Origin of the sequence: Hydrogenophaga sp. YM1, from assembly GCF_016903055.1 — a bacterium.
Taxonomy (GTDB): domain Bacteria; phylum Pseudomonadota; class Gammaproteobacteria; order Burkholderiales; family Burkholderiaceae_C; genus Hydrogenophaga; species Hydrogenophaga borbori.
The window spans coordinates 4349337-4407007 of record NZ_CP070223.1; the positions used below are offsets into that span (position 1 = coordinate 4349337).

Annotated in this window: 45 protein-coding genes and 5 pseudogenes (2 of these 50 cut by a window edge); 20 read left to right on the forward strand and 30 right to left on the reverse strand. The window is 65.8% G+C overall.

Annotated elements, in window-relative coordinates; translation table 11 throughout:
* From JNX00_RS20435 to JNX00_RS20470, 8 genes and pseudogenes are all read left to right on the forward strand, one after another.
* Positions 1-663: the final stretch of a DEAD/DEAH box helicase gene (locus tag JNX00_RS20435; protein WP_204743518.1), read on the forward strand. It extends 3972 nt beyond the left edge of the window; only the last 663 of its 4635 coding nucleotides appear in the window; its start codon lies off the left edge, out of view; the stop codon is at positions 661-663.
* Positions 660-2441 carry a DUF1998 domain-containing protein gene (locus JNX00_RS20440; protein WP_204743519.1) on the forward strand — a complete coding sequence of 594 codons (1782 nt, stop codon included), beginning with the start codon at positions 660-662 and terminating at the stop codon, positions 2439-2441. Before JNX00_RS20435 ends, JNX00_RS20440 begins: the two co-directional genes overlap by 4 nt.
* Positions 2438-4096, forward strand: coding sequence for an ATP-binding domain-containing protein (locus JNX00_RS20445; protein ID WP_204743520.1), 1659 nt, complete (start codon positions 2438-2440; stop codon positions 4094-4096). The genes JNX00_RS20440 and JNX00_RS20445 overlap by 4 nt, the downstream gene beginning before the upstream one ends.
* Entirely contained in the window at positions 4093-5790 is a 1698-nt protein-coding gene (locus tag JNX00_RS20450; protein ID WP_204743521.1) for a hypothetical protein, read from the forward strand. Before JNX00_RS20445 ends, JNX00_RS20450 begins: the two co-directional genes overlap by 4 nt.
* Before the next feature lie 126 nt (positions 5791-5916).
* Positions 5917-6426 (forward strand): annotated as a pseudogene (locus JNX00_RS22435) (hypothetical protein).
* Between the two features lie 30 nt (positions 6427-6456).
* Entirely contained in the window at positions 6457-8283 is a 1827-nt protein-coding gene (locus JNX00_RS20460) for a DEAD/DEAH box helicase family protein (protein WP_204743522.1), read from the forward strand.
* Between the two features lie 2794 nt (positions 8284-11077).
* Positions 11078-12346: pseudogene (istA, locus tag JNX00_RS20465) on the forward strand (IS21 family transposase); the annotation flags it as partial.
* A pseudogene (locus JNX00_RS20470) lies at positions 12336-12611 on the forward strand (ATP-binding protein); the annotation flags it as partial. The pseudogenes istA and JNX00_RS20470, both read left to right, overlap by 11 nt.
* Positions 12612-12686: 75 nt before the next feature.
* Here JNX00_RS20470 and JNX00_RS20475 read toward each other — a convergent pair.
* Positions 12687-12905, reverse strand: a complete 219-nt coding sequence (locus JNX00_RS20475) for a GSU2403 family nucleotidyltransferase fold protein (RefSeq protein ID WP_204743523.1) — start codon at positions 12903-12905, stop codon at positions 12687-12689.
* 4 nt (positions 12906-12909) lie between these two features.
* Here JNX00_RS20475 and JNX00_RS20480 point away from each other — a divergent pair, with 4 nt between their 5' ends.
* Positions 12910-13080 carry a hypothetical protein gene (locus JNX00_RS20480; protein ID WP_204743524.1) on the forward strand — a complete coding sequence of 57 codons (171 nt, stop codon included), beginning with the start codon at positions 12910-12912 and terminating at the stop codon, positions 13078-13080.
* A 475-nt stretch (positions 13081-13555) separates the two neighbouring features.
* On the opposite strand, the gene JNX00_RS20485 is transcribed toward JNX00_RS20480, so the two are convergent.
* The 16 genes and pseudogenes from JNX00_RS20485 to JNX00_RS20560 all read right to left on the reverse strand — a co-directional run.
* Entirely contained in the window at positions 13556-14332 is a 777-nt protein-coding gene (locus JNX00_RS20485) for an enoyl-CoA hydratase-related protein (protein ID WP_204743525.1), read from the reverse strand.
* A gap of 1 nt (position 14333) precedes the next feature.
* Positions 14334-14732: a zinc-binding dehydrogenase gene (locus JNX00_RS22540; protein ID WP_345774093.1), complete on the reverse strand. Its 399-nt coding sequence runs from the start codon at positions 14730-14732 to the stop codon at positions 14334-14336.
* 49 nt (positions 14733-14781) lie between these two features.
* Positions 14782-15342 (reverse strand): annotated as a pseudogene (locus JNX00_RS22545) (zinc-binding dehydrogenase); the annotation flags it as partial.
* A gap of 76 nt (positions 15343-15418) precedes the next feature.
* Positions 15419-16495: a branched-chain amino acid ABC transporter permease gene (locus JNX00_RS20500; protein WP_204743527.1), complete on the reverse strand. Its 1077-nt coding sequence runs from the start codon at positions 16493-16495 to the stop codon at positions 15419-15421.
* 3 nt (positions 16496-16498) lie between these two features.
* Positions 16499-17371 (reverse strand): branched-chain amino acid ABC transporter permease, encoded by an 873-nt coding sequence (locus JNX00_RS20505; protein ID WP_204743528.1) that lies wholly within the window; start codon positions 17369-17371, stop codon positions 16499-16501.
* 10 nt (positions 17372-17381) lie between these two features.
* A complete protein-coding gene (locus JNX00_RS20510) occupies positions 17382-18098 on the reverse strand; it encodes an ABC transporter ATP-binding protein (protein ID WP_204743529.1) in 717 nt (238 codons plus the stop codon).
* Complete coding sequence (locus JNX00_RS20515) at positions 18095-18922, reverse strand: ABC transporter ATP-binding protein (RefSeq protein WP_204743530.1); 828 nt, start codon at positions 18920-18922, stop codon at positions 18095-18097. The genes JNX00_RS20510 and JNX00_RS20515 overlap by 4 nt, the downstream gene beginning before the upstream one ends.
* A complete protein-coding gene (locus tag JNX00_RS20520; RefSeq protein ID WP_204743531.1) occupies positions 18919-20133 on the reverse strand; it encodes an ABC transporter substrate-binding protein in 1215 nt (404 codons plus the stop codon). Before JNX00_RS20520 ends, JNX00_RS20515 begins: the two co-directional genes overlap by 4 nt.
* 191 nt (positions 20134-20324) lie before the next feature.
* A complete protein-coding gene (locus tag JNX00_RS20525) occupies positions 20325-21500 on the reverse strand; it encodes an acyl-CoA dehydrogenase family protein (RefSeq protein WP_204743532.1) in 1176 nt (391 codons plus the stop codon).
* Positions 21501-21544: 44 nt separating this feature from the next.
* Complete coding sequence (locus tag JNX00_RS20530) at positions 21545-23080, reverse strand: acyl-CoA synthetase (RefSeq protein ID WP_204743533.1); 1536 nt, start codon at positions 23078-23080, stop codon at positions 21545-21547.
* Between the two features lie 45 nt (positions 23081-23125).
* On the reverse strand, positions 23126-24082 hold the full coding sequence (locus JNX00_RS20535; protein WP_239478196.1) for an NADPH:quinone oxidoreductase family protein: 957 nt from the start codon (positions 24080-24082) through the stop codon (positions 23126-23128).
* A 118-nt stretch (positions 24083-24200) separates the two neighbouring features.
* On the reverse strand, positions 24201-25310 hold the full coding sequence (locus tag JNX00_RS20540; RefSeq protein ID WP_239478197.1) for a CaiB/BaiF CoA-transferase family protein: 1110 nt from the start codon (positions 25308-25310) through the stop codon (positions 24201-24203).
* Positions 25297-25794, reverse strand: a complete 498-nt coding sequence (locus JNX00_RS20545) for an AMP-binding protein (RefSeq protein WP_204743536.1) — start codon at positions 25792-25794, stop codon at positions 25297-25299. The genes JNX00_RS20540 and JNX00_RS20545 overlap by 14 nt, the downstream gene beginning before the upstream one ends.
* Positions 25795-25802: 8 nt before the next feature.
* Positions 25803-26783: a tripartite tricarboxylate transporter substrate binding protein gene (locus JNX00_RS20550; RefSeq protein ID WP_204743537.1), complete on the reverse strand. Its 981-nt coding sequence runs from the start codon at positions 26781-26783 to the stop codon at positions 25803-25805.
* A 1179-nt stretch (positions 26784-27962) separates the two neighbouring features.
* Positions 27963-28727 carry a crotonase/enoyl-CoA hydratase family protein gene (locus tag JNX00_RS20555; RefSeq protein WP_204743538.1) on the reverse strand — a complete coding sequence of 255 codons (765 nt, stop codon included), beginning with the start codon at positions 28725-28727 and terminating at the stop codon, positions 27963-27965.
* A 104-nt stretch (positions 28728-28831) separates the two neighbouring features.
* Positions 28832-29346 (reverse strand): annotated as a pseudogene (locus tag JNX00_RS20560) (SDR family NAD(P)-dependent oxidoreductase); the annotation flags it as partial.
* Positions 29347-29449: 103 nt separating this feature from the next.
* Between JNX00_RS20560 and JNX00_RS20565 the strand changes: the two are divergent.
* Positions 29450-30226, forward strand: coding sequence for a helix-turn-helix domain-containing protein (locus JNX00_RS20565; protein WP_204743539.1), 777 nt, complete (start codon positions 29450-29452; stop codon positions 30224-30226).
* A gap of 115 nt (positions 30227-30341) precedes the next feature.
* Here the strand turns inward: JNX00_RS20565 and JNX00_RS20570 are convergent, their stop codons facing one another.
* From JNX00_RS20570 to JNX00_RS20590, 5 genes are all read right to left on the reverse strand, one after another.
* On the reverse strand, positions 30342-31880 hold the full coding sequence (locus tag JNX00_RS20570; RefSeq protein ID WP_204743540.1) for an AAA family ATPase: 1539 nt from the start codon (positions 31878-31880) through the stop codon (positions 30342-30344).
* A 17-nt stretch (positions 31881-31897) separates the two neighbouring features.
* Positions 31898-32782 (reverse strand): hypothetical protein, encoded by an 885-nt coding sequence (locus JNX00_RS20575; RefSeq protein WP_204743541.1) that lies wholly within the window; start codon positions 32780-32782, stop codon positions 31898-31900.
* Positions 32783-32995: 213 nt separating this feature from the next.
* On the reverse strand, positions 32996-33760 hold the full coding sequence (locus tag JNX00_RS20580; protein WP_204743542.1) for an enoyl-CoA hydratase-related protein: 765 nt from the start codon (positions 33758-33760) through the stop codon (positions 32996-32998).
* Entirely contained in the window at positions 33757-34053 is a 297-nt protein-coding gene (locus JNX00_RS20585; protein WP_204743543.1) for a YciI family protein, read from the reverse strand. Before JNX00_RS20585 ends, JNX00_RS20580 begins: the two co-directional genes overlap by 4 nt.
* A gap of 7 nt (positions 34054-34060) precedes the next feature.
* On the reverse strand, positions 34061-34672 hold the full coding sequence (locus JNX00_RS20590) for a VOC family protein (RefSeq protein WP_239478198.1): 612 nt from the start codon (positions 34670-34672) through the stop codon (positions 34061-34063).
* A 345-nt stretch (positions 34673-35017) separates the two neighbouring features.
* Here JNX00_RS20590 and JNX00_RS20595 point away from each other — a divergent pair, with 345 nt between their 5' ends.
* From JNX00_RS20595 to JNX00_RS20625, 7 genes are all read left to right on the forward strand, one after another.
* On the forward strand, positions 35018-36280 hold the full coding sequence (locus JNX00_RS20595; RefSeq protein ID WP_204743544.1) for a porin: 1263 nt from the start codon (positions 35018-35020) through the stop codon (positions 36278-36280).
* Between the two features lie 202 nt (positions 36281-36482).
* Positions 36483-38822 carry an acyl-CoA dehydrogenase gene (locus JNX00_RS20600; protein WP_204743545.1) on the forward strand — a complete coding sequence of 780 codons (2340 nt, stop codon included), beginning with the start codon at positions 36483-36485 and terminating at the stop codon, positions 38820-38822.
* Between the two features lie 80 nt (positions 38823-38902).
* A complete protein-coding gene (locus tag JNX00_RS20605) occupies positions 38903-40450 on the forward strand; it encodes a long-chain fatty acid--CoA ligase (RefSeq protein WP_204743546.1) in 1548 nt (515 codons plus the stop codon).
* Positions 40451-40489: 39 nt separating this feature from the next.
* Entirely contained in the window at positions 40490-41401 is a 912-nt protein-coding gene (locus JNX00_RS20610) for an SDR family NAD(P)-dependent oxidoreductase (protein WP_204743547.1), read from the forward strand.
* 11 nt (positions 41402-41412) lie between these two features.
* Positions 41413-41868: a MaoC family dehydratase gene (locus tag JNX00_RS20615; RefSeq protein WP_204743548.1), complete on the forward strand. Its 456-nt coding sequence runs from the start codon at positions 41413-41415 to the stop codon at positions 41866-41868.
* 18 nt (positions 41869-41886) lie between these two features.
* Complete coding sequence (locus tag JNX00_RS20620; protein ID WP_204743549.1) at positions 41887-43062, forward strand: thiolase domain-containing protein; 1176 nt, start codon at positions 41887-41889, stop codon at positions 43060-43062.
* 3 nt (positions 43063-43065) lie between these two features.
* Positions 43066-43470 (forward strand): OB-fold domain-containing protein, encoded by a 405-nt coding sequence (locus JNX00_RS20625; protein ID WP_204743550.1) that lies wholly within the window; start codon positions 43066-43068, stop codon positions 43468-43470.
* Between the two features lie 90 nt (positions 43471-43560).
* On the opposite strand, the gene JNX00_RS20630 is transcribed toward JNX00_RS20625, so the two are convergent.
* Complete coding sequence (locus tag JNX00_RS20630; protein WP_204743551.1) at positions 43561-44085, reverse strand: MarR family transcriptional regulator; 525 nt, start codon at positions 44083-44085, stop codon at positions 43561-43563.
* 220 nt (positions 44086-44305) lie between these two features.
* On the opposite strand from JNX00_RS20630, the gene JNX00_RS20635 reads away from it, so the two are divergent.
* A complete protein-coding gene (locus JNX00_RS20635) occupies positions 44306-45145 on the forward strand; it encodes a tripartite tricarboxylate transporter substrate binding protein (protein WP_239478199.1) in 840 nt (279 codons plus the stop codon).
* A 55-nt stretch (positions 45146-45200) separates the two neighbouring features.
* Positions 45201-46517, forward strand: coding sequence for a sulfatase-like hydrolase/transferase (locus JNX00_RS20640; protein WP_204743553.1), 1317 nt, complete (start codon positions 45201-45203; stop codon positions 46515-46517).
* A gap of 64 nt (positions 46518-46581) precedes the next feature.
* On the opposite strand, the gene JNX00_RS20645 is transcribed toward JNX00_RS20640, so the two are convergent.
* The 3 genes from JNX00_RS20645 to JNX00_RS20655 form a co-directional block, all read right to left on the reverse strand.
* Positions 46582-47577: a tripartite tricarboxylate transporter substrate binding protein gene (locus JNX00_RS20645; RefSeq protein WP_204743554.1), complete on the reverse strand. Its 996-nt coding sequence runs from the start codon at positions 47575-47577 to the stop codon at positions 46582-46584.
* Between the two features lie 274 nt (positions 47578-47851).
* On the reverse strand, positions 47852-50668 hold the full coding sequence (locus JNX00_RS20650; RefSeq protein WP_204743555.1) for a LuxR C-terminal-related transcriptional regulator: 2817 nt from the start codon (positions 50666-50668) through the stop codon (positions 47852-47854).
* 118 nt (positions 50669-50786) lie between these two features.
* Positions 50787-51965 carry an alpha/beta fold hydrolase gene (locus tag JNX00_RS20655; RefSeq protein WP_204743556.1) on the reverse strand — a complete coding sequence of 393 codons (1179 nt, stop codon included), beginning with the start codon at positions 51963-51965 and terminating at the stop codon, positions 50787-50789.
* A gap of 87 nt (positions 51966-52052) precedes the next feature.
* On the opposite strand from JNX00_RS20655, the gene JNX00_RS20660 reads away from it, so the two are divergent.
* The gene (locus JNX00_RS20660; RefSeq protein ID WP_204743557.1) at positions 52053-52874 is read left to right on the forward strand and encodes a helix-turn-helix transcriptional regulator; all 822 of its coding nucleotides are present in this window, start codon (positions 52053-52055) and stop codon (positions 52872-52874) included.
* Between the two features lie 102 nt (positions 52875-52976).
* Here JNX00_RS20660 and JNX00_RS20665 read toward each other — a convergent pair whose 3' ends face one another.
* From JNX00_RS20665 to JNX00_RS20680, 4 genes are all read right to left on the reverse strand, one after another.
* Positions 52977-53729 carry an Asp/Glu racemase gene (locus JNX00_RS20665; protein ID WP_275564516.1) on the reverse strand — a complete coding sequence of 251 codons (753 nt, stop codon included), beginning with the start codon at positions 53727-53729 and terminating at the stop codon, positions 52977-52979.
* Positions 53726-55540 carry an FAD-dependent monooxygenase gene (locus tag JNX00_RS20670; protein WP_204743558.1) on the reverse strand — a complete coding sequence of 605 codons (1815 nt, stop codon included), beginning with the start codon at positions 55538-55540 and terminating at the stop codon, positions 53726-53728. The genes JNX00_RS20665 and JNX00_RS20670 overlap by 4 nt, the downstream gene beginning before the upstream one ends.
* Positions 55527-56534, reverse strand: coding sequence for a fumarylacetoacetate hydrolase family protein (locus tag JNX00_RS20675; RefSeq protein ID WP_204743559.1), 1008 nt, complete (start codon positions 56532-56534; stop codon positions 55527-55529). Before JNX00_RS20675 ends, JNX00_RS20670 begins: the two co-directional genes overlap by 14 nt.
* An 82-nt stretch (positions 56535-56616) precedes the next feature.
* Positions 56617-57671, reverse strand: partial view of an acetyl-CoA acetyltransferase gene (locus JNX00_RS20680; RefSeq protein ID WP_204743561.1) — the 3' portion only. The gene runs 115 nt beyond the window's last position; only the last 1055 of its 1170 coding nucleotides appear in the window; its start codon lies off the right edge, out of view — the gene reads right to left on this strand; it ends in the stop codon at positions 56617-56619.

Below are 57671 nucleotides of genomic sequence, written 5' to 3' on the forward strand. Positions count from 1 at the left end.
CTCTCGGTCGGTGTGGACGTCAAGCGGCTCGGCCTGATGCTGGTCAACGGTCAGCCGAAGACCGTGTCCGAGTACATCCAGGCGTCCAGCCGCGTCGGGCGAGACAGCGCGCGCCCCCCGGGGATCGTGCTGGCGCTCTTCTCGCCGTCGAAGCCGCGTGACAGATCCCACTACGAGTTCTTTCGGTCCTTCCATCCTGCGTACTACCGTCATGTGGAGCCGACGAGCGTCACGCCGTTCGCCCTGCCAGCTCAGGATCGCGGGCTGCACGGCGCATTCCTCGCGCTCGTGCGCATGGTGTCGACGCTGCACGACAACAGGCATGCGTCGCGGATCAGCTCGGCCGAGCACGAAATCCGTGCACTCGCGAGCGACTTCCTGCGGCGGGTAGCGGCAGCCGCCGACGGAGACCCGGCCGAGAGTGCAGCATGCATGGATCGATTCATCGGTGACTGGTGCGACAGAGCGGCTCGGTGGGGTGCCAATCTGCGCTTCCAGAGCGGAGGGAGGCAGAACCACCCGCTCATCAGGCCGTTCCGCGCGCCGGGCGAAGGCTGGGAGACCCTTCAGTCGTTGAGGCATGTCGACACTCCTCTGAGGCTCGTCGTGCCCATACAGCAAGCAGGAAACGCGGGCAATTCCGCGGGGGTGGTGCAGCGATGAAGCGAGAGATCCGGTCCAGCGCGGTGGCTGGCGTTGCAGGGGTTGGTGCAATCGTCGACGTCGGCAAGGAGTCCTTCGTCGTCCCGGGCATTGACACGTGGCGACAGGGGCAACTTCGGATCGTCGAGCTGAAGCGCCTGTCCGCCCGGCTGCACAAGGCGCTAAAGGCCCCGACCGAGGAGAACCCCAGCCTGATGGTGCGCAGGTTCCCGAGGGCCATGTTCTGCGAGAAGTGCCGGAAGGTGACGTACTGGAAGGTCGAGATGGAGAAGCCGGACAGCGAGCCGATCTGTCCGGAGGCCGCGTGCGGAGGTCCGCTAGTTGCGATGCGCTTCGTCGCCGCCTGCGATCGCGGACACCTCGACGATGTCGACTGGCGGTACTGGGCCCACAGCGGACCTCGCGGAAACCGGGGATGCAGGATTCCTGACGCCATATCTTTCAAGGTGGTGCCCGGCGCAGCGACCGCCGGCTTGGCATCGATCATGGTGTCCTGCAAGTGCGGGAGCTACAGGACCCTGGAGGATCTGGGCAACAAGTCGCTTGTCAAGGAAGTCTTCGGTTCCTGCAGCGGCAGGCACCCCTGGCGCTTCGGCCAGCGTGATGAGTGCAATGCCGATGTCGTCGTGCTGCAGCGGGGAGCGACCAACCTCCACTATCCGAGCACCGTGTCCGCGCTGGACATCCCGGGCGATGCGGTCGAAGTTCCGGCAGCCGAGTTCGCCGCTCAGGTGAGGGCCCATCCGAAATACCAGCGCATCGTCGAGTTGCTCAGGAGCGCTGATGACGGCGCCCGCGAACTGGTCGAGAGCCTGACCGAGCTGGTCGCGAACGCGGTCGGATGCGATGTCGCCGTCGCGCACCAGATCGCCCGTGCAGACGCGGAAGGCCGGCCCATCGAAGGCGCCGCAGAGGCGCAATCGGGTCCGATCGACCAGGCGCAGCTGCTGGACGAGGAGTGGAGGACACTTAAGGCCGCTCTGCGTTCCGGCGAGATCGTCGGTCCGACATTCGCGGCCGTGGCGGAGGAACTCGCCGCGAGCGCGCCACCGTGGATGAAGCGACTGGTCAAAGGAGTGCTCCTGCTCCGGCGGCTGCGCGAGGTAAGGGCGTACCTCGGGTTCCACCGGGTCGAGCCCGGGGACCTAGACGCCATGGTCAAGCCCGACGTCGGTGCGCCGCAGCCTTGGCTTCCCGCGGCCGAGACCTATGGCGAAGGCATCCTGCTGGAACTGGACAGCGATCTCCTGCAGCGCTGGCGCGCTGCAATCCCCGCTGCAGAGACGGCGGAACTGGTTGAACTAGAGAGCAAGCGCACGGCCGAGAACTTCTGGTTCCTGCCCAAGGTCGATCCGGCCTTCATCGCGATGCACACGCTTTCGCATCTACTGCTGAGGCGCATCACCTTTGAGTGCGGATACTCGTCCTCGTCGCTACGCGAGCGCCTGTACTTCAATGCCGATCAGGGGCACGCGGGCATCATGATCTACACGGCGGACGGCGACTCCGAAGGCTCCCTGGGTGGTCTCGTGCGCCAAGGGCGACGCGACCGACTGGCGCAATCGATCGCTGAAGCCGTGGACCAGGGGCGTTGGTGCTCCTCGGACCCGGTCTGTTCGGAGACCGCTGGGCAGGGACTGGGCGGCTTCAACCGCGCTGCATGCCACGCCTGTAGCCTTGTATCAGAGACCAGCTGCACACATGCAAACACGCTGCTCGATCGACGGACGCTGTTCGACGAGGGCTGGGGGCTGCTTGCCATGGCGGAGCGCGCGTGAGACTGCCGAGGATCCGTGATCTCACCGAGGAACAGAAGCGCGTCTATCTGTACGCGCCGACGGACAAGCATGTCCTCGTCCAGGGCCCCCCAGGCACCGGCAAGACGCTGATCGCCTGCCTGCGGGCGAAGGAGCTGGGCAAGAGGGGCTCGCCCTACGTGCTTGGCATGTTCAATCGGGTCCTAGCCAAGTATTCGTCCAATGCGTCAGGCGAAGGGGATATGCAGTCGCAGACGCTAGTGATCTGGTTCAGGAAATGGTGGCAGCGGTCGGGTCTGCCCCCCAACAACTCGGTGGGCGGCCAGATCCTGATCCAAGCGCCGTTCGAAGACAACGACAAGCTGAGGCAGGCCGGAGCGACATGGTCCAAGAACGCCTGGCGGCCCTGGGGCCGACGGCCCGGCGCGTGGCAGATATCTGCCGAGCAGTACTTCGCGTCGCCAGAAGCCTTTGGAAAGTGGACGCTTTGGCACGAGCCGCCGATCGTGGACGGCAATGCGTACCGGATTGCCTGGGACGAGGTGGCAAAGCACATCCTGCAGCACGAGGACTCGATTCCGGACGACGCCCTCGATATCGGCACGCTGCTCATCGACGAAGGGCAGGACTTTCCGCCCGGCTTCTACAAGACGCTGCAGGTTATGTGTGCTATCGCGGGTTCTCGCAAGGGGAGGATCAAGCATCCGCCCAGATGCTTCGTTCTCGCCGACGAGAACCAGCAGATCACGGAAGACAACTCGACACTGGAGGAGATCGCCACGGCGTTGAAAGTTGCCGCCGAGCACCGATACACGCTACTGGACAACTTCCGCAACTCCAGGGAGATCGCCGAGCTTGCGCGATCCTTCTTCAACGATGTCGGAGTTCTTCCTAGACTGCCTTCGAGGTCCTCCGAGCGGCCGGTCTTCAGCATGCTGCGCTCGAGAGCGCAGGCGGTGGAACGGATCCGGAACTGGGTTCGCAACAACCCGGGCAAGGAGACCGGTGTGCTCGTGTTCGACGAGGGCACGCGCGATGCTCTGACGCGCGAGTTGACGACCGCGCTGCAAGGCACGAAGGGGCGATCGATCACCGTGCAGACCTACTCGTGGAAGTCCCGCGACCAGAACCCGGTGGCCAACCTGCAGTTCGACGTGGGCGATGTCGTCACCGTGCTGAACATGCAGAGCTGCAAGGGTCTCGAGTTCGATGCAGTGATGATCGTCGGGCTGCGCGAGGCAAGGGTAGGTCTGTACGGTCTCGACAGGTTCAGGATGCAGATGTTCGTGGGGGTATCGCGAGCCCGTGAGTGGGTTCACTTGGCTGACTTCGACATCGGAGGTGCGCCGCCCCCCTACACCAGTTGTTTGCCCGGTCCGGAAGTGCTTGAACGTGAGGGCTTCGCCGGGAACGGCTCATCGGCCATGACTCCGTCCCAACCTGTCGCGACCTCGGACGGTGCAGCACATGCGTCCGAGGTCGCCAAGCGCGTGCCGAAGGAGGACTGGCGAAAGGCGCTCGCGCGCGTGGTCCGGAGCGAGTCGCTGGTCGTCGACGATCGCAGCGAGAATGGCGGTGCCATATGGGTAGAGGGCGATCTGCGGCTCCAAGGCAAGCTCAAGCCATTAGGATTCGCCTACTCGGAAAAGCGCGCAGCCTGGTGGAGAAAGCCTTGAAGGAAGAAGATACGGTGCCGTGTGGTGCACAGGCATCTGGCGCCCAGCAGCCCTCTGGCGGCTCCATCGGGAGTCGCCGAGCCTTCTTCCCGTGCAATCGCGAGGACGCTCTGCTTCTGCTGGGAGGGCTATGCATCTCGCACTGGTTCCCCGAGCGGACAGTGCGCTTGCCTGTCGACGCTTCGGGCGTCGTCGTCGTGTCTCAAGGTCTCCGGGAAGAGGAAGGCGCACTCATCTGCGGCGCTGCCCCAGAGCGGTTCCCGCTGCTCATCGAGCTCGATGGCGAACCGGACGCAACCTCGCCAAGGATCATCCGACTTGTCGACGTGCTTCGTCTCGTGTTTCGGAGTCAGGACGAGGCCGACGCGTTCCGGTATCGCCCTGTCGAGGAGTTCGACCCAGTTGACCTTGCCTGGAGCGTCGAGCCCGAGCTGTTCGGCTTGCCGGGTGACGCTCGTTTCATGCTCCGAAATCCTGAAGATAGTCCCGCCGTAGCGATAGGGCGACTCGCGGACCGCATCGTTGCGGCCGTCTTCACGTTGCTCGAGGTGGGTAACCGGCACGAAGCCGCCCGAGAACCGATCCTCGGTTTCGTCCGGGGGAGCGGGCACGGTTCAGTTCAGCAGGAGCCTGACCTTCAGGCCCTCCTTCGACATCTGAGCCAAGGCCTGCACCCGCCGGTCCTGCAGCTTGTCGATGCCGTACTTGCCGCGTTCGCCGGATCGGAAGGCCGCTCTTCGCGCGAGATCGTCGAATCGATGGCCCGAAAATTCAAAGCACTCTCAAAGCCCGAGGATCGGGTCGGCGAGGTGGCCGGGCGGTGGCTCGATGTAGCCAGGGATGTCGGACGAGGTCAGATCGAACTGAACGGGGACCTGTTATCCGACGAGAGGTCGATCCTGCTCCGGGCTGCGCTGCTTGGCGCGTTTGCGGACGACGCCGCGGCGCTCCTGACGTTCCTGAATGCGGAGAAGCCGGCGGGGCCGCGCGTCGCGGCAACTGCGTCGTTCCTAGTCGGTCTGAAGGTCGGAGTGATCGGGGACTCGTGGGACAACAAGCGGCGCTTGGTGGACAAGCTGTCCGCGGCGATTGCTGCACTCCTGCGAGCATGGCCGGAAGTCGTGAATGGCGAGGCCCCGCTCGTACGCGCGACTGAGCGCTGCGGCGATGCCGAGATCGTCCAAGTCCTCTCGATCGGTGACGTGGTCCTTGCCGAGTGGAAGACCCCTCGCGCCGCGGAGATGGACCCCATCCAGCAGGCTTGGCTCGAGCAACTGATGCGGGCCGGATACGAGGTGGCAGGGTCGGGAGCGAATCCACGTTCGTGGCTGGTTCGACTACCTTCGGCGGAGCACACGGTGGAAGTCCTGCATGCCGAAGCAGGAAACCCACCAAGACGGTTCCCAGTTCTGCGTTTCCACTTCGCCGAGGGCGAGAAGCTGAGGAAAGGGAAGGACATCGCCGCATCGTTCGAGGCTGGAGGTCGCCTCTGGTACGCGCGCCAGGACACCACCAAGAGATGGTTCCTGTCGTGCGAGGTTCCCTCGCTGCCTGTCGGCGACGACATGAAGCTCGTCGCCGATGCCCTGGAGGCTGCGGTCCAGCTCTGCGTTGCGCCTGCCAAGGCGCCGCGAAAGGCCCGCCCCAAAGGGGCAGCGACAAAGGTAGCCCGTGCCAAGGATGCACAGCCTTGAGCGGTCTCCCGCCCGCCCGACGAGCGGGCTCTGGTTGGCCCTGTGGTGCGAGCCTGTTCGCCGCCTTAAGCGGGCGACGACGCGGAGTCGCGGGATGAGCAGCGGAGCACGGCAAGGAGGACGACGATGAGCGACGACTTCTTCCCGCGGCCCATTCTGAACTCCCCCTATGCCGCTCCCACGCGGCTCTGGGAGCTGGATGCCACCGGCCAGTCCACCCAGCGCATCGTCGAGTCCCGCCGCCCGGCCGAGTTCATCATGCCCATCCCGAAACTGAAGAAGCAGAAAGTCGCCGGCAAGCAGGAGTCGCTGCTCTTCGACGAGGGGCTGTCGACCCAGAACACGCAGTATCACTCGGCCATCATCAACGGCGTGCGCGCCGAAGTCGACAAGTGGCGAGCGCTTCGCAACCCGGCCGACTGGAGCTTCTTCGTCCGCCATGCCTACTTCCTGGGCGCCAGCGATCCGTACAAGGCGCTGAAGACGACGCTGAAGGCCGAGATCGACGTCGATGCGTGGGCCACGCTCAACATCAACACCTCGAGTCCGTTCGGCAAGCCCTAGTCTGGCCGCATCGCAGTCAAAGTGATCAACCACCTCGGGGACGAGGTGATGAAGGTGTTCAAGGTCGCCTGAACTGGCGACAAGTCCCACGGGAGGCGCAGCGTGGAGGAAGGTGACCGTGATCAGATAGTGAGGGTCCTGCGCCGAATTCCGTCGGCCACTTGGCAGGAGTTCCTGGCGACCTCCGGGGGGCGCCCCCTGCGCCGGCGTCTGCGTGCGATAGACGAGGCCCTCGCGGGCGTCGAGGCGACCGGTGCGGCCAGCAAGGTCGCGAAGGCGGCACGCATTGCCCATATGCTAGGGCACGGAGTCATGCAGGCTCCGAAGTGCGGACCCTGGATCCGCGAGCAGCTGCTGCGGCGTGCCTCAGGACCAGCATGGTCGCGCCTCCTGACTGCGTACGCCGCCCTGGACAGCCAGAAGACCATCGCTGTCCGCCGGAACGCCTCGCAGCGCGGCAGCACTCCGACTGCCGTCGCCGCGTACTGGCACCAGGGCGGCACATGGGCTCGGCTGTTCTGCGAGACGTTCGGACTGCCCGCCGTAGTCTGGCAGCGCAACGGAACGTTGCAGCTCAACGATGAGGACGTCGTGCCGTCCGAGCCGCTGCCGCCGCTTCACGATTTCCAGCGCGGCGCATATGCGCGGCTGCGCGAGCTGCTGGCGCGACGCGCCCGAGGTCGGACCGCATTGCTGTCCCTTCCGACCGGGGCGGGCAAGACCCGCGTCGTAGTGGAGGCCATCTGCGATCACCTTGCAGAGGCAGCCGGCAAGGGTGGCGCGGACACGGTGCTGTGGATCGCTCACTCCGCCGAGCTCCAGGCTCAAGCGTGGGAGTGCTTCCGGGAGGTGTGGCAGGTGCCTCCGCGCCGGGAGGGCAAGTCGTCCATCCGGCGTATACAGCCGCTTCGGCTGGTGCGCCGCTGGGGCGGACGGGACCCTGCCACGATCGGCGATGAAGGCGAGGGGCCGGAGGTGCTCATCGCAAGCGTGGACCAGCTCGCCAGCTGGTCCCGCCGATCGCCGGAGGCCCTGGAACGCCTGAAGCGCCGACGGTTCGCGTGCGCCGTCGTGGACGAGGCGCATGGCGTCATCACGAACGAGTTCCGCACGGTCCTCGAGGCCCTAGGATTCAAGGCCGATCGCCGGTGGCTTCCTGCCGGCGGGGCGCCGCTGCTCGTCGGACTGACGGCAACGCCGTGGCGCAAGGCGGACGAACAGGATGCGGCACTGCGCCGATTCTTCAGCAGCCATCTCGTGACGCCTGCGGAGCTCGGAACGAGGCCGGTATCCCGGCTGCAGGACCGGGGAATCCTCTCGCGCGTCATGGCGGAACGTATCCGGATTCCGTACGTGCCGCCGATGACGGCAAGACAGCGGGACCATGTCGAGCGGTTCCACGAAATCCCCGCGGAGTACCTCGACCAGCTGGCCAGGTTCGGCGAACGCAACCGCGAGATCCTCAGGCGCGTCAAGCGGCTCGGCTCGACGTGCAAGACGCTGGTGTTCGCCTGTTCCATCGAGCATGCGGACATGCTTGCGGCATGCATCGATGCGGCCTGCGGCGCGGGAACGGCAGCGGCGATCACCTCCGCCACGCCGCGCGCAGAGCGAGCACTCGTCATCGAGCAGTTCCGGGAGCGCGGCGGCCCTCGCGTGCTCTGCACGGTCGGCGTGCTTGCAGCCGGCTTCGACGCGCCGAAGGTCGGTGCGGTGGTCATCACGCGACCGACCATGAGCGCAGCGCTGTACGAGCAGACGGTCGGACGCGGGCTGCGCGGCCCGAAGAACGGCGGCACGCTATCGTGCAGGGTAATCGACGTGCAGGACGACGACCTGCCCGAGGGAATCCTCAGCTACGAGCGCGTCATCGGCCGTTGGTCGGAGGGCGGTACGGCAGCGCCGTCCCGGCGGGGGCAGCCACGATGACAGGCGACACTGCGACAGAGCTGCGGTCCTACATCGAACTCCACAACCACGGGCTGCTGAGTGCCTACACGGCGCACAAGTCCCTGATCCGCGAGCATCACGGGATCGAGCAGACGGTCATGGCCGGCGGCTACGGCTACCGCCAGATCCTGGAGCTGGTCCAGAACGGAGCCGATGCGATCCTGGAGGCGCACGAGTCCGGCTTTGCCGCACCCTCCCACAGCCGCGTCCAGGTGCTGCTCAGGGGCAGTCGCCTCTACGTGGCCAACACCGGAGCTCCGCTGAGCCATGACGGGGTCGGTGCGCTGCTGAGCTCGCATTCCTCGCCGAAGCGCGGCAACCAGATCGGCCGATTCGGGCTCGGCTTCAAGTCGCTTCTGGCACTCGGTGGCACGATCGACCTATTCACCCGGAACTCAGGCGCGATCCGCCTGGACCCGCCTCGCTGCCGACGAATGCTCAGCGAGAGGTTCGAGGTGGCGAACGCACCTGGCCTCCGGCTGGCGTGGCCGCTGGACGACCGCGAGCGCCTCGACGACCGTGAACTGGCCGGCCTCGGGTGGGCGGAGACGGTCGTGCGCGTCGGCGTCGAATCCGAGGAAACCCTTCAGCACCTGAGGCAGGAGATCCGGTCGTTCCCGGCTGAATTCCTGCTCTTCTTTCCCGTTCCCGTGGAGCTGGTGCTGGACGACGGCGACCAGCCGGCGCGCGAGCTCGGTGTCAAGCCGGACGGAGAGTGGCTGGTCCTGCAAGACGGCAAGGAGACCTCGCGCTGGCTTGTGGCGCGACGCGAGGTCCGGGTCGTCGACCCCAAGGCACTGGCGGATGCGACGCACATCCACGCGCGGGATTCGGTCCCAGTGGCGTGGGCCGTGCCGGTCGAAGGGCGGCGCGAGGAGGCCGGCCGGTTCTGGGCCTTTTTCCCGACGCATACGCCGACGTTCATGCGCGGCATCCTCAATGCGCCCTGGAAGCTGAACAGCGACCGCAATGCCATCATTGGCGGCGAGTGGAATCGCGCGCTCATGTCCGAGGTTGCGGCTCTCGTGGCCGAGACGATGCCGTCGCTTCGCACGGACGACGATCCCGCACTGCCGCTGGACGCGTTTCCGCGACAGCTCGATCGCCGCGACGACGATGCAGCCCCTCTGGTGGAGGCGCTCTGGAAGGCGATCGAGACAGCGCCAGTGATTCCCGATGCCACGGGAACGCTCCGACCTGCCGCCGCGCTGTTGAGACACCCTCGCGAAAGCGAGGAACTGGCAAGGCAGTGGCAGTCACTGGCGGGCCCGAGCACCGCGGCCGGGCTCGTGCATCCCAAGTGCCACGATCGTCTGCGGTCCGCGAGGCTGGACGCCTTGGCGCACCGGCTTGCTGCGCGACCCGATGAGCAAGGTGCGCGCAATCTCAAGCGATGCAGCGCCGCGTCGTGGTTTGCCGTCGTTGCATCGTCCGATGCGGCACGCGCCGTCGAGGTGCTCAAACTCGCAAAGGCATTCGCCGAGGACTGCAAAGCCTTCGAGTGGATGGGCGTTCGCGACGGCCTGCAGATCATCCCCGACACTGGCGGGGCGCTGAAGACGCCCCCTCAGGTCATGCTGGCGCCGGAGGGCACCCAGGTGGCGGGCCTGTCCGTGGTCGACGCGAGGCTTCAGTCAGATCACGAGGCCCGTTCGATCCTGACTGCGGTGCTCGGGGTGAGGCCGCTCGGCGACCAGATCTGGGACGAGCTCCTCTTGGAACGGCTGCACGCGGTTCCCCGCCAGCCGCCCGCAGCGGCGGACAGCGGCTGGCGCGCGTTCTGGGAGATGCTCAGGGAAGCCCCGGCGGGAGTCCGTGCCGACTTCATCCTGGCCCACCGCGGTCGCGTCCAGGTGAGGCGCGCGGACGGGTGCTGGACCATGCAGGACGATGTGCTTCTTCCAGGCGCGATCGTCGCGGAGGCCGATCAGTCGGTCAGCCGGCTGATGCTTGTGGACATGGGCACGCATGCTCGAGACCTGGATGCGCTCAGAAGACTGGGCGTGAAGCCGCTGCCAGAGGGGGATGTCGGCCCCGGAAGCTACGACAGTGTCGTCGGGCAATCTGTCGTCCTCAACGACTGGCTCGATCGCTGTCGTCGCCTGTACAGGACCACGCACTCGAACTCCGCGTCCTGGAACTACCTGGAGCCCGGCTTAATGGCCATGCCGGCGGGTTTCCGTCTGTTGCCCAGACTGGAAGGCGTTGCAAATGCGAGGCTGAGCAAGCACTACCTTGAGCGTCTGTCGAAGGGCGAGTTCCAGGCGCGTCTCAAGTTCGGGCACAGCACGATGAACGCCTACCCCAAGATCGAGGTGGAGCATCCGCTCGCCTGGTTCCTGATGCGCCATGGGTGTCTCGAGATCGGCGGGCAGGTGGTACGCCTCAACGCCGTTGCCGACCTCCGCGACAGCCCGATCTGGGCGCAGGTTCCCGGCTGGACCGATGCGATGCAGCCGGTCATCGAGAGGCTGGGTGCTGCGCGTCCCGTCGTGCCGTCCACGGCTGCCGAGCGGAGGATGCTCTGGCTTGCGCTGATCGAGACGCTTGCCAGGCCGGAATCGATCGCCGATCCGGCACTGTCGAGACTTTGGAGCGATGCGGCGGCCGATGACGTCGTGCCGCTGTCTCTGCCCGGCAGCAGCGGACCGGTGCTTCTGGTCGATGTCCTTGTGACGACCTCCATCGACCTCGCCCGGCGCGTGCGCCTTTCGGGGCGGGTCGTCGTGACGCTCGACGAGAGAACGCTGGAGAAGTGGCTCGAACAAGGTGCGCTGATCTGCAGGCCCTGGGCTACAGCGGCTCGTACAACCGCGTGGCGGCCTTTGCACGGGCCTGGCATGCGCAGCGCCAGATCGAGCAGCAGACCACCGGGCGTGGCACCTTTGTGCCCCTGAGCTTCGAGCCCGGCGAGGCGTTCCAGTTCGACTGGAGCGAGGACTGGGCGGTGATCGCCGGCACCCGCACCAAGCTGCAGGTGGCGCACTTCAAGCTCAGCCACAGCCGCGCGTTCTACCTGCGGGCTTATCCGCTGCAGACGCACGAGATGCTGTTCGACGCCCACAACCACGCCTTCGAGGTGCTCGGAGGCGTGCCCCGGCGGGGCATCTACGACAACATGCGCACCGCGGTGGATCGGGTGCACAAGGGCAAGAAGCGCGATGTCAACGCGCGCTTTGGCGCCATGGTCAGCCACTACCTGTTCGAGCCCGAGTTCTGCAACCCGGCAGCGGGCTGGGAGAAGGGGCAGATCGAGAAGAACGTGCGCGATGCCCGCCATCGCCTGTGGCAATCAGCGCCGGCGTTTGCCTCGCTCGCCGATCTCAACGACTGGCTGCTGCAGCGCTGCCAGGCGCTGTGGCACGAGATCGATCACAGCCGTCTGGGCGGCACCGTGGCCCAGGCGTGGGAGCGCGAGCGCTCGCAACTCATGCCCATGCCGCGCCCCTTCGACGGCTTTGTGGACCACACCAAGCGAGTCTCCCCCACCTCCCTGGTGCACTTCGAGCGCAACCGCTACAGCGTGTCGGCCTCCTACGCCAACCGGCCGGTGAGCCTGCGCGTGTATGCCGATCGGATCGTCGTGTGTGCCGAGGGGCGCTTGATCTGCGAGCACCCGCGCATCATCGAGCGACATCACCACGGCCTGGGTCAGACCGTCTACGACTGGCGCCACTACCTGGCGGTGCTGCAACGCAAGCCCGGCGCCTTGCGCAACGGCGCGCCCTTCGAGCAGTTGCCCGCCGGGTTCAAGCGGCTGCAGGCCGCGCTGCTCAAGCAGCCCGGCGGGGATCGGGAGATGGTGGAGATCCTGGTCCTGGTGCTGCACCACGACGAGCAGGCCGTTCTGGCCGCTGTGGAGCTCGCCCTGGAGGCGGGCGCACCCACCAAGACCCACGTGCTCAACGTGTTGCACCGCTTGCTCGATGGCAAGGGCGCGGTGCGTGCGGTCACCGCGCCGCAGGCGCTGCGCCTAGTGGTGGAGCCACAGTCCAACGTCGTGCGCTACGACCGCCTGCGGGAGGCTCGCCATGCGTCATGACCCCGCCATCGCTGCCGTCGTGATCATGCTGCGCGAGCTCAAGATGCATGGCATGGCCCAGGCCGTCTCTGAACTGGCCGAGCAAGGCGCACCGGCCTTCACGGCTGCCCAGCCCATCCTGTCCCAGTTGCTCAAGGCCGAGACCGCCGAGCGCGAGGTCCGCTCGGTGGCGTACCAGCTCAAGGTGGCTCGCTTCCCCGCCTACCGCGACCTGGCCGGCTTCGACTTCGCACACAGCGAGGTCAACGAAGCGCTGGTTCGCCAGGAGGCTCGGATTCGGTCTTCGTAGGAATACATGAACTACCTCCAGGTAGTCCAAGTTTTTAGCCGCACCCCCGGCCTACGACGCCGGCGCCAAGTGCGACAGCGTCTCCTCCCAAAGGTACTGCACAACGTCTGCCTGCAGCCGATCCTTGGGCGCCTTCTCAGCTTCTCGGCCTGGCTTCTCCGCCAGCTCGCGCTTCACGGCGATGAAGTCCGAGGGATGAACCGTGCGCATCAGAGCCATCTCACCGCGCGGCGAGACGACGACCTGCTCAAACCGGCGACCGGAAACCAATCGATTGCGCTACGTGTTCGAGAGCGTCAACGGCACCGCCACCGACACCAACCAGAAAGCCCGGCTGCTCTCCATCAGCGACCGCAACAGCAACACGCTCACCCTGAACTACAGCGCCACCTGTGGCAACCAGCTCTGCTCGGTGCGCCACCCTGTCCTTCATCCGACAAGATGAGCGCGTGCCGCGGGACTTGGTGCCCAGGATTGGGGAAGCGTGGGAACACGGTTTCGCGCTGGCCCGAGAGGTTGCCTCTCTGTCGCAACCTGCCTCATGAGCCGGCTCTTACCGCATGCATTGCGCTCCGAAGGCTTGCAGGTCTGCTCGTGACCGAGCGCCTCAAGGCGCTCGAGGTCGACATCGGGTCGCCAAGCGCTGGCTCAGAACATCGAGGCCGCACACGCTGGCGGTGGCCTGAAGCACATATGCCCGCGGTAGGCGGGCATACTTCGAGTTGCCGCCACGCTTCGAGCGGGCGGTTTCAGACGAGGTCACACAGGGACTTCGTCGACCTTGTGCTCGAACAACCATTCATAGCGCAGCCGCACTTTGTCGGGCGACCACTGCTCGTCGATGTACTGCGCAGCACCCACCGGATCGACCATCCGAGAGGGTCGGGCTCCTGCCTGCAGGCACGCATCCCGGCTCTCCCCTATCGCGCGCGCCAAGCGCTCATCACGGCAAGGTGCTCGGGAGTGTTCCTGAGAGCATCGAAGACCTCGAATTCCCGCATCAGCACTTCCTCCAAGGACGCGCGGTCCTCCTGCCGCATCAGCCTGCGCGTGGCCTGTATCGCCGGTTTTGACGCACCGGCCAAGCGCGCTGCCGCACTCTTCGCGGAGGCCAGTGTCGCCGCCGCTGAACCACCAGCCACCGCCCAGCCTGATCCCACGATCTCCTGCGCGCCGAGCTTCTCTCCCAGCAGCAGCGCACGCGTCGCAGCTCCGGATCCCACAAACCTCGGCAGAAGAACGCTGGCACCGAATTCCGGAGACAGCCCCAGAGAGCAGAAGGGAAAGGACAGCCAGGCATCGTCGGCGACATACACCAGGTCGAAAAGCATCAACATCGTCGCGCCAATCCCGATCGCAGGCCCTTGCACTGCGGCCACGATGGGGCGTTCGCAATGGAGCACGCTGCGCATGAACCGAAAGACGGGCCGGTCCTCGATGGGGAGCCTCGGCCCCCCTGCGGCCAATTGCGAGACGTCCTGTCCCGCGCAGAAGTATTCGCCTTCCGCCCGGATGAGAACCGCCGCAGTGTCGCCTTCCGTGTTGACATCGATGAGCGCACGCGCCGCTTGCTCATACAGCTCACCATTCAAAGCATTGCGCTTCGAAGGCCGGTCAAGGACGATTTCGAGGACGCCCAGGTCGCGATGAATATGGATCATTTCAATCGGTCTTTCCGCTATCTGTGCGAGCTCCACCCTACGCGTCGTGATCGATCTTGACCACGACCTTCCCCAATGCGGCCCTGGACTCGAGCTGCTCGATCGCCTCGGGCACCTGGGAGAAGTCGTAGGTTGCCGTCACCTTCGGTGAGATCACCCCCTGCCCCCACAACTGGAACAGGTGCTGCAGGTTGGTCCGCGCCACGGCGGGCTCTCGGGTCACCAACGTCTTCCAGTCAACCCCGATGACCTTGCGGCCGTTCAGCAGGACCAGATTGAGCGGAATCTTGGGAACTCCAGCGGTGAACCCGACCACGAGGTAGCGACCCAGTGAGGCAAGGCAACGAAGCGCAGGCTCCGAATACTCGCCGCCGACAGGATCCAGCGCCAGGTCGACGCCGGACGCGCCGGCCAACGCCTTGAGCTCGGCTGACAAGGCCCTTCTTCTGTTCGGCCGACTCCAGGCGCGGCGGATAGACGATCCCGGCCTCGGCGCCGCACGATTTCGCGAACTCCAGCTTCTCCTGCGATGAGACGGCCACGAGCACCCGCGCGCCGAGGGCCCGTGCCAAGTCGACCGCGGCGGAGCCTACGCCCCCGCTCGCGCCGAGGACCAGCACGGTCTCGCCCGCCACCAACCCTCCCGCGCTTCGCAGCGCGTGGTAAGCGGTGGCATAGGCGAAGAGGAAGGCCGCGGCATCGGTCCACGGTATTCCCGCCGGTACCTTCTGGCACCGGTCCGAGCCAATGGCGATCAATTGCGCCATCGCGCCGTGCACGCAGCGTCCGACGACCACGTCGCCGACGCTGAACCCGGACGCATCGGGGCCCAGGTCCGTGATCACGCTGCAGAATTCCCCTCCCGGAGAAAAGGGGCGGGCCGGCCGCACCTGGTACTGATCGCGCAAGAGCAAGCTGTCCGGAAAGTTAACGCCAACGGCCTCCACCTTCACGAGCAGGTCGCTGCCTTCGGCGACGGGAACGGGAATCTCTTCCAGCGCGAGGCTGTGCGGGCCGCCGGGCGTATGACTGAGCCATGCTTTCATGTCGATCCTCTGGCATGCCGCATGAAGCGACGCCCGCTTCGCGGGGAAGCGGACGCCGCTGCACCTGCACGGCCGTCTAGTTACGGGCAGCGTCCTTCGATGCGCGGTACTTGCTGATGAGGTTGTGCAGTCCGCCGGCGATGCCCGCTGGCATGAGGAAGATCACCGCGATGAGTACCACGCCATACACGACCCAAGGCGCATTCTTGGAAATGCTATCGGTCAACACCGGTGTGAAGACGAGGAAGACAGCGCCGTACAGGGCGCCGCTCAAGGTGCCCACGCCGCCGACGACGATCCCGATCACCAGCGAGATGGACAGGAATGCCGTGAAGGAATCGGGTGCGACAAACTGCACGGCGAGAGCGGACAACCCGCCGCCCACACCGGTATAGAGCGCCGAGATCCCGAATGTGATGGCCTTGTGGCGATTGATGTTGACGCCCATCGCTTCCGCTGCAGCCGGATGATCCTTGATCGCGATCAGCGCACGGCCGACGGCGCTGTGCACCAGGGCAGCAGCGATCAAGAACATGACGGCGGTCAGCACCACGGCGCAACAATACAACCACTGGTCCGCCGTCAGTTGCCATCCGAACGGCGCGTCCGGCTTGATCAGCGCCACGCCCTGCACGCCTCCGGTGAGCCCTTCAAACGGCCGTGCCTTGAGCAACTGGGGCAACGCCAGGGCCAGCGAGAAGGTCGCGAGCGCCAGATACAGCGCCTCGAAGCGCAGCGCCGGGAAGCCGAACAGATAGCCCACGACAAAGCAGAGCACGCCGGCCGCGAGCAGACTGAGGACGAATGAGAGCTCGTACCGGTCGACGAGGATCGCCACCGTGTACGCCCCGATCGCGAAGAAGGCCCCATGGCCCAGTGAAAACTGGCCGTTGTAACCAGTTAGCAGGTTGAGCCCCAGCAGTGACACCGCGTAGGCCATCAGCATAGTGCCCTGGAACAGCCGATAGTCCGGCAGAACGAAGGCCAGTGCCAGCGCGATCAGGCCCGTTGTCACTGTGGCGATGGCGCACGTCCGGATGGGCGACGAAGCACAGGAAAAGGCAGGCGTGCGGCTGGGATTGGATCCCTGCTGCAGGATGACGGACTCGGACCGCAACGATACGTCGTCGGAAATGGCAGGACTGCGTTCCATGGCTTACACACGCCTCACAACAGGTTTTCCAAAGAGGCCCCAAGGCCGGACAAGCAGCACGCCGACGATGATGACCAGGGCCACCGTGAGCTTGAATTCAGTTCCCACCAGATAGACGCTGGCCAGGCTCTCGACGATCCCCACCAGCATGCCGCCGACGACGGCGCCGATCGGGCTGGAGATGCCCCCCAGCACCGCGCCCGCGAACGCGTAAAGCAGAACGCCCCCCATCATCTCCGGGCTCAGGTAGACCACGGGCGCGGCCATCATCCCCGCGACCGCGCCCAAGGCCGCAGCGAGGCCCCAACCCAGCATCAGCATCGCACCCACGCTGATGCCCACCAAGCTCGCCGAATCCGGGTTGTACGCGGCCGCCCGAATCGCCAAGCCCACCTTGGTCAACCGGAAGAACAGGAACAGGACGACGACCGCCACCATGGTCACGAACACCGCGCCCACCGCATGGGCCGACATGTTGGGACTGCCGTACCAGGCATCTGACGGGAACGGGCTCGGGAACGCCTTCAAGGTATGTCCGAACACCCATCCCGCGAGTCCGTGGAAGATCATCAGCAAGCCGATGGACGTGACAACGATGGAGAGCTTGGGGGCGTTGTTCAGCGGGCGCAGGACGAAGTACTGGATCGCCATGCCGAGCGCGAACGACAGCGCGAGCGTGAGCGCGAAGGCGGCCCAGTACCCCAGCCCCGCCTCGATCAGCATCCAGGCGACGTAGGTCGAGAACACCGCCATCTCTCCCTGGGCGAAGTTGATGTGGTGCGTGGCCTGGTAGATGACAACCAGCGCGAGCGCCACGCTGGCATAGATGCCGCCATTGGGCAGGCTGGCAAGAAAATGGTCGATGAATGCTTCCACGTGCGAACTCCTATCCGCCCAAATACGCGCGGCGCACTGTGGCGTCGCCCTGAATGTCTTTGGCGGCACCGGACAGAACGATGCGACCCGACTCCAGCACGTACGCAAAGCTCGATACGCTCAAGCCCAGCGCGGCGTTCTGCTCGACGAGCAGAATCGTCATGCCGTCCGCCTCGTTGATCTTGCGCAGGATGTCGAAGATCTCGGCCACGATGATCGGCGCCAGCCCGAAGGACGGCTCGTCCAGCAGCAACAACCGCGGCCTGGACATCAGTGCACGACCGATCGCGAGCATCTGCTGCTCGCCGCCGGAGAGCGTGCCCGCCTGCTGCCCGCTGCGTTCGCGCAGGCGCGGGAAATAGCCGTAGATGCGCTCGATGTCGCCGGCCACGCCAGCACCATCGCGGCGCACGTAGGCACCCAGCCTCAGGTTGTCAGCGACGCTCAGTTCCAGGAAGGTTCCACGGCCGTCCGGCACATGCCCCACACCTTCGCGAACGATCGCCGCCGTGTCGAGGGCATCGATACGCCTTCCGGCCAGCGTCACGCTGCCCTGCGTTTCCACCTTCATGCGGCACAGCGCGCGCAACGTGGTCGTCTTGCCGGCTCCGTTCGAACCCAGCAAGGCCGTGATGGACCGCTCCTGCAGAGCAAAATCCAGTCCGTGCAGAACGCGCGAAGACGCATAGGAGGCCTGCAGGCCTTTGACATCAAGCAGCACCGTCATGCCTTCTCCTTGCCCAGATAGGCCGCGACCACATCGGGGTGGCGTTGAACGGCAGCCGGCGTCCCCTGGGTGATGGTCTTGCCGAAATTGAGCACCACCACGTGCTCGCACAGGCCCATGACCAGGCCCATGTTGTGTTCCACTAGCAGGACCGTCAGGCGAAACTGCTCGCGCACCCGGGAGATCAGCTGCGTGAGCCCTTCGACCTCTTCGTGATTGAGTCCGCAGGCGGGCTCGTCCAGCAGCAGGAGCTTGGGCCTCGCAGCCAGCGCACGCGCGAACTCGACCCGCTTGCGGGTTCCGAAGGGCAATTCCCCGACGGGTCGATGCGCCACCGATGCGAGGCCAAAGAACTCGACAAGCTCGCGCGCGTTCTCCAGCGCCTCCCGCTCCTGACGCCGTGCCGCCGGAAGACGCATGCTTGCGCCCAGAAAGCCCGGCTGCTGCCAGCCATAGCACCCCACCAGCACGTTCGACAGGACGTCCATGGACGGGAAGAGCGCGAGGTTCTGAAAGGTGCGACCGATGCCCGCGCCCGCCATCCCGTGCCGGGGCATGCTCTCGATAGACCTTCCGTCGAACTCGATGGAACCGCTGGCCCATGCGTACAAGCGGGAAAGACAGTTGAACAAGGTTGTCTTCCCTGCGCCGTTAGGACCGATCAACCCGCAGATCTGTCCTGGCTGGACGTCGAAGGACACGCCGTCGAGCGCCACCACGCCGCCGAAGCGCACGACGATGTCGTTGACGCTCAGCAGCGGCGCCGCCTTCGGCACCTGGCGGGGTTCCGCGCAGGGCCCTGTCGTTAGGGGCACCGCGCTCATCGCGAGCTCAGCACTTCGCTGATGGGCACCCACTGTTTGCCGTCAAACTGAAACAGCTTCTGTTGCTGGATGGACACCGTGTGCTCGGGCGTCGTGTTGACCGTGATGCCGGGCAGCAGCATGGGCACGGCGACCCCGCGCATGTTGGTCATCTGCTTCATGAGATTCGCCCGGGTCAGGTTGTCACCGCACTGCTTCACGGCCTGCTCGAACAGCTTGGCCATCACGAAGCCCATCGAGTACAGGCTGTCGTTGGCGTTGCTGCCGGGCAGGTATTTCGCCATGAAGTTGCGGTACTCGATCATCCCGGGCTCCGAGGCAAACGCCGGGTCGTTCGGGTCCATGCGGAATGCGACGGTGATGACGCCGACCGATCGATCCAGTCCGGCCGGTTCCAGGACGCTCTTGATGGACGCAGCGGCGTCGCTGATCATGTGGACCGGCTTCCACTCCATCTCACCCATCTTGCGGATGGCTTGCGCCGTGAACTTGATCGTCGCGATGTTGACTAACACCGTGGCACCTGCCCCCTTCATGCTGACCAGCTGGGTGTCGATGGACGGATCCGAGGCCTCGTAGCTCAGTTCTTTGACAATCAGCCGAGAGGCATTGTCGCCAAGGCCTGCGCGCAGGCCCGTCAGGAAGTCGCGTCCGAAGTCGTCGTTCTGGTAGATCACGCCGACCTTGGCGGTCGGGTGCTTCTGGAGGATGTACTTCGCGTAGATGGCGCCCTTGTCCCGGTTGTTCGGCTGGAAGCCCTGCGACCAGGGCCAGCGCTTGAAATCCGAGAACTGTTCTGCACCGGAGTTGATCAAAACCGACGGGATCTTCTTGGCATGCAGGTATTTCTGGGTCGCCGCGTTGGTCGGCGAGCCAAACGACCCGACGATCGCCCAGACCCCATCGTTCTCGACCATGCGGCGCGTCTCGTCGACCGCGCGCGGTGGGCTGAGCGAATCGTCGCGGGAGAGCAGGTTGATCTTGCGGCCGTTGATCCCGCCTTCTTCGTTGACCTTTTGGAAATAGGCCGTCATCGCCCGGCCAATGGGCGCGAAACCTGCAGCGGGGCCGCTGTACGGGATCGTCTGACCGATCTTGATTTCGGCGTCGGTGACGCCGGGATCGTAGATCTTCTGGGCCAGCGCTGGGAACGAAATCAGCCCCGCGGCAAGGATCCACAGCAGGTTGACGAATGGGGTTTTGCTTCTCATGGTTTGTCTCCAAAAAAGTGGCACTTTGTCTGCCTGCTCACAGGCTGGCTGGCGGCGCCCTCCTCTTCCTCTTGCGGCTGCAACCGGTGTGCTCGCTGCATGCATATGAGAGGGGAATCGACCAACCTCGTCGCCATCGCCGACGCAGCGCCCCGGACTGCGCTGAGCGGGACGCTGCGCCGGCAGTTGGCTTATTTGCCCTTGTTCTTGCCCTTGCCCAGGCCCAGGATCTCGCGAGCCATGACGATCTTCATGATCTCGGTGGATCCCTCCATCTGCTTGCACATGCGCAGGTGGTTGTAGAAATCGCCGAACGGGTAGTCATCGATCGCCAGGCCACGACCGCCCAGAACCTGCATGCAGCGATCCACCACGCGCAGGCCGGCGTCGATGCAGTAGCCCTTGACCATCGATGCCTGCAGGCGCGCTGCGGAGAAGCCACCGCGATCCACCATCCATGCGGCGTAGTAGGTGTTCCAGCGGATCGACTCCATGTCGTACTGGTTGTCGGTCAGCATCCACTGAATGGCCTGGTTGTCTCCGAGCTTGCCGCCGAAAACCTCGCGGGTCTGGGCATACTCGACCGCCAATTGCTGGCTGCGCTCCGAGACGCCGAGTGCCAGACCGCCGAGGCGCAGGCGGAAGCGGTTGAACTGGTGCTGTGCGATCTCGAACCCGGCACCTTCCTCTCCGAGCAGGTTCTCCGCCGGCACGATGACGTTCTCGAGCTTCACCTCCTGCTCGATGCCCCAGGTGCGCGCCAGCACGGGGATGTCGCGCGTTTTCTCGAAGCCGGGCGTGTCGTTGTCGACCAAGAAGATGCTGATGCCGCGGTAGCCCTTGGACGCGTCGGTCACCGCAGCTACGGCCGTGTAGGAGGCGCCATGGTGACCGGTGCGCCACATCTTCTTGCCGTTGAGCACCCAATGGTCGCCCTTGCGCACCGCGGTGGTCCGCATGCCCGCCAGGTCAGCGCCTGCTTCCGGCTCGGTGAAGCACATCGACCAGCCGGTCTTGCCCTCCAGGACCGGATAGAGGTACTTTTCCTTGATGGGCTCGGGCGCCTTGTACATGACCGGCCAGGGAGCGAACGGACCGCCCGGCATCTTGCGCGGCGACTTCGAGAACTCGGTGAGCACGATCACATCCTCCATCGCGCCCAGGCCCTGGCCACCGTATTCTTTGGGGACGATCAGCTTGGTCAGGCCGTAGTCGGCGAGCTTCTGCTTCAGGGTCGTGGTCAGCTCAGCGCTGTATTCAGCGGTCGTGATGGGCCACTCCTTGTAGAACGGAAGCACCTCCGCCTCGATGAAGGTGCGCGCCCGGCGCTGGAGGTCCAACTGGGATTCGGTCAGTTCAAAGTTCATGGTGAAGCTCGATGTTCGGGTTGATGGGATTCGGCGACGAGTCGTCAAGCCTTGGATGCGGCGCGGTACTGATCCCGGATCAGCCGCTTGAGCAGCTTGCCCGTGTCGGTGCGCGGCAAACCGGTGGCGAAGTCCACCGTGCGGGGACACTTGATGTGGGACAGGCGCTCGCGGCAGTACTCGATCAGCAGCGCAGCGGTTTCTTCCGTGCGCGCCTGCGGGTCCTTGAGTTCCACCACCGCCTTGACCTCCTCGCCGAAGTCCGCGTTGGGAACGCCGATGACCGCCACGTCGTGAACCAGGGGATGCCCCGACAACACGTTCTCAGCTTCCTGCGGATAGATGTTGACGCCGCCGGAAATGATCATGTTCGCGCGGCGATCCGTGAGGTACAGGTAGCCGTCCTCGTCGAGATGGCCGATGTCCCCGAGCGTCGCCCAGCCTTGAGGCGTGTGAGCATCCGCGGTCTTTGCCGGATCGTTGTGGTACTGGAACTTGGGGCCGCCTTCGAAGCACACCAGGCCGTCCACGCCAGTCGCGCACTCTTCCCAGTTCTCGTTGAGGATGTGGAGTGTTCCATGCACGGCCGGTCCGACCGAGCCGGGATGGGTGAGCCAGTCCTCCGGCGAGATCACGGTGGCACCCACTCGCTCCGAGCCGTTGTAGTACTCCCAGACGATGGGACCCCACCAATCGATCATGCGGCGCTTGACATCCACCGGGCACGGAGCCGCCGCGTGCAGCGCATACCGATGGCTCGACAGGTCGTAGGCATTGCGCACCTTCTCTTCCAGGTTGAGCATGCGGATGAACATGGTCGGCACCCACTGGGAATGCGTGATGCGGTACTTCTCGATGATGGACAGCACCTGCTCAGCGTCGAACTTGAGGAGGCTGACCACCGTGCCGCCCTGGGTCAGGGTACGGATCGAGAAGCGCAGCGGGGCCGCGTGGTAGAGCGGCGCTGGAGAAAGATAGATGCTGTCCTCGTCCAGCTTGAAGAACGAAATCCAGCCGCCGCTGCCGAGCGCCTGCTCCAATCCAGGATCGCCGGACAAGGCGTGCTTGATCCCCTTGGGTCGCCCCGTGGTACCCGACGAATACGCGAAATCAAGCCCGACCGCACGGTTGGGCAAGACGGGTCGCGGCCCGTCCGAGACGATGGAGCGGTAGGACGGCGCCTCACCCACAGCCTGGGCGTCGACCTGCAGCACCTTCAGCGCATCGCGCAGATCCTGCGGCAGGGCCTCGACCACGGCGCCAAAGCGCGCTTCGGTGAACAGCACCTTGGCCCCGGAGTCGCGCAGGATGTACTCCAGCTCGCCGGTGGTCAGGTGCGTGCTCACGGGCACGAAATACAGCCCCGCGCGCCGCGCGCCGAAGCAGACCTCGAAATACTCGAGGCGATTGCCAAGAAGAACGGCAACCACCTCGCCTTGTTCGAGGCGGCCGGCCAAGAAATGCGACAAGCGCGCAGAGCGCTCGTCCAGGTCGCGGTAGGTGAGCTGCTGGCCGGTTTCCGCGATGATGACTGCGGGCTTTTCGGGGTTCTTCTTGGAGAAGTGTGCGAGGGTGGTCATTTGAGGCAATGGCGGGTTGGTGCAATGAGCGGATGTTGTCGGGACTCACACCTCATCAAGGGTGACGACAATCTTTCCGAGTGCGGCACGCGATTCCAGGCGCGCAATGGCGTCGGGGGCAGCAGAGAGCGGATAGCGCTCCGTCACCTGAGGCTGGAGCAGCCCGTCCTGCCACATCTTGAGCAGGGCCTCCACGTTGCGCTTGTTCCCGCCAGGGTCCTCCTGGATGAACATGCGCCAATCGACCCCGATGATGTGGCTGCGCTTGAGCAGGGTCAGGTTGAGCGGCACGCGCGGGATGCCCGCCGTGAACCCCACGACAAGGTGGCGCCCTTCCCGTGCCAGGTTGCGCACCACAGGCTCGGTGTAGGGGCCCCCGACCGGATCGAAGACCACGTCGGCGCCGGCGGGAAGCAGCTTCTTAAGCTCGCCCGCGAATGCCTTCTGGCCATCACCGGCCTGCAGATCCCGGTCGTAGACCAGCCCAGCGGTGGCCCCCCGGGATTTCGCGAAATCGACCTTCTCGGGGGTCGATGCGGCGACGACGACATTGGCGCCCATGGCCCGCCCAATTTCCACCGCCGCAGCGCCGACGCCACCGGCAGCACCCAGGACAAGCAGGGTCTCGCCAGCACGCAGCTTTCCGGCGTCGTACAGCGCGTGGTAGGCCGTCGCATAGGCGAACTGGAAGGCGGCGGCTTCCGCCCTGGGCAGCCCGGGCGGGACCTTTACGCAGCGGTCCTGCGATAGCACCATGCGCTCCGCCATCGCGCCCCAGCCGCACCGGCCGATGACGATGTCACCGCTGGCGAAATCGGTCGCGTCCTCGCCCACGCCTTCGACGACGCCGCAGAACTCGCTTCCGGGCACCAGGGGGCGCGGCGGCTTGACCTGGTACAGATCCCTGATCAGCAGAGCGTCCGGAAAATTCACGCCGACCGCTTGGACGCGGATCAGCAGCTCTCCAGCCGCAGGCGCAGGAACCGGCCATTGCTCCAGCACCAGTGTTTCTGGCCCACCAGGTTCCCGACTTACCCAGACTCTCATGAAATGCTCACTTCTGCTCGTCATTCGACTTTGATGTTGATACGCCTGATCAGGCCCGCCCAGCGGGCCTGGCCTATGCCTTCTCCGCGGGCTGCCAGCCCTCCAGAATCTCTTCGACGTTCGCAACGGACGCCGAGAGACGGACTCGCGATGGAGAAACGGAGAAGCGCGGCGCCGGGCTCGGTTGCAGCTCGCCCGCAAGCTCGGTGAAGGCCTGACGCGCCAGAAGGTGCTCGTCCTTCAGACTTTCTTCGAGCGAGTTGACCGGGGCCACGCAGGCGTCGCAGTCGGCAAAAATCGCCACCCACTCGTCCCGCTTGCGCGTCAGGAAGAGCGGCTCCAGTGCTGAGATCTGCTGACCCCACAGCGACCGATCGTGCTGCCGAGCAAACAGCGAGGTCTCATGCAGTTGCAGCCGCTCCAGCAGCAACTTGTAGAACTGCGGCTCTATCGCGCCGACGGATATCGCCTTGCCGTCCTTGCAGCGATAGGTGCGATAGAAGGGTGCCGCCCCGTCGATCGTGTTGCTCCGTCGCTGGTCTTTCCATCGGCCCACATGGTGCAATCCATGCATCAGGGACAGCAGCGAGACGGTTCCATCGCAGATCGCACAGTCAACGACTTGCCCTGTACCGCTTTCGCGCGCATGCAGGACAGCGGCCAGCGTGCCCATCGCGAGATACAGGGCGCCCGCGCCGTAGTCCCCGACGACGTTGAGCGGAACAACCGGCTCGCAGTCCCCGATGGCATGCAAGGCACCGGCCACGGCGATGTAGTTGATGTCATGGCCGGCCTGAGCCGACCTGGGGCCGGTCTGGCCCCATCCAGTCATTCGGCCGTAAACCAGCCGAGGGTTGGTCGGCATCACCTGTTCGGGTCCGAGTTGCAGCCGCTCCATGACTCCAGGCCGGAATCCTTCGAGCAGAACATCGGCCGAGCGCACCAACGCGATAGCCACTTCCCGGCCCTCTGTCGCGCGCAAGTCGAGCGCGAGGGTGCGCCGACCGCGCAGCGTGGCCCCCTTCTCCATGTCATCGTGGCCGGGCCGGATGATTCGAACGACATCCGCCCCCATGTCCGCGAGCAACATGCACGTGAACGTCAGAGGTCCCAGGCCCGCAACCTCGACGACTTTCAAGCCCGCGAGCGGCCCCTCTAGGCGGCTACCTTCACGCGGCTTCACTGGATGTCCTCCCCGCCTTGGCGATGACAGCAAAGCATTCGTCCATCTCTCCGTATGAGACGGTCCATTCATAGCCGTCGACGATCTCACGTGCAGCGGTGCCGTCAACGTAGATGACATCGATCTCGCGCGTGAGGCCGTCGGGCAGGGCCTCGATCTGCCGGCGGTACTTCGAGGCGGCGAAGAGAACCTTTGCTTCGCAGTGCTCCAGAAGCTCCTGCATCCTGGACGTCTCGGCCGCGGAAACAGTGACGCAGGCGAGCCCGACGCGCCGTGCAGCCCATCGAATCTCGTGGTCGAGCAGGCTGTGGTCGATCAACAGAGCAACGCTGTCGCCCGGGCGCAGGCCGTCCTTCACCAGCGCTGCCCCAAGCCGCGCCGAGCGCTCGTGAAGGTGCAGATAGGTGATGCACTGCCCCGATTGCGCGTCGTGGGCGGCAATGTCCTGAGGGGACGCCGCGGCCCGGTTGCTCAAGTCGTCCATGCCGCGACCTATTCGTTGGTGATGTTGAAGCGCTTGATCAGCGCGTCCCAGCGGCGGAAGTCCTCGCGCATGATGGTTTCGAACTGCTTCGGCGTGGTGCCCGTCGGCTCGATGGCCAACTGCTTGAACCGATAGACCATCTCGGGCCGAGCCAAGGCCGCTTTCGTGTCTTCCGCGATGCGTTCGACGGTTTTCGCCGGCGTCCCCTTCGGCACGAACAGACCGTACCAGCCGACGATGTCGAAACCCTTCAGTCCGGCCTCATCCATGGTGGGCACACTCGGAAGCGTGGGCTGCCGCTTCGACCCTGTGACCGCGAGGATGCGCAGCGTGCCGTCATTACCCCGCTCCGCCGCCGTGGCCGTCGAAACGAAGCCGACATCCACGCGGCCGGTCATGATCTCCGGAATCATGGGTGCCTCGCCGCGGTAGGGTACGTGCGGCATCTCAGAGCGTGCGGCACTGCGCAGCAACTCGCCGAAGATGTGCCCGGTTGAACCGGTGCCGAACGATCCGTATGAGCCCCTTGAAGGATCGCTGCTCAAGGCCTGGACCAGCGACTGCACGTTTTTGTAGGGGCTCTTCGAGCCCACTGCCAGCCCCATCGGCTGCGTACCGATTTGCGTAACCGGAACGATGTCGGCGAACGGGTCGTACGGCAGCTTCTTGTACAGGCTTGCGTTCTGAATCACGCCCGTCAGGTGCATCAGGATCGTGTGACCGTCTGCAGGCGCCTTCATCAGCGCCTGCGTCGCGACGATGCCGTTGGCCCCCGAGCGGTTCTCGACCACGACAGGCACGTTCCATGCCTTAGAAAGCTTGTCGCCGAGTGAACGGGCCATGACATCGGCGGACCCTCCTGCGCCGTAAGGCACGATCAGCGTGACCGGCTTGCTGGGAAAGCCCGTCTGCGCAAACGAGGAGAGGCTAAAGGCGGCGGCTCCGAGCAGAACAATGAGCTGGGATCGTTGGTTCTTGTAGATAGCCACAGATGTCTCCTTCTACGAACTGGCTGGATATAAGCTTGAAGTCTATGGGTGGACCAAGAAATCAATATCATGTATGTGATGGAGGTATAGGTGGTAACCATGAGTGCCTGACTGCACCGCAGCGCAGCTTCGGTGAGGGCCAACCGGACGAAAGAAGATCCCTCCGCCGACTTACGCGACGCGGTGTCGCGCAGCCAGGGGCTTGCCGCGCCATGCCAAAGACGCTTCAAGGCTGCGCACGTGTTCGCCGGCCCCCGTGCACCAGGCGCTGCTGGCGCGGTCACTTGCTCGCACACAGGAGCGAGTTCGTCGCGTACGCGGGACGGGCCGATAGTTCACGCACAGTCTCACTCATGCATCTGCTGCTGCGCTTGAGGGGCTGCCAGGACTGACCGCCGCGCTGCTATCCGTCGGCGGGCAGAGCGATCCCAGCAGAACAGTGTGCCGGCGAGGGGCTCAACGCGTGATGCTGAGCGTCCAGGAGCGGGCTGCACGCAGCAGCAGTTGGAGAGCGCCGGCTCAGTAGCAATGGCGTCTCAGCCTCGCGCCAGCTTTGTGCGGTGTAGGCATGCATTGGCAATCAGAACGGCGCTGCGACGTCCCTACGAGCCCTGTCTGGCCGTCCGCATAGCCAATCAGTACCGGCTACCGTCCTGGGCTCCGGTTGAAGCTTGCCGATCCACACACCTGGGCAACGGCTCGCTGCGTGGCGAGCGCCGCAGGCCCGGCCTCCGAGATCAGCGTCTTGGCCAGCAAGTTGCAGGCCGGTCCACCACAGTTCACCGTATAGAGCTCGCCGTGCGGCCCGCGCATCGTGAATCCAATCGCGTTGATGTAGCGATGCCATTCCTAGAAGGAGCTTCCGTAGCCGCAGCGCTCGACATCGTCCACGGCACACGAAAGCATTTCGCGAACCGCAGGCCAACGCTTCGGCGCACCACGCCGAAAGCTTTCCAACAGTTCCGGGCGCGCCTCCGGCGCCGGCGCCGCGAAGTACGCTCGCCCTGACGAAGACGTCTCGATGTCGAGGCGGCCTGAAGGACCGCTAACGGCGCGGATGCCCAGGTTGGCCCGACCAACCTCACAGCTGCCCGCAGCCTGCCGCTGGCCGAGGCGTCGGGCATACGGTCCCGCCGAGACCTTCGCTACACCAGTTGGCGCGAAGCCCGGCCCACAGCTTCAGTTCGCCTTCCAGACCGGTGCCCGCTTTTCGGCAAACGCCGTGGCACCTTCGCGCGCATCTTGGGACGAGAAGACAGGGCCCGTGATCGTTGACTGCCGCTCGAACATGTCGACCTGGGGCCAGTCCGCTGACTCTTGGACGATGCGTTTGCTGGCCGCCAGGGCCAACGGGCCGTTGGCGGCCACCGCCTCGGCCATCTCCAGCGCCGTACCGAGGGCCTGGCCCGGCTCGGCCAGGCGATTGACGAGCCCAAGGGCGTGGGCGCGCTCGGCACTCAGTTCCGCGCCGGTCAGGATGCACTCCATGGCGATGTGGTAGGGCAAGCGCTTGGGCAAGCGCAGCAGGCCACCGCCGATCGCCACCAGTCCCCTCTTGACCTCCGGAAGGCCGAACCGGGCCGTGCGGGCCGCGACGATCATGTCGCATGCCAGCGCAAGCTCGAAGCCTCCTGCCACGGCGTATCCCTCGACAGCGGCGATCAGAGGCTTACGCGGCGGCTTCTGCGTCAGGCCGCAGAAGCCACGGCCAGGGACAAAGGGGCGCTTGCCTTGAAGAAAGCCCTTCAGGTCCATTCCGGAGCAGAAGGTCCCGCCCGCACCCGTCAGGACGCCGACCTGCGCCACCGGGTCATCGTCCAACGCATCCAGCGCAGCAACCATAGCCTCCGCCATTTCCCGCGTCGCTGCGTTGCGCGCCTCGGGATGACTCAGCGTCATGATCTGGATATTGCCCTGGATCTCGACCATTACCGTGGAAGCCATTCGATATTTCTCCTCAACAACGCGGCCGTTGAGCGGCCCAAATTTCGGCTGTTTCAAAGCCGCGCACTTACAAAGGCAGATGGCTGCGCGCCAGGTCGTGGGCGGATCGGCATCGTCATGCCGACAACACCGCCCTTGGAGGCGCTGGAAGCGGCCTGCCCGATCTGGCCGTCGTAAGCCCCACGCTGGCGGTGGAGATCAGCACGCCGCGCTTGCCCATGGATTCAGGCTCGTTCTTGGCCATCGCGTCAGCCGCCAGGCGGATCATGCTGAAGGTGCCGATCAGGTTGACCATCACCGTCTTGCTGAATACTGCCAGCGCGTGCGGGCCGTTCTTGCCCACCGTCTTCTCGGCCGGCGCGATGCCCGTGCAGTCCACCAGGCCGACAAGCTTCCCCAGCGCAGTGGCCTGCGCCACGGAGGATTGACCATCGGCTTCGCTGCTTACGTCGCAGCGCACGAAGGCGCCGCCAATCTCGTGCGCAACGGCGTCGCCTTTGTCGGTCTGCATGTCCCCAATCACCACCTTCGCATCCTTTGCCGCCAGCGCCCGTGCAGCGTCCTCGCCAAGGCCCGATGCGCCGCCCGTCACGATGAAAAACTTTCCAGCACTCTCCATGTCTATCTCCGGTGGTTGTAGTGAGGCGGCAACCAATCGCACCGCGCGGGAAACTTGCGAAGATGCCATGAGATGAAGCCATGAGATGAGGCCATCCGGTATCATGTACATGATGGATGCGCCTCCACTCGTGAAATCTGCGCAGCGCGTCTTGCAGCTGCTGGAGTTCTTCGCGCACGACAAGCGCAGGGCGACCGTCATGCAGGTGGCCACGGCGCTCGACTACCCCCAGTCGAGCACTTCGATGCTGCTGGGGACGCTGGAGACGCTGGGTTACTTGCGCTACGAGGCCTCGGAACGCACCTATATCCCCACCCTGCGAGTGATGCTTCTGGGCTCCTGGCTGCAGGACGAACTGTTCGGCTCGGGCAGCCTCATCTCTGCGATGAACGCATTGCGAGAGCGGACGCGTGAGACCGTAATGGTTGGCCTGAGGCAGGGCATCCATGTCCGGTTCATCCTTTCCCTTCGTGGCCCACGGTCGACGACCCTCCAGTATCCCGTCGGTGTCTTGCGGCCGGTCTGCCGGTCGGCCGTCGGCAAGATCCTACTGTCGGCATTGCCGAACTCGGAGATTCTGAAGATCGCCCGCAGGGCCAACGCCGAGGCCCAACCGGAGGACAAAGTGCCCACGGGCGAATTGATGACGGAGATCGCAGCCATTCGAGAGCGTGGTTGGGCGTTGACCGTTGACTATCCCTTGCCGGACAGGGCGACATTGGCGATGGCCCTGCCGCCAATCCCGGACCAACCGGCCATGGCGCTGATTGTGGGCACACGCAAGGCACGCATGGCAGAGAACCAGGAGCGATATGTGAGGGAATTGAGAGCGACCTGCGAAAGCCTGGCATCTCAACTGCGTGGAGACGTTCCGGGGTGACCGATATGCCTTCAATCGCCTCGGCGCTTCGCGCCTCCTACCAGCCCCGGAGCAGAACCTGTTCGTACACCGTGGCTCTGGCGCCCGCATCTGCCCGAGGGCACTTCCCGCCTTGTCAGTGGAGCTGGGCCCGACGCTCGGTTACTCCGTCTTCGGCATCAACCTCCGCCAGATCTTCTGGAAGATGCTCGAGCCCAAGTGCGCACTGCTTGGAGGCCACTGCCTTCGCCGCCGCCGCCATCACCACCTGATAGATCTCCCGCGGGCTCAACGGCGTGAGCGCCAGGATGAAGCGCTTGTCCGGCTCCGCCATGTTCACGCCCGATTGTTCGATCGCATTCCTGACCACGCTCCTGGCCACCTGAATCGCCTGCTCCGCACACGGCGACATGATCAGGAACTCCTTGAGTCGGCTGCGCAGCGTCGGCGCGATGAGCTGCGGGTAGTTGGCCGTCGCGATCCAGGAGATGAGGCTCGCATCGAGCTCCAGCTCCAGACTGTTGTCCCGCACATGGGCCGCCGAGACCGGCTCCAGCAGCGAGTGCAGCACCGTCGTCGGAGACATCGCCCGCCCGGAGGAAGACCCCATCGTCTGCGCCTTGTCCAGTTCGTCGAGGATGACCACCGGGTTGGCGCAGTCGCCCAGGCCCAGCAGCTCGAACACCAGGCCGTAGTGCGAGTTTCCCCAGGTCTTCTCGGACCCCAGGAAGGCGGAGGAGGTTTCGGCCTGGTCCATGGGGTGGCGGCGCACCGGCACGCCCATGGCCATGGCGAGCGCCTCGGTGAAGTGCGTCTTGCCCACCCCCGGCGGGCCGAAGAACAGCATAGGCGGCAGCCGCACCGGCTTTGAACTCACGCGCTGCAGCGCCACGTGGTTGGCGACGAACTCGATCACCTCGGTGAAGTGCGGGTGGTCCTGCTTGAGATCGAGGACGGTCTGGACCGAGCGCGGGATACCGACCCGGCGGTACGGTCCACGCTCGATCAGCAAGCGGCCAATGGCGTCGCTTCTTTTGACGACGTCTGTGTCCGCCGTATTGGCCGTACTGCGCAGCTTTTCCACAGCGTCGAGGGAGTAGACCTGCAGTCGGCGCTTCTTCGGCGTCTTCTCCAAGGCCAGGCGGAATGCTTCCGGATTGCCCTTCGGCCCACCGGCTTTGTCCGAGGCCGAGGCCTTCGCCTTCGCTTGCTCCTGTTCGAGCTTCTTCTTTTCCTGCTCGGCACGCTCCCGCTCGGCTTCATGTTGCTTTCGGTGCGCCTCCATCCGAGCCATGCGTTCTTCGGACTCGCGGCTGAGCTGGTCTTGCTCCTGTTGGAACAAGCGATCAACGAGCCCGATGGGCAAGTAAAGCTCCGGGATCCGGTGGTCCAGAGGCTTGAATGGCACGAACGTGTGCTCGGAAAAGTACTTCGCCCGCCCCGGCGATGGGGGCAACTCGAAATCCGCAGCCCGGGTTTCAGCGACAGGGCCATCCGCCTGGGCGTCTTTCTCCTCGATCTCCTGGCCCAGCTTGCTTTCCCGGGGCTCGCCGCCCTCCCCGGCCAGCGTCTGGCCCAAGGCTTGCGGATCGGGATGGCCTTGCGGCTCCGTGTTCGTGTCGCTGTGTCGGCCGTTGCTCGGCGCCTCGTGGGGCCAGTTCTTGTTGTCCATCATGTCAGGTCCCTCCCCGTTCACTTCAGCGCGCGCAGCTTGTTGTAGTGGCTGATGCGAATCTGCTCGATCGCAGGCGGCACCCCACGCGGACCGAAGCGCCGGCCCACCTGCCCCTTCTCGATGAAGGACAGCGCCACCTCGGCTTCGGGGCGTTTGCGGACGAGGTGTGCCGCCAGGCGTTGCAGCACCAGCACCGCCTTGGGACCGGCGTAGTGCAAGGCGTACACCTGCCGGTTGTGGCCGATGCGGCGTTTCACCTCATGGATGGTCCCTGGCACGCCCACGCACACCCGGAAGTGCTTCAGGGTCTGCAGACAGTTCTGCGTCACCTGCACCACCAGGCGGTAGGTGCTGGCGCGGTTGGGGTACGTCTGCTTGACGATGGCCACGCACCCGTCGCCATCGAGCATGCCGGCCGCCCAGGACAGACTGGGACGAGGCCAGGGGATGGAGCGGTTTTCATAGGCGCGGCGCTCGTGGTCGGGGATGCGCACCGGTGTCGGCTTCAAGCCCGCGCCCGAGAGCATGGCCAGGGACCACAACCCCGCGGAATCATCGACATCGCTGTCGTCGATCTCGGGCATCTCGGTGAGCGGGCCTTCGTCGGGTTCGTACGCCAGGTCGAGATCAGCTTGAGCGTCATCATGCGGATCGCCGCTCGGGTCGCCACTCACGTCGCCACGCACGTAGCGCTCAGTGGCCGAGGCAGCCGCATCGGCCACCTCTGCTGCATCCCCCGGCACCCTGGCCAGTGCCGCGGTCACCAGCGTCGGCACGGGCTCCAGCGGCAGCGGCTGTTGCGCATCAGGACGCGCATCGCGCAGACGGGCATAGGCTTCGCGGCGAGCCAGGCGCATGGCATCTCCGAAGGTCTGCGCGATGAGCGAGAACCTGGGGTTCACGGGGTTCTTGCCTAGCGGGCCGTGCTTGCTGCCGATGCGGTAGGGAAGCAGGGCATCAAGCCCGATGTGCAGACAGGAGCCTCACCCGCGAATGCCATCAGGGCCAGCAGGACGAACACCCTGAACCGACAGGCCGAATGTAAGACTGCAAACCCTTCAGACCTTCACGCCGCCGAATCTTGCTCTTCTGGAGACGTCCATGTAAGACCTTCCCTAACGGCGGCGGCTCGCGAATTCGCTCACGCGTTGGCGGAAGGCTGGCGTACTGGCGCAGCGAAGAAAGGACGCACGCTCCTCATCGAGCCGAGAGGCTAAGGCCTCTGGCCCCCTGGGCTTGAACAAGGTCTTGGCGGACGCCGATGGCAGATCGGCCAGCCGCTCCACGAGCGCTTTTGCCTCGGCCTCAGCCGCCTCGTCGTCGAAGACTCGACAGACCAGGCCCATGCTCTCGGCGTCGTCCATCGAGATGCTGTCCGACGTCAGAAACAGCTGCAAGGCCCGTTGCGGGCCCAGCCGCTCGGTCAGCGAGTGGCTCAGCCCCAGATCGGGGGTCGTGCCCAGCTGGGGATATGCAAAGACCAGGCGCGCCGAACGAGCCGCGACCAGCACGTCACAGGCCAGTGCCAGCGACGCACCGCCGCCGGCGGCGGTGCCCCGCAGCAGCCCAACGACCGGCACCGGAAGCGAGAGCAGGCGCAGCAGCGCGGCATGCGCCGGCGCGATCAGCGAGTCCACGTATGCAGGCAGATCGTCGAGGTGCTCGGCCATGCGCTTGACGTCGGCACCGATGCAAAACATCGGTCCCTCGGACATCAGCAACACGGCCCTCAACTCAGCGTCATCATGCAGGCTGTCGGCGTGCGATTGCAAGGCGGCGACCCATTGCGGGGTCACGGCGTTGCGAAGGTCCGGTCGGCACAGGCTCAGCACCGCGACACCGTTCTCTCGGCTCAGTCGGATGGGCAGCTCGGGGTTCATGCCGCCACCGGCAGAGGCGCGGGCATCACCTGGCGCGATGCGCTTACCAGCACCGTCTCGAAGATGCCCTCACCGAAGAACGGGTCCGCGGCCATATAGGCGTCCAGGGCCGCGCGGTCGTCGAAACGGAGCACGAACACGCTGCCTTTCGCGCCGCCCCCTTCGTCCAACAGCGGACCCGCATAGATGAAATGAGTGGCGTGCGCACTGACACAGGCCATGTGCGCATCGCGCACGGTCAGCCGTTTCCCTTCGCCGCCGGGCCTGTTCAAGGCGTAGATCACGAAGTCCATGGACCGCTCAGTACTGCTCGCGCAGTTCGCCCGCCAGGCGGCTCAGGGCTTGACCCACGTCCTGGCCACTTCGCTGCGCGCCCTCCTTGGTCTCAACCCAGCGCTTGAGGGCATGCCGGCCTTTCTCGGCCCGGCGGTTCCAGCTGGGATCGGTAGGCGCTGTGAGCTCCAGCCGAATGCCGTTCGGATCGCGGAAGTAGATGCTGTAGATGTCGCCCTTGTGGTCGGTCGGCCCCACCACCGCCACACCATTCTGTTCGAGCCATTTCTTCCATTGGTGGATCTCTTCTTTCGTATCCACCTGCATGGCGAAGTGATTGAAGATGTCGTACGCGGGATGGGACGGCTCGGAGGCCGGCGGCAAGGTGGGCGTCTCGAAAAACGCCACGGTCGATCCGTCGCCCAGGCAGAAGAACAGATGAAGGTGTGGGAACGGCTCACCCGTCGACGGCACACGATCGTCGACCATCGCATTGCCGATCTCCATGCCCAGGATGCGGTGGTAGAAGTCCGCCGTGGCGGCCATGTCCTTCGTGATCCAACCCGCGTGGTTGAGCATCTTGGGCACCAGTTTGTGGCCGGGCGCACCTGCGCCCTGGGGGTCCAGCTTGTCGCTCATATCCGCGTTCCTTCTTCATTGGTTGATGGTGATCGGGACCACATCGGCTCGGGCGCGCTGAGCGCGCCGCAATAGCGCCGCATCCAAGGGCACGGCGTGCCCCTCGGTCCCAGCGCCGATTGTGGGAAGGCCGCCGCGCGCAGTCAGTCACCACGCAGGGGGACCGGTGCCGGGTCCACCCAAGGTACTCGCGCCCGCGCCATGCCCCTGTCCACCGATTAATCGTTTAGGACGACGCGCATTCACGCAGCCCTCTCTAGATTTGCGCCCCATCCGAGGCACAGCCTCCGACCGGTCCGCTCGATCTGCAGCCAGGGCTTCGTACACCTGTCCCACCAGCCCTGCGTGGATGAAGAGCACCGGCGCAGCGATTCGCCGTGGCATTTCTCAACCAACAAACGAGGAGACTTCATGAAAAAGACCTTCACCGCGGTCGCGGGCGCCATTGCCACCCTGGGCTGGGCCAGCAGCGCCCACGCCCAAAGCAACGTGACCATCTACGGATTGCTCGATGCCGCCGTGACGGCATATTCGACATCCGCTGGCACGCGGCTCCCAGGAGGCGCGGGTGCTGCCATGGCCAAACGCAGCGGCACCCAGCTGGACTCTGGCGTCGGTCCCGGCTCACGCCTCGGTTTCCGCGGCCAAGAAGATCTGGGAGGTGGGCTGCATGCCAAGTTCGTGTTGGAATCCGGAATCGGTGTGGACACGGGAGGGTTGCAGCAAGGTGGCCTGGCCTTTGGCCGTCAGGCGTTTGTGGGCATCGGTTCCGGCAAGGCGTGGTCCCTCACCGCCGGCCGCCAGTACTCGCCCATGAATGCGGCCTTTGCGCTGGCCACCCCCACCTACGGGTTCTACTGGGGCGGCGTGCAGACCAACTCCGGCTACCCCTTCTGGCCCAGCGTGGGCGAAGCCCCCGGCAGCGGGTTCTTCCAGGGCTCTGCGCGAGTCGACAACTCGATCCTATTCTCCGGCACCATGGGCGCCTTCACCGGTGAACTCATGATCGGCCTGGGCAACGAAAACGCGCGCCAGACCGGCCGCCTGATCAACCCAGCGATCACCTACGCCAGCGGCCCTCTGACGTTGCGCGCTTCGTATGCACGACACAAGCAAGGCGCGGCCGGCATCACCGCCACCGCCGAACCCGAATGGCTGTCGCAGTACATCGTGGGCGGCTCCTACAAGTTCGGCTGGGCCGAACTCTTCACCGGCGTGCACGGCGCGAAGGGGCCCAAGAACGCGGGCAACCTGAGCGCGGCCGCGACGCTGGGCAGCCCGACGGCCAACCTCTTCGCCTACTCCTGGCAGGAGGAGCGTTCGGTGTGGTTCGGCGCCCGCGTACCGCTGGGCTCGGGCACCTTGCTGGCCTCCATCGGCCGCAACAAGTTCGAGTACGCCACCGGACCGGACGGCGAGTCCACCGCGCTGCTGCTGGGCTATGAGTACCCCCTGTCCAAGCGCACCGTGCTCTATGGCAACTTCGGCTCCATCCGCAACAACGCGCACTCGAACTCGCCGCTGTCGGCCACGGTCTCGGTACTTCCCGCGAGCGGCTTCAACTCCGACGTGAAGGCGACCTCCTTCGGCATCCGCCACGCCTTCTGAGCCCGCGGTCGAGCGGGCTGAGGCCCGCTCGACCGCCGCGCCCGGTTCCGTGACAACGCACCAGCGACACCCGTCGCTGGTGCGCTTCGCGTTCTGCGGGAACTGGTGATTCATCGTTTGCGACGATGCGCGATCGGACCTCGCTCCCTACAGTGTGGCCATCGCTGCCGCCCACGGCACGGAACCGTTTTTCACTGACTCCATGACCACTTCCATCTCGCCAGGCCTGCAACAGAGCATCAACGCCGAGTTCGCCGACAGCGCCGCCGATTTCCTCGGCCGCCAGGACCACCGCGCCCGCGTGCGCCGACTGCGCAGCGCAGAAGCGGCCTCGTTCGAACGCCCGGTGTGGCAGGAGATCGCCGAGGCGGGCTGGCTTTCCATCGTAATCGCCGAAGAAGATGGTGGTCTCGGCCTTACGCTCAAGGAGGCCGCCGCGGTGGCGCAAACGGCGGGCGAACACCTGCTCCCGGAACCCTTCGTGATGGCGGGCGTGATGCCGGCCCTGGCGCTGGCGCCGCTGCGCGCCAGCGCGCGGCGCACGCAGCTGCTCAGCGGCCTGGCCGACGGCTCCACCGTCTGCGGCCTGGCCTGGCAGGAACGCGCCGGCCAACTGGTGCCGGGCCGCAACGAGGCAACCGCCAAGGAAGACGCCGAAGGCTGGAGCCTGTCGGGCCAGAAGCTGTTCGTCGACCCGGGTCCGGGCGCCGATGGCTGGCTCGTGCTGGCGCGCATGCGCAGCAGCGTCGGACTGTTCTGGGTCGTCGCCGACGCGGCGGGCGTGTCGCTGCGGCAGGAGCGCCGCGTGGACGGGCAGTTCGTGTCCACACTCCAGTTCGACGAGGTTCGGCTCGACGCCGCGGACCTGCTGGCAGAAGGCAGCGAGGCCATGGCCGCGGTGCGCACCGCCTGCGACGGCGCGCGCCTGGTGCAGGCGGCCGAACTCGTGGGTGTGGCGCGGCGCGCGCTGGCGATCACCCTGGATTACGCGCGCACCCGCGTGCAGTTCGGCAAACCCATCGGCGTCTTCCAGGCCTTGCAGCACCGCCTCGTCGATGTCTTTCTCCAGATCGAGCTCGCCACGGCCACGCTGCACGAGGCCCTGCACGGCTACGTCGGCGCGCAGGGCGCCCGCCTGGCCAGCCGCGCCAAGGCGCGCTGCGCGCACGCGGCGCTGGAAACCACGCGCCAGGCGATCCAGCTGCACGGGGCCATGGGCAACACCGACGAATGCGAGATCGGCCTGTACTTCAAGCGCGCGCTTGCGCTGAACGCCAGCCTGGGCAGCGTGGCGGCGCACCGCCGGCGCTACTTCGACGACGCCCTGGGCACGGCCGAGCCGCACGAAGCCGCCCCGGCGCAGACGGCCTGCGACGAGCCCGCAGCGGCCGCCACCGGCGACTGGGATGGCATGACGGAAGCGGCGTTCCGGCAGATGGTGCGAACCTTTCTGGAGCAGAACTACCCGCCGGCCCTGCGCCACTTTCCGCGTGGGCTGCACTGGGAAGAGGTCTGCGACTGGTATGTGACCGTCTCGCGCCGGGGCTGGGGCGCGCCGGCCTGGCCCAAGGAGCATGGCGGCATGGGCCTGTCGCCCGACAAGCTCATGGCCTTTCACGATGAGATGGAGCGCTACGGCGTGGCGCGCTGGATCGATCCCGGCGTCGAGATGCTGGGCCCGCTGCTCATGCGCTTCGGCACCGAGGCGCAGCGCGAACATTACCTGCCCCGCATCCTCACGGGCGAGCACGTCTGGTGCCAGGGCTATTCGGAGCCGAATGCCGGCTCCGACCTCGGTTCGCTGAGCACCCGCGCCGAACTGGTGGACGAGGAGTTCGTGGTCAACGGGCGAAAGATCTGGACCTCGCATGCCCAGGAAGCCACGCACATCTTCCTGCTGGTGCGCACCGAGCCCAAAGCCAAGGCCAGCGCCGCCATCAGCTTCCTGCTGGTGGACATGAAAACCCCGGGCATCTCGCTGCGGCGCATCCAGGACCTGACGGACGACGAACCCTTCTGTGAAGTGACGTTCGACGACGTGCGCGTGCCGGCCGCCAACCTGGTGGGCGCCCTGAACAGCGGCTGGATGATCGCCAAGGCCCTGCTGGGTTTCGAGCGGCTGTTCATTGGCAACCCCTCGCCGGTGATGTATGCCATGACCCAGCTCACGCAACTGGCGAGATCGCGCGGGCTGTTCGACGATGCGGCCTTTGCGGCGCGCTACGCCCAGCTGGCCATGGACACGGCCGACCTCAACGCGCTCTACAACCGCTTCGCCGACATCCTCAGGCGCGGCGAGCAACCCGGGCCGGACATCTCGCTGCTCAAGATCTGCTGCACGGAAACCTGGCAACGCGTCGCGGCCTGCCTCGCAGAATCGGCGGATGAGCAAGGCGCCCTAATCGGCGCTCAGCAGGTGGAAGGCGCTTCGCTGCAGATCCTCTCGCCCACCTTCAACGCCCTGCCCTCATCGATCTACGGCGGCAGCAACGAAATCCAGCGCAACATCCTGGCACGCCAGGTGCTGGACCTGCCGGGCTGAAGCCAGCACACCTTGAACCGGCCGTGCGGCCAGCGCACGCCCGGCAGCACCGACCCCGACATTCCGGCCGAACGAAGAACATGCAACTGACCCGTAGCATCCGCCGACACGAATCGCTTCAACCCCATGCGGTGGCCACCCGCTGCGCCGGACGCACACGCACCTGGGCCGAGCTGGCCAGCCGCCTGAAGCGTGTGGCCAGCGGCTTGCGTGGCCTGGGCATCCGGGCGGACGACCGGGTGGCCATCCTGGCCCTCAACGCCGACTACTACATGGAGGCGATGTACGCCATCACCTGGGCCGGTGGTGTCTGGGTGCCGCTCAACACGCGCTGGTCCATCGCCGAGAACGTGTACGGCCTGGACGATTCGGGCGCCACGGTGCTGATAGTCGACGCCCACTTTTCAGACGCAGCCGCCGAACTCGCGAGCCGCTGCGCCGGCGTGCGCGCCGTCATCCAGACCGAGGGCGTGCCCAAGGTGGCGGCTTGGCACGCCTACGAAGACATGGTGGCGCACAACGCTCCTTGCGAGGACGCGCGCCGCGACGGCGACGAGCTCGCGGGCATCTTCTACACCGGTGGCACCACGGGCGTGTCCAAAGGCGTGATGCTGTCGCACCGCGCGCTGATCACCTCGGCGCTGGCCACCACCGCCGAGGTCGGTTACGACGAGAGCACCGTCATGCTGCACATCGCGCCGATGTTCCACATCGCCGACGCCTCCAACATGGTGGCCACCAACGTGGCGGGGGGCAGCCACGTGATGCGGCCCTCCTTCGACCCTCTGGACACGCTCGCCACCATCGAGCGCGAGGGCATCACCCTGCTGCCGCTCGTGCCGACCATGCTGAAGATGCTGGTCGACCATCCGCAGGTCGATGCCTTCAATCTGTCGTCCATGCGCTGCATCATCTACGGCGGCTCCAGCATCACGGAGAGCCTGCTGGAGACGGCGCTGACCAGGTTCCGCTGCCGCTTCGTCCAGCTCTACGGGCAGACGGAGTTCGCCCCGGCGAGCATGCTCGCCCCGCGCCACCACTGCCTGTCCGGCCCCGACAGCGGCCATCTCAAGAGCGCCGGCAAGCCCTTCGGCATCGCCGAACTCGCCATCCTCGGTCCCGGCGGCGAGCCACTGCCGCGGGGCCAGGTCGGCGAGATCACGGTGAGCGGTGCGGTGGCCATGCTGGGCTACTGGAAAAAGCCCGAGGAGACCGCCAAGGCGCTGGTTGACGGCTGGGTGCGCACCGGCGATGCGGGCTACCTCGACGCAGACGGCTTCCTGCACGTGGTGGACCGCATCAAGGACATGATCATTTCGGGCGGCGAGAACGTGTACTCGGCCGAGGTCGAGAACGCCTTGTCCAAACACCCGGCCGTGGCCCAGTGCGCCGTCATCGGCGTGCCCGACGCCAAGTGGGGCGAATCGGTGCTCGCCGTGGTGATCCCGCGCGAGGGCATGTCGGTCACGGCCGACGAACTCATCGAACACTGCCGCGGCCTCATCGCCCGCTACAAGTGCCCGCGCCAGATCGAATTCAGGCGCACGCCCTTTCCGGCGACCGCCTCCGGAAAGATCCTCAAGCGGGTCATCCGTCAGGACCACCTCGCGTCCGGCACGCCCGCCTGAGGCCGTGCACCGCCCATCCATCCACAGGAGTTAGACGACATGACAGTGAATCTGGAAGGCCGCGTGGCCATCGTGACGGGCGCCGGCGGCGGTCTCGGCCGTGAACACGCCCTGCTGCTGGCCCGGCTCGGGGCCAAGGTGGTGGTGAACGACCCGGGCGGCAGCGTCGCGGGCACCGGCGACGACCGTCGCGTGGCGCAGATGGTGGTGGACGAGATCCGTGCCGCCGGCGGCGAGGCCGTGGCCAACCTCGACAGCGTGGCCGAGTTCAGCGCGGCTCAGCGCATCGTGCAGACCGCCATGGACACCTATGGGCGACTGGACATCCTGGTGAACAACGCCGGGATCCTGCGCGACAAGACCTTCGCGAAGATGGAGGTCGAGGATTTCGAGCTGGTGCTCAAGGTGCACCTCATGGGCACGGTGTACTGCACCAAGGCGGCCTGGCCCATCATGAACGAACAGGGTTACGGCCGCATCGTGCTCACCACCTCTGCGGCCGGCATCGTCGGCGGCTTCGGCCAGAGCAACTACGGCGCCGCCAAGATGGGCACTCTGGGCCTGATGAACTGCCTGGCGCTGGAAGGGGCACGCAACGGCGTGCTGGTCAACGCCATCTCGCCCGCGGCGGCCACACGCATGACTCAGGCGCTCATCCCACCGCAGATCGGCCAACACCTGCGGCCCGATCTGGTGTCGCCCGCCGTGGCCTGGCTGGCCAGCGAGGCCTGCACGCAAAGCGGCCTGGTGGTGAACGCCGTCGCCGGCTACTTCGCCTGCCAGCGTTTCGTCGAAGGTGAAGGCGTGCAGTTCAACCCGACCGAGCCCGTGACGGCGGACATGGTGGCCGACGCCGCCAAGAGCTTCGGCCAGATGAACAACGCCCGCGCCGTGGATCCCCGCCCCCTGGGCGATCTCGAAGCCCGGCTGCAGGCCCTGGGCCTGAGCTGAGGGGGGCCAGCATGGTCACCATCGAACGGCCCGGCGACCTCGCCCAATGGATCGGCAAGCCCTTTCCAGCGGCCGAGTGGTTCACGGTCACGCAGACACTGATCGACCAGTTCGCCGACCTCACGGGCGATCACCAATGGCTGCACTGCGACCCCGAGCGCGCGGCGCGCGAGAGTCCCTACGGCATCACCATCGCGCACGGCCTGCTCACGCTCTCGCTGATGCCCAGGCTTCGGGCCGCACTCTACGAAGTGCGCCACACCAGCAGCGGCGTCAACTACGGCGCCGACAAGCTGCGTTTCACCGCGCCGGTGAAGTGCGGCGCGCGCATCCGCCTGCAGGAAACGGTTCGCGAACTCACGCCCATCGCCGGCGGCGTGCGCTTTCTCAGCGACGTGCACGTCGAGGTGGAAGGCGAGCCCAAACCCGCCCTGGTCATCGAAACCATCGGCCTGCTCTTCGACTAATCAGAATCTTAAGCAATCATGAGTCTCAATGGTGCAGCCTGCATCGCGGGCGCCTATGAACACCCGACACGCAAGGCAGACGACAAATCACTGGCCCAGCTGCACGCCGAGGTCGCCCAAGGGGCGCTCGACGACGCCGGTCTCAGCTTCGACGATGTGGACGGCTACTTCTGCGCCGGCGATGCCCCCGGCCTGGGCGCCGCGTCCATGCTGGAGTACATGGGCCTGACGAAGGTGCGGCACATGGACTCCACCGACACCGGTGGTTCGGCCTATGTGCTGGCCGTGGGCCACGCCGCCGAAGCCATCGCGGCGGGCCGCTGCTCGGTGGCGCTGATCACCTGCGCGGGCCGCCCCCGCGCGGAGAAGGCACCGCCGGACCTCATGGTCAAGGCCTTCTTCGGCCCTACGGTGCCGGAAGTGCCGTTCGAGAATCCCTACTTACACACCGTCGCCAACACCTATGGCCTGGTGGCGCAGCGGCACATGCACGAGTACGGCACCACCAGCGAGCAGCTGGCCTGGATCAAAGTTGCGGCCTCGCACCACGCCCAGCACAACCCCCACGCGATGCTGCGCGAGGTGGTCACCGTGGAAGACGTGGTGAACTCGCCCCTGATCGCCGACCCGCTGCACAAGCTCGATTGTTGTGTGGTCAGCGACGGCGGTGGCGCCCTGGTCGTCGTGCACCCCGACATCGCCAAGACGCTCAAGCGGCCGACGGTGATGCTGCGCGGCGCCGGCGAAGCCATCAAGCACCTCAACGGCGGCAAGGTCGATCTGAGCTTCTCGGCCACGCGCTGGAGCGGCGAACGCGCCTTCGAGATGGCCCGCGTCAAGCCCTCGGACATCCAGTACGTATCCATCTACGACAGCTTCACCATCACCGTGCTGATGCAGCTGGAGGACCTGGGTTTTTGCGAGAAGGGCCAAGGGGGGCGTTTCGTCGCCGACGGCAATCTGATTTCCGGCGTCGGCCGGCTGCCCTTCAACACCGACGGCGGTGGCCTTTGCAGCAATCACCCCGGCAACCGCGGAGGCATGACCAAGGTGATCGAGTGCGTGCGCCAGCTGCGCGGCGAAGCCCACCCGAAGGTGCAGGTGAAGGACTGCCACCTGGCCCTGGCCAACGGCACCGGCGGCTCGCTCGGCACCCGGCACGGGGCCGCCACACTGATTCTGGAAAGGGTTTGAACGATGAGCACGGAGAACAAGGCGTCTGCGCCCAACTGGAACCCGGAAATCCAGCCCTTCCATGCCGCGGCGCAGAAAGGACAACTGCTGCTGGGCTACTGCCTGGACTGCGCCGAGCACCACTTCTTTCCGCGCAGCAAGTGCCCGTTCTGCCACAGCCTGAACACCGAGTGGCGTCCCAGCGTCGGCCGCGGCAGCGTGTATTCCTTCAGCATCCAGCGCCGTGTGCCACAGCCTTATGTGATTGCCTACGTCACGCTCGACGAAGGGCCGACCATGATGACCCACATCGTCGGCACCGAGCGGCTGGAGGACGTGCACATCGGCCAGGCCGTGGAAGTGAGTTTCCGGCCCGACCCCGATGGCATCCACACACCGGTGTTCCAGCCCCGGCGAGCGGCTTCGTAAGAAGTAGCACCACGGGTTCTTTCATCGACAGATCGAACGGGCATCGAGGTTCGATTGACCCTGTCGGGCTTGCGCTCGGCAGGGTTTTTTTTAGATACCGCTTCTCCTGGTTCGCCCCTTGTGGCGCATGGCCTTGGGCCACTCGGCGCGGTGCTCGTCCACCATGAGTTCGGACCGCCGCTGAAGGCGATCAAGCATTCCGTAGAGCAGGCTGGCTTCGGCGTCGCTCAAAGCGCCCAGGAGCTCCTGATTCAAACTCCGCACCTGCGGCATGAGGCTTTCATACAGCGATCGACCCGCCTCGGTCAGAGCCACCTCGGCCTGCCTGCGGTCTGACGCCTTCACGTGGCGCTGCACCAGGCCCTTGTTCACCAGAGAGGTGATGGCACGCGAGGTGCGCGCCTTGTCCAGATGCGAGCGCTGTGCCAACTCCGAGGGCGCCAGGCGGTCCTGCAGCGCCAGCTGCCCCAGGAAGTGCCATTCGCGGCGCGTGATGCCGTAGCGCCCCTCGCACATGCGCACCACCAGGCGGCCGGCCGTCAGCGATACGCGGCCCATGCGGTAGAGCAGCAAGCCTTCCATGCCGTCAAGTGAACCCGGCCGCGTGTGGGGCATCAGGGTATGTCCTAGAGAAAGTTGATTTGAACAAATCAAAGTCTGATCGCTAGAGTCCGTACGCCATTAACGACAGACACAAGGCGATCCGATCACCATGCGCAAACCATACCTTCTCTTCGCCTCCCTGTGTGCATCGCTTCTCGCCACAACATCCGGTGTCTCGGCGCAAGAAAAGCCACCGCTGAAGATCGTGGTGGGCTTTCCTCCCGGAGGGCCCATGGACCACCTCGCTCGGCTGCTGGCCGAGGGCATGCGTAAGGACTTCAGCACGATCGTGGTCGAGAACAAACCCGGCGCGGCGGGCCGCATCGCGATGCAGCAGGTGAAGAACGCGAAGCCCGATGGCCAGACCCTAATTCTCACGCCCAGCGGACTCACCGTGGTGTACCCGCACACCTTCAAGAAACTGGGATACGACGCCACGAAGGACTTCACCCCCATCTCGCTCATCGCGCGTTTCCAGTTCGTGGTGGTGGCGGGACCGAGCGCTCAGGCGAAGTCGATCCAGGACATGGTTCTTCAAGCGAAGGCCAGTCCGGGCAGCCTCACCTACGGCACGCCAGGGCTCGGCACCCTGCCCCAGTTCGTCGGGATCATGATCGAGCAAACTGCGGGCGTCCGCCTCAACCACGTGCCCTTTCAGGGCACGGCACCGGCCAAGGCCGCGCTGTTCGGCGGCCACATCGGCTACAGCTTCGACGTCGCCGCGGAAATGGCCGAGCCCTACCGCGCCGGCAAGGTTCGCATCCTGGCCGTGACGGGCCCCAAGCGCGACCCGCTGCTGCCAGAGGTGCCCACGCTGATGGAGTCGGGCATCCCGGTGGATGCGACGGCCTGGTTCGCCGTGTACGCACCCGCAGGTCTGGCGCCCGACAGCCAGGCCAGGCTGGAGCAAGCCGTGGCCAGGGCCGTCAAGAACCCCGGCATGCTGGAGCGCTTGAACCAGCTGGGCTACGAGCCCGTCGGTTCCAGCGCCGCCGAGTTGGCCGCGACACAGCAGCAGGACCTGGCCAAGTGGGAAAAACCGCTCAAGGCCGCCGGCCTGATCCTCGACTGATCGCGCTCGCCCTTGACCCTGGATAGCCGCTACCAACCACCCGCATCCCGCCCTTGTGAACCGACCCAACATCATCTTCATCGTGGCCGACGATCTCGGCTTCGCCGACCTGGGCTGCTACGGCGGCCGCGACGCCGAGTTTGGCCCCGTCTCTCCGCAGATCGACCGCCTGGCGGCCCAGGGCCTGCGCTTCACCCAGGCCTATTCCAACTCACCGGTGTGTTCCCCGACGCGCTTCGCCATGATCACGGCGCGTTACCAGTACCGGTTGCGCGCGGGGATCGATGAGCCGCTGAGCAGTCGACCTGGCCAAGGCATGACGCTGGGCTTGCCGCCCGGGCACCCGACACTGCCCTCGTTGCTGCAGGCGCAGGGCTACCGCACCGCCCTGGTGGGCAAATGGCACCTGGGCGCATTGCCCGGCTTCGGCCCACTCAAATCCGGCTACGAGGAGTTCTTCGGACCGATGTCCGGCGCCGTGGACTACTTCAGCCACTGCACCAACAACGGCGCTCACGACCTCTACCTGGGCGAGGCGGCGCAGACCGAAGAAGGCTACCTGACGGATCTTCTGTCGCGGCGCGCGGTGGACTATGTGCATCGCATGGCGCGGCAGAAGGCCCCCTTCCTGCTCAGCCTCCACTACACCGCGCCCCACTGGCCCTGGGAAACGCGCGACGACCAGGGCGTGAGCCAGGCGCTCAACAAGGGGCTGTTCCACTTGAACGGCGGCAACATCCACACCTACCGCCGCATGATCCACCACATGGACGAGGGCATCGGCTGGCTGGTGGAGGCTTTGCGCCAGAACGGCCAGCTTCATAACACGCTGCTGGTGTTCACCAGCGACAACGGCGGCGAACGCTTCTCGGACAACTGGCCTCTGGTGGGCGGCAAGATGGACCTGACCGAGGGTGGCATCCGCGTGCCCTGGATCGCGCACTGGCCCGAGGTGATCGTACCCGGGCGAACCAGCAGCCAGGTCTGCATGACGATGGATTGGTCGGCCACGATGCTGGAGCTCGCCGGCGCGAGCGCCGCCCCCGGCTATCCCCTGGACGGCGTGTCCATCCTGCCGGTGCTGCAGGCCGAGGGCCGGGAGTTCCCGCGGCCGCTCCACTGGCGCATGAACCACCGGGCCCAGCGCGCGCTGCGTGAGGGCGACTGGAAGTACCTGCGCGTGGATGGCCACGACTACCTGTTCCACCTGCCCAGTGACGAACGCGAGCGCGCCAACCTCGCCGCGCAACAGGCCGGTCGCCTCGCGGCCATGCGCGACCACTGGGAAGCCTGGAACGCCAGCATGCCCCCGATTCCCGACGATGCCTCGGTCATCCTGGGCTACTCTCAGAAGGACATGCCGCAGCGATGAGCCAGCGTGCGGCCGACTCACGCGACCGGACACCCGCCCCATCGCGGGTGTCCGGATCGCTCACTCAGTTGAGTTTCACGTTCGAGCTTCGAATGAACTCCGCCCACTTGCGAACGTCCTGTTCGTAGTACTGCCGGAACTCGACTTGCGTCATCGCGGGGGCAACGAAACCCAATTCGGCCGCCTTGGCCTTGTAGGTCGACGAGGCCACGATGTCGCCGATCGACTTGCCCAGCTCGGCCACCACGTTCGCGGGCGTGCTGGGCGGTGCCAGGACGCCGATCCAGTTCTCGTTCTGCATGCGAAGGCCCTGCTCGGCGAAGGTGAGCACCTCGGAAACGGCGCCGACCCGTTCGGCCGCTGCAACACCCACGAACTTCAGTTTGCCGCGAAGCTGGGCCGAACCCGCCACAACGGAAAACATCAGGTCGTAGTGGTCACCCATCAAGCCTTGCATGGCCGGCGCCATGCCGCCCACAGAAACGTGCGTGGCATCCGTGATGCCAGCCGCCTGGCAGAAAGCCAGCGACACCAGGTGACCGCTGCCGCCAATGCCGGCGTTGGCGATGGTCAGGCGCTGCTTGCGGGCCAGTGCGATGACTTCCTGCAGGTTGTTCGCGGGCAGGCCGGGCCGGGCGAGCAGGATGAAGGCCGTGGTGCCGAGCATGGCGAGGGGCACGAACTTTGACGCGTCGTACGGGGTCTTCGACAGGTTCGGGTAGATCGAGAGTGCGTCCGGCGCGCCGATCAACAAGGTGGTTCCGTCGGGTTGTGCGTTGTACACATGGGCGGAGCCGATCGATCCGGTCGCTCCGGGACGGTTCTCTACGACCACCGGTTGGCGCAGGTGCTCGCTCAGGCCGGGCGCGATCATGCGTGTGAGGATATCCGTCGCGCCCCCGGGCGGGAACGTGACGACCAGTTTGACCGGACCGGACGGCCGCCAGGCGCTTTGCGCGTGGACATGCGGAATGGCGCTCAGGCCAGCCACTGCGCCTGCGATCGTCAGCAGGCGCCTGCGCCCGATGGGGGCAGCGCCGCGGCCGAACTCGGTGTTCATGATGTGTCTCCTTGCTTGTATGGACGCGCCTGATTCAAAACCCGCTTCGTGAATGCGGCGTGGCCAGGCGGAAAGTCCAGGCGCCGCAACCGAGATGACCCATGCACCTCACGAGGATCGTTCGCACTCCGTGCGCCTAGGCAGTCAACACATGGCGCTGAAGCGAAGAACGACGCTGTGACGATAGGCCCGGGCTGGCGCCAACGCATCGTCGTATAAGACTAATCAAGCGCCGACGAAGCTTCGGCCGGCGCGGGAGCGGTGAGTCTCGCACTCAGGCGATGAGGCCCCGGCGCCGCGCTACGGCGATGGCTTCCATGCGGCTGCGCGTGTCGAGCTTGCCGTTGATGTTGCGTAAGTGCGTGCGCACCGTGGTCTCGCCCAGAAAGAGCTTCTCGGCGAGTTCGAGGTTCGACAGCCCCTCCGCCGCCAGCCGCAGCACCTGGAGTTCACGCCGGCTCAGCAGCTCGCTGTTCAGCGCGGGTGCCTCCGTGGGGGTGGCTGCATCCACCGGCTTCAGCACCCACTTGCTCTGCTGCGGCACCAGCACGTCCAGAAAGGACAGGACCTCCCCCGGCAGATGGCCATCGCTGAACAGGCCGTGCTGCGCCCGCAACTCGGCGCACATCTGCACCATGAAGGAGCCCTCGTCGAGCACGGCGCGCACATAACCTTCGCGCGACGCGGCCGTGAGCGCCGTGGCGAGCTGGCGCATCGCCTTGTTGCGCTGCCCGTCGCGGTACAGCGCCTGGGCAATCAGCAGCGTCAGCGTCAGTGCGCGTCGCTCGCGCTGTGTGCGCCGCGCCGCGGCCAGCTCGACATGGAGGCCCGGCAGCACCTCGGCATGCTGCCCGGCACGGATCGCCCAGCGCGCATACAACACGTCGAAGGTCTCGACCTCGTTCGCACGGTAGGACAGCCGCGCGACATGCGCCCACAGGCTCGGGCTCCCGCAACGATCGAGCGCCTCCCTGGCGTGCGCGAGCCGGTCCTGCAAGAGCAGCAGGCGCACCCGCTCCAGGCGGGCGCTGGCGATGACGCGCGCAAGCCCCTTGCGATGGCCGATGCGCTCCAGCTCCATCAGCAGTTGTTCGGCACCCTCGGTCTGCTGCCGTTCGATCAGGATTCGGGCCATGACCACGTGCGCGACGATCAGCTCATCCGGCACGCAGACGCCCTGGGTGAGCGGGATGTAGATGGCCAGCAGCCGCTCGGACTGTTCGAGTTGCCCGGACTCATACAAGGCCAGCGCGAGCGGCACGCCGGCCAGCACGTTGCCATTGGTGGCACGGGTGGCGTCGGTCGCTCCGGCGCTGGTGGCCAGGCGCAGGCCAGCGATGGCCTGGCGCAGGCGCCCTTGCACCATATTGACCACGGCCTCGACCGCCTCGGACAGCGCCAGGTTGAGGTCGCTGGAGTGCGAGGGCTGCTGCGCCCGCGCGACGTCCACGAGTCGCAAGGCCTCCTGGTAGCGTCCGCTGATCAGGGCCAGGTTGGCGCGCGTCACCTCCAGGAAGCCGCTCACGAAACTGAGGTCGGGCGGCACTTGCGCCTGCACGGCTTCTGCGATCGGCAAGGCTTCGTCGATGCGATCGCTGAGCATGAGGAACAGCGGTCGCATGGCCAGGCAGTGAGCGCGCACGGTCGCGTCGGCGTCGGCACGCGCTTCCAGCCGTTCGAGCAGGGGTTCCGCGGCGCGCGGTCCGCGCGCGAAGAACACCGACCAGGCATGCACCACCTGCAGCATCGGGTGCCCCTCCAAACGACCACTGTCGAGCAAGGGCCCGAGCCAGCGCGACAGCAGGCGCACGCGGCCCTGGGCCAGCAGTGTCTGCGCGTGTGTCGTCAGCAAAGGCAGCGCAAAAGCCAGATCGGCAGCCGCCAAGGCGTGTTCGATGGCCGGCATGGGGCGGCCCTGGGCAGCGAACCAGCTCGCCGCCGTGCGGTGAATCCGGGGCACCTCCTGTGGCATCAGGTGCACCAGCTCACCGCGCAGGAATTCGGCAAACATGCCGTGGTAGCGGTACTGGCCACGGTCGCCCTGCAGCGGCGTGAGAAACAGCTGCGCCTGGTCCACCAACCGCAACAGGCTGGCGCTGTCCTGGCGGCCGCAGACGGCATCGCACAGGCTGGGGTTGAGTTCGGCCAGGAGGCTGGTGCGCAAGAGGAAATCGCGCAGATCTGGACTCTGACGCGCGAGCACGTCTTCGGCCAGGTAGCCCACCACCGCGGAGTTGGACCCGCTGAAGCCCGCGATGAAACGGCCCGGTTCTTCACGGCGTTCGAGCGAAAGACTGGCCAACCGAAGCGCGGCGGCCCAGCCTTCCGTCGTGGTGTGCAGGCGGCGAATATCAGCGGCGGTCAGCTCGATGCCGCGCTGCTGCCGCAGGAAGCCGTCGACCTCGGCCTCGGTGAAGCGAAGGTGCGCGGGCTCCACGTCGAGCAGGCGACCACTCACACGCAAGCGGCCCAGCCCCAGATCGGGCACGCCGCGCGAGCCGATGATCACCTGGGCCCCGCGCGGCAGGCGGTCGATCAGTTCACCCATGAAGGCCAGTGCCACCGGGTTGTGCACCGCCTCGAAGTCGTCGCAGAACAAGGCGAACGGTGCCGAATGCGAGGCGACGCCATCGATCAGCGACAGAGCCAGACGATCGAGTCCTCTCCCGTCGTGCCCGTCCACCGCAGGAAGCCCGGGCACGACCGAGGCCAGGGCGGCCGACAAGGCGCCCAGAAAGCGCACGAGGTCGTTGTCGCCGCGGTCCAAGGTCAGCCAGGTGGTCGGCACGCCCAGCTTCTGGAAGCGCTCCCGCACCTGGAGCATGGCCGTGGTCTTGCCGAATCCCGCCGGTGCGCGCAGCAGAACCAGGCGGGCCTCGCCAGCCGCGAAGATGCGCTCGCACAGCGCGACGCGCGGGACTTCGGCGGCCAGGCGTTGCGGCGGGTGAAGCTTGGGCGATATCGTCGACGTGGTGGCTGCGGACAATGGTCCTTTCGCCGCGCTGCCGTCGGCCCGAAACGCCTGGACAGCGGAGCGGCTGGCCCCGTCGGTCTGAGCGGGTGTCTCCACGATGCTGCTGGTCTTGGCCATGCGCGAGTCGTCGTTGCGCGTATGCAGAGGGTTGGGGATCGATTGTCTCAGGTCGCGGCGTGCCTACTAGCCAGCGCACGGAGCCGTTGCGCCCGTGACGCTGACGAGGTCGGTTGCCTCAGATCCGGATCCCGCGCTCCCCGAGCCAGTCGCGGATCAGCTGCGTTACCTCGTTCATTAGGTCCGGCTGCCCCGCGTAGTAGTGCGTCGCGCCGGGGATCAGATGGAAACGTTTGTCCGAGGAAGTTGCCGCTTCGAAGAGCATGCGGGAATGGGGCTGGGGCACGGCATCGTCGGCACCGTTTTCGATCACCAGCACGGGTGCGCGCACTTTCGCAATGCACTTCAGCCCGTTGGCGCAGGTGTCGTCCAGCGACCACTGCGAGATCCAGGAGCGCAGCGTGCTGAAACGCCCCAGGCCGATAGGACCGTTGTTCACGGCTTCGGGATTGCCGAGGTAAGACCAGCGGGGCTTGCGGCCGTTGGGATCGAGCGAGGGATCCATGAAGCGCGGGTCGGCGTAGGTGCGATGAACCACGAATCCGCGCTCCATCTCCGCGCCGTTGCGCTCCTTCAGGCGGGCCAGGGTGGCCTTGGCCCACGCCGTGATGCGGCGCATGCGTGCCATCTGCGCGGCGCGGTAACGCGCGATGTATTCCGGCGTGTATGGCGGCTGGTTGGGGTTGCTGGGGTCGTAGATGTCGAGCTCGGGATCGCGGTCGTCGGGGTTGAGCTCGTCTCGCACCGAGGGGTCCAGGCCTTCGGCCAGCAAGTGGGCGCGCGACAGGTGGGCGGCTTGCCAGATCACGGCGTCGGCGGGGATCAGGCCGGCGTCCACCAGGTTGACCGGGTCACCGCCCGGGGTGTGTGTGATGGTCGGCGACTCCGCCTGCGACTGGTAGGTGGCCGCCAGCGAGCCACCGCCGCTCCAGCCCACCAGCACCACGTGGCGGTACTTCCAGACCTCCTTGGCATGGCGGATGTAGGCGCCCAGGTCCAGCAGCACCTTTTCCATGATCAGGGCGGAGTCGTTGCGCTGGTAGCGGCTGCCGGCGCACAGCACGTGCGCGCCCGAGGCCGCCATGGCGCGCGGCACCGGCAGCAGCTGCATGGTTGACGACGGGTGCATGTAGACCAGCAAGGTGTCCGAGGGCGTCAGGGCGGCCGGCCGCAGGCGCAGCCCTTCCACGTTGATCTTGCCCTGGTTGCCGGCGAAACCATAGGTTTCGTTGAAGACGGAGCGCTCGTCGTAAGCGAGATGCACCCATTCGGTGTGGATATTGTTTTCGGTACTCATTAGGGGTATCCTTTCAGGAACTAGGCGAAGGGGTGATCAGGTGCATGCAAGCGCGCACCCCCGAACGGATAGGCGTATCGCTGGCCCATGGACCATTTGAAAATTTCGGCTCTCCCGCCGCCGGACTCCAGCCGGCAGGTTCAATACGGTGCGCTGGCGCGCCTTGTGGGCGCCATCGGCACGGATTCGCTCGGCCCGGCATTGGCGGCCTACCTGCACAACCTGTGCGGTGCCGACCATTTCGCGGCCTTCCACATCGACGCGGCGGAGCTGACCGAGGTCGCGGCCTGCTGCGTCGAACCCGCGCACACCAACCGCCACATCGTGGACCGCTACATCGGCCAGGGCGGCTGGCGCCTCGACCCGGCGATGGCGGCGGCACAGCGCAACATGGAGGCCCCACGGCCGCTGCTGATTCAATCCGATCTGGCCCACAGCGACTACGCGCCACTGCGTGCCAACATGTACCCAGACATCAGCGACCGCCTGCTGCTGTGCGGCAGCGTCGGTGGCAGCCGTTTCGGCTTGAGCGTACTGCGCGAACAGGCCCACGGCAGTTTTGGCAGCGGTGCCATCACCATGCTGGCGGACAACGCCGAACTGCTGGTGGCCCTGTTGGGCCAGCACAAGCGTCTGGGTCAACCCGTCGACGCGGGCGCGGCCTTGCGTTCGCTGCCGGAGATCGAGTGCTGCGTTGCGGCGGACGCCACATTGCCACGCCGAGAAGCGGAGGTGTGCGCGCGCATCCTCTACGGCCTGTCCTCGGCCGGCATCGCCATCGACCTCGAGGTGAGTGAAGAAACGGTCAAGACCTACCGCAAGCGGGCCTACCAGCGCCTGCACATCGGCAGCGAACGCGAATTGCTGAACTGGTACTTGTCGCTGTGGAGTCGGCAGGCCCGCGTATAGCGGGAAAACTGGCCGCCAGTCCCATCCGGGTAGCGGCCCGCCCACATCGGCGTTTCTGTCTGCCCTCACGGTGGCGCCCTCGCGAACGCAAAGCATCGACGCTCAGTACCGACCGGACAAGAGCGAGCCAAAGCCGGGCGCCACGGTCTTCAAGTCCAGGCGCTTGAGCATCATGTAAGTGGTGCACACGGCCGAGGAGACCACCGGCATGCCGATCCGGTCCTCGATGACTTGCACCGATACCAGCGACGGCATCTGCACGCAGGCCGAGGCCACGACAACGTCCACGCCACGCGTGTTGAGCTTCTTGGTGATCTCCACCGGGGCCATGGGATCCTGGCGCCCGACCTCCAGGTTGTCGCTGATCTCCAGCGACAGGCTGTCGACCACCTCGATGCCTTCGTGTTCGATGTAGTCCACGACGAGTTGGGTGAGCGGCTTCGTGTACGGCGTCAGGATGGACACCTTCTTCGCTCCCAGCGCGTGCAAGCCGTCGACCAGCGCGCCAGCACTCGTCACCACGGGTGTCGCTGCGCCGTTCTCCTGTGCGCGTCGTTGCAGGCGTTCTTCGGATTCGCGGTGGTAGCCGAGTCCCATGCTCATGATGGCGACGAGGCAGGCATAGCCCATGACGTCCACCCGGGCATCGGACAGCTCCAGGGCGCAACGATCGCTGTCGCGGTCCATGGCCGCCAGCGCCTCCTTCGTCACATGCTTCATACGCATGCGGCTGGAATGGAAGCTGAAGCGCTCGGGCTCGACCAGTTCCCGTGCCCTCAGCATCAAGGGGATTTCGGTTTCCATCGTCGTGTTCGACGAGGGGACGATCTGGCCAATGCGAAACGCTCGCGTCATGCCTCTACCTCTTTCGCGTTCTGCACAAGCTGTGAATCGGTTTTCGCCAAAGCATGGCGAACGGCCGTGGCCAGACTCCGTTGCTCGGCACCAGGCTCGACCTGCTCACGCCAGGCGACGTGTTGATCGGGTCGCACCAGCACCGCGCCTCGTTCGCCGACGCCCGCCACGTCGCGCCACGCGTACTCGCCGTCCGCCACCCGGGCGTCCCAAGCCATGGCGACGACATCGATGGGGGTGTCCAGCTCCTGCGTCACCGCGGCCGCCGCGCTTTGCCAGGCCGACAGGCCTTCGGTGACGATCAGCAGGAAGCGGCCGGGCCGCACCAGGTCCAGCGTGCTGGTTGCTTCCCCGCCGCCGTTCACCCACACGTGCGGAAGCCGATGGCCGGGCCGCGCATTGGGCACGAAATGTCGGCCCCAGGGATCGTGCGGCGGCTCTGGCGTGCCATCAGGCTGAATCGCCCGCGACACGTAGCGGTAACCGAGTTCCAGGTCGTGCGCCTTGTACTCCAGCGAATGCACGTCCATGACGTGTTGCAGGCGGGCGCGACGGGATGCGCCATCGTCCGTGAGGGCGAACAAGGCGCTGAAGTTGCGCTTGCTGGTCACCGGGTCCGTGCGGACCAGGCCGATGGCGGCGTCCGTGAGCTGGTGGTTGTTGTGCGTGAGCAGCGCCCAGTCGACGTTGCGGCGCGCCACCGGGCGACGCTCTTCTTCGTAGGTGTCGAGCAGGGCGTCCGGTGCCTGGCCTTGCAGAACCATGGCGAGTTTCCATGCGAGGTTGTGCGCGTCCTGGACCGCCGAGTTCAAGCCCAAGCCCGTGGTCGGGGGATGGCGATGGGCCGCATCGCCAGCCAGGAAGACGCGCCCGAAGCGGTAACGGTCGACGAGCACCCCCTCGGCTTTCCAGCGCCCCACAGCGAGGATCTCAGGGTCGAGGTCCGGCAGCTTCAGCAGATCGCGGATGCGCGGCAGCAGCATGTGGTCTTCGAACTGCGCCGGATCGTCGGGACGGAAGCCGAAGTGGAACATCCACTCTTCGGAATGGCGATCGAAGCGCGTGGGACCGAGCTTGCCCAGCACGCCGCTGGCCCAGGACCCACCGTTGTCGGGGTTGCAGAACCACCACGACATGACGTGGTCGTCATCGATCCATTCGGAGAGATCGGCCTTGAAGTACACCGTCACCATGGACGCGATGTCCCTCACGCCCTCCATCTTCGCGCCCAGCATCTGGCCAATGCCCTTGCCGCCATCGGCGCCGATGACGTACTGCGCGCGGACCTGGAACTCCTCGCCAGTGGCGCGGTTGACGACGGTGGCGATCGCGCAGTCGGGGTGCTGTTCGAGCGAACGGAACTCATGGTTGTAGAGCACCTGCCCCGACCGGTCGTCCGCGACCGACTTCAGCATGGGCTCCAGGCGCAGTTGGGGGAACACCGTGCTCGGACAAGGGCTGTCCTTCGCGTAGTCCGTCATCGACCCGCCGCCCATGGACTCGGTGCTGTAGAAGGTCCGCCGATCGAGCGGCCCGTCGCCGGCCAGGCTGGTGCGCCAGCTGATCTTGTAGAAGTACTCCAGCGGAATGGAGCGCTCGTAAATGCTCTCGGCGATACCGTGCTGGCGGAAGATCTCCATCACCCGCTGGTTGATGTAACGGGCCTTGGGGTTGATCGGCGGACCGGGGTGGCGCTCGATCGTCAGGCTTCGAACGCCGGCATCCGCCAGAAAAATGGCCGAGCTCAGACCACAGCCACCAGCACCGACGATCAACACCGGCACGTGAATCGGATCTTTATGCATGCTCATGCTTGGGCTCCGGCAATTGCTCCAACCGCTGGTCAATGGCACCAAACACGGATTGGCCGTCCCGATCGAGCAACTCAAGGCGAAAGCTGTCGCCAAACTTCAGAAACGGCGTGCGCGCACTGCCTTCGGTCAGCTGTTCGCGGCTGCGCAGTTCGGCCAGACATCCGCAGCCATGGCGCCTGTCCTCGTTCCCCAGCGTCCCCGCGGCCATCAGAGTGCCCGCGATCAGGGGACGCGTTTTGGCGGCGTGCACGATCAGATCGGGCCAGGTGAATATGTTGTCCTTGCCGGGGTCGAGGTCGCCAATCACCTCGCCGCGCACGTGGAGCAGGTACCGGCCGCCCAAAAACTCACCATTCCAAAGCTCGCCCGCCTCATCCGGCGTGATGGCGAACGGACCCATCGAACTCATGGGTTTGCTCTGCAGGAAGCCGAATCCGCGGCCCAGTTCGGGCGCAGTGAGCTGGCGCAGCGAGGTGTCGTTGTACAGCACGAGCAGGCGGATGTATCGGGCTGCGTCTTCTCGCTTCACGCCCGCCGGGACATCCCCCAACACCGCCGCGACCTCTGCCTCGATGTCGACACCCCATTCGTCGTCCTTGAGCAGGCGTAGTGGTTCCTTAGGCCCAGCAATCGGTGCCGAGCAGCCTTCGTACATCAAAGGCTTCTCGTAGAAATCTTCCGGAATCTTGGCGCCACGCGCCGCGCGAATCGGGATGAGATGATGTGGATAGCAGCCCGCATCGAAGTAAGCGTATGAACGGGGCAGGGGCGCCATCAGTGCGCTGAGGTCAATCTCGAAATCGTCCGATACCTCGTTTCTCTCCAGCTTGTCGGAGAGCTCCCGCAGCACCGGCATCACCGCGTCCCATCGATCGAGCGCGGACTGCAAGGTCGGTGCAATCGAACCGGCCCGCACAGCCCGCGAGCGGGCCTTGTTCACGACCAACAGTTCGCCATCGGGCGTGTCGTTGTTCAAAGTGGCAAAAATCATCCGTATCTCCTACTTTTCACGTCTATTCCTTCTATTCCTCGCAATCGATCGACTCTAGCGGTCGGTTGCGGTCGATTTGCGCTCAGCGTTGCCGCTGGAGGATGCTCACGTAGTTAGCTACGCCAAGCCCACCCATGTTGAAGACGCCGCCGACGGTGGCGCCAGGAATCTGCATGCCCCCCGCTTGGCCACACAGCTGCATCGCCGCCACCGCGTGCATCGACACACCGGTTGCGCCGATCGGATGGCCCTTGGCCTTCAGGCCTCCGGAAGCATTCACCGGCAGCTTCCCACCCTTGAAAACCCAGCCTTCATCGAGCGCCTTGTGGCCCTGACCCGGCGGCGTGAGCCCCATGGCCTCGTACTCCATGAGCTCAGCGATCGTGAAACAGTCGTGGGACTCAACGAAGCTCAAATCTCTCAGCGCCAGGCCACCAGAGGCCTCGAAAGCGCGTTGCCACGCCACGGCGGCACCTTCGAGCCTCGTCGGATCTCGCCGGCTGGCCGGCAGGAAGTCGTTCACATGGGCGACGCTGCGGAATTCGACGGCCTTCTGCGCCGTGCGCGCCACGTCCGGATGGGCAATGATCACGGCGGCTGCGCCATCGGAAATCGGCGAGCAGTCCGAGCGCTTCAGCGGTGCGGCGATGAGGGGGTTGCCGGGCGACTCGTTCAGGCAGAAGTCCAGATCGAGCTCGCGCTGAAACTGCGCATACGGGTTGTGCATGGCGTTGGCGTGGTTCTTCACCGCGATGCGCGCCAAGGCATCGTAGTGGTCCCCCCAGCGCTCGAAGTACGCGGCGGCGATGTCGCCGAATACGCCGGCGAAGCCGGCGGGATGGGCCGCCTCCTCACGCACATAGGAGGCTCCGCGCAAGGCGTTCGTGGCGCCGGCCGGCGTGACATGGCTCATCTTCTCTGCACCGACGACCAAGGCAATTCGCCCGCGGCCGGCCGCAATGAAGTTCAGCGCCCCGTGGACCGCGGCCGAACCTGTGGCGCAAGCGTTCTCGAAGCGCGTCGCCGGCTTGAAACGCAGCGATTCGTCGGCATGAAAGGGCAAGGAGGACGGAAAGTCCTGCTCGGAGAAACCGTTGTTGAAGAGGCCGACGAAGGTGCCGTCCACGTCCGCCCCGC

Coding starts and splice junctions, on each gene's coding strand:
- JNX00_RS20440 (WP_204743519.1), top strand. CDS start 660: ATGAAGCGAGAGATCCGGTCCAGCGCGGTGGCTGGCGTTGCAGGGGTT.
- JNX00_RS20500 (WP_204743527.1), bottom strand. CDS start 16,495: ATGGAACGCAGTCCTGCCATTTCCGACGACGTATCGTTGCGGTCCGAG.
- JNX00_RS20510 (WP_204743529.1), bottom strand. CDS start 18,098: ATGACGGTGCTGCTTGATGTCAAAGGCCTGCAGGCCTCCTATGCGTCT.
- JNX00_RS20515 (WP_204743530.1), bottom strand. CDS start 18,922: ATGAGCGCGGTGCCCCTAACGACAGGGCCCTGCGCGGAACCCCGCCAG.
- JNX00_RS20520 (WP_204743531.1), bottom strand. CDS start 20,133: ATGAGAAGCAAAACCCCATTCGTCAACCTGCTGTGGATCCTTGCCGCG.
- JNX00_RS20525 (WP_204743532.1), bottom strand. CDS start 21,500: ATGAACTTTGAACTGACCGAATCCCAGTTGGACCTCCAGCGCCGGGCG.
- JNX00_RS20530 (WP_204743533.1), bottom strand. CDS start 23,080: ATGACCACCCTCGCACACTTCTCCAAGAAGAACCCCGAAAAGCCCGCA.
- JNX00_RS20545 (WP_204743536.1), bottom strand. CDS start 25,794: ATGGACGACTTGAGCAACCGGGCCGCGGCGTCCCCTCAGGACATTGCC.
- JNX00_RS20555 (WP_204743538.1), bottom strand. CDS start 28,727: ATGGCTTCCACGGTAATGGTCGAGATCCAGGGCAATATCCAGATCATG.
- JNX00_RS20565 (WP_204743539.1), top strand. CDS start 29,450: ATGTACATGATGGATGCGCCTCCACTCGTGAAATCTGCGCAGCGCGTC.
- JNX00_RS20570 (WP_204743540.1), bottom strand. CDS start 31,880: ATGATGGACAACAAGAACTGGCCCCACGAGGCGCCGAGCAACGGCCGA.
- JNX00_RS20580 (WP_204743542.1), bottom strand. CDS start 33,760: ATGAACCCCGAGCTGCCCATCCGACTGAGCCGAGAGAACGGTGTCGCG.
- JNX00_RS20585 (WP_204743543.1), bottom strand. CDS start 34,053: ATGGACTTCGTGATCTACGCCTTGAACAGGCCCGGCGGCGAAGGGAAA.
- JNX00_RS20590 (WP_239478198.1), bottom strand. CDS start 34,672: ATGAGCGACAAGCTGGACCCCCAGGGCGCAGGTGCGCCCGGCCACAAA.
- JNX00_RS20600 (WP_204743545.1), top strand. CDS start 36,483: ATGACCACTTCCATCTCGCCAGGCCTGCAACAGAGCATCAACGCCGAG.
- JNX00_RS20605 (WP_204743546.1), top strand. CDS start 38,903: ATGCAACTGACCCGTAGCATCCGCCGACACGAATCGCTTCAACCCCAT.
- JNX00_RS20610 (WP_204743547.1), top strand. CDS start 40,490: ATGACAGTGAATCTGGAAGGCCGCGTGGCCATCGTGACGGGCGCCGGC.
- JNX00_RS20615 (WP_204743548.1), top strand. CDS start 41,413: ATGGTCACCATCGAACGGCCCGGCGACCTCGCCCAATGGATCGGCAAG.
- JNX00_RS20620 (WP_204743549.1), top strand. CDS start 41,887: ATGAGTCTCAATGGTGCAGCCTGCATCGCGGGCGCCTATGAACACCCG.
- JNX00_RS20625 (WP_204743550.1), top strand. CDS start 43,066: ATGAGCACGGAGAACAAGGCGTCTGCGCCCAACTGGAACCCGGAAATC.
- JNX00_RS20630 (WP_204743551.1), bottom strand. CDS start 44,085: ATGCCCCACACGCGGCCGGGTTCACTTGACGGCATGGAAGGCTTGCTG.
- JNX00_RS20635 (WP_239478199.1), top strand. CDS start 44,306: ATGGACCACCTCGCTCGGCTGCTGGCCGAGGGCATGCGTAAGGACTTC.
- JNX00_RS20645 (WP_204743554.1), bottom strand. CDS start 47,577: ATGAACACCGAGTTCGGCCGCGGCGCTGCCCCCATCGGGCGCAGGCGC.
- JNX00_RS20650 (WP_204743555.1), bottom strand. CDS start 50,668: ATGGCCAAGACCAGCAGCATCGTGGAGACACCCGCTCAGACCGACGGG.
- JNX00_RS20655 (WP_204743556.1), bottom strand. CDS start 51,965: ATGAGTACCGAAAACAATATCCACACCGAATGGGTGCATCTCGCTTAC.
- JNX00_RS20660 (WP_204743557.1), top strand. CDS start 52,053: ATGGACCATTTGAAAATTTCGGCTCTCCCGCCGCCGGACTCCAGCCGG.
- JNX00_RS20665 (WP_275564516.1), bottom strand. CDS start 53,729: ATGACGCGAGCGTTTCGCATTGGCCAGATCGTCCCCTCGTCGAACACG.
- JNX00_RS20670 (WP_204743558.1), bottom strand. CDS start 55,540: ATGAGCATGCATAAAGATCCGATTCACGTGCCGGTGTTGATCGTCGGT.
- JNX00_RS20675 (WP_204743559.1), bottom strand. CDS start 56,534: ATGATTTTTGCCACTTTGAACAACGACACGCCCGATGGCGAACTGTTG.